General features: G+C 36.1%; 60 protein-coding genes and 7 tRNA genes. 48 read left to right on the top strand and 19 right to left on the bottom strand.

Annotation, left to right across the window (positions count from 1 at the left end):
- Together B3C16_RS15355 and B3C16_RS15350 are read right to left on the bottom strand one after the other, a co-directional pair.
- On the bottom strand, positions 1 to 915 hold a 915-nt coding region (locus B3C16_RS15355), incomplete at its 3' end, for a DEAD/DEAH box helicase (protein ID WP_291133107.1).
- A gap of 174 nt (positions 916 to 1,089) precedes the next feature.
- Positions 1,090 to 1,692, bottom strand: coding sequence for an NUDIX hydrolase (locus B3C16_RS15350; protein WP_121313858.1), 603 nt, complete (start codon positions 1,690 to 1,692; stop codon positions 1,090 to 1,092).
- Between the two features lie 7 nt (positions 1,693 to 1,699).
- On the opposite strand from B3C16_RS15350, the gene pyrE reads away from it, so the two are divergent.
- Complete coding sequence (pyrE, locus tag B3C16_RS15345; protein WP_121313859.1) at positions 1,700 to 2,341, top strand: orotate phosphoribosyltransferase; 642 nt, start codon at positions 1,700 to 1,702, stop codon at positions 2,339 to 2,341.
- A gap of 94 nt (positions 2,342 to 2,435) precedes the next feature.
- A complete protein-coding gene (locus B3C16_RS15340; protein WP_121313860.1) occupies positions 2,436 to 2,828 on the top strand; it encodes an SRPBCC family protein in 393 nt (130 codons plus the stop codon).
- Between the two features lie 209 nt (positions 2,829 to 3,037).
- On the opposite strand, the gene B3C16_RS15335 is transcribed toward B3C16_RS15340, so the two are convergent.
- A complete protein-coding gene (locus B3C16_RS15335; protein WP_291133104.1) occupies positions 3,038 to 4,963 on the bottom strand; it encodes an LTA synthase family protein in 1,926 nt (641 codons plus the stop codon).
- A 120-nt stretch (positions 4,964 to 5,083) separates the two neighbouring features.
- Between B3C16_RS15335 and B3C16_RS15330 the strand changes: the two genes are divergently transcribed.
- The 24 genes from B3C16_RS15330 (at position 5,084) to B3C16_RS15215 (ending at position 24,739) form a co-directional block, all read left to right on the top strand.
- Positions 5,084 to 6,856 carry an AMP-dependent synthetase/ligase gene (locus B3C16_RS15330; protein ID WP_291133102.1) on the top strand — a complete coding sequence of 591 codons (1,773 nt, stop codon included), beginning with the start codon at positions 5,084 to 5,086 and terminating at the stop codon, positions 6,854 to 6,856.
- A 101-nt stretch (positions 6,857 to 6,957) separates the two neighbouring features.
- Entirely contained in the window at positions 6,958 to 8,013 is a 1,056-nt protein-coding gene (locus B3C16_RS15325; protein WP_121313863.1) for a proline iminopeptidase-family hydrolase, read from the top strand.
- 125 nt (positions 8,014 to 8,138) lie between these two features.
- Positions 8,139 to 8,531 (top strand): hypothetical protein, encoded by a 393-nt coding sequence (locus tag B3C16_RS15320; protein ID WP_121313864.1) that lies wholly within the window; start codon positions 8,139 to 8,141, stop codon positions 8,529 to 8,531.
- A gap of 209 nt (positions 8,532 to 8,740) precedes the next feature.
- Positions 8,741 to 8,935, top strand: coding sequence for a hypothetical protein (locus B3C16_RS15315; protein ID WP_121313865.1), 195 nt, complete (start codon positions 8,741 to 8,743; stop codon positions 8,933 to 8,935).
- Between the two features lie 162 nt (positions 8,936 to 9,097).
- Positions 9,098 to 9,439: a cupin domain-containing protein gene (locus B3C16_RS15310; protein WP_121313866.1), complete on the top strand. Its 342-nt coding sequence runs from the start codon at positions 9,098 to 9,100 to the stop codon at positions 9,437 to 9,439.
- A 102-nt stretch (positions 9,440 to 9,541) separates the two neighbouring features.
- Positions 9,542 to 10,102, top strand: a complete 561-nt coding sequence (locus B3C16_RS15305; RefSeq protein WP_291133098.1) for a helix-turn-helix domain-containing protein — start codon at positions 9,542 to 9,544, stop codon at positions 10,100 to 10,102.
- Positions 10,103 to 10,205: 103 nt separating this feature from the next.
- Positions 10,206 to 10,751: a helix-turn-helix domain-containing protein gene (locus B3C16_RS15300; RefSeq protein WP_291133109.1), complete on the top strand. Its 546-nt coding sequence runs from the start codon at positions 10,206 to 10,208 to the stop codon at positions 10,749 to 10,751.
- 17 nt (positions 10,752 to 10,768) lie between these two features.
- Positions 10,769 to 13,261, top strand: coding sequence for a PAS domain S-box protein (locus B3C16_RS15295; protein ID WP_291133096.1), 2,493 nt, complete (start codon positions 10,769 to 10,771; stop codon positions 13,259 to 13,261).
- Positions 13,262 to 13,264: 3 nt separating this feature from the next.
- Positions 13,265 to 13,699 (top strand): response regulator, encoded by a 435-nt coding sequence (locus tag B3C16_RS15290; RefSeq protein ID WP_291133094.1) that lies wholly within the window; start codon positions 13,265 to 13,267, stop codon positions 13,697 to 13,699.
- A gap of 114 nt (positions 13,700 to 13,813) precedes the next feature.
- Positions 13,814 to 14,224 carry a hypothetical protein gene (locus B3C16_RS15285; RefSeq protein WP_233549790.1) on the top strand — a complete coding sequence of 137 codons (411 nt, stop codon included), beginning with the start codon at positions 13,814 to 13,816 and terminating at the stop codon, positions 14,222 to 14,224.
- Positions 14,224 to 14,544, top strand: a complete 321-nt coding sequence (locus B3C16_RS15280; protein WP_121313871.1) for a hypothetical protein — start codon at positions 14,224 to 14,226, stop codon at positions 14,542 to 14,544. Before B3C16_RS15285 ends, B3C16_RS15280 begins: the two co-directional genes overlap by 1 nt.
- Positions 14,545 to 14,794: 250 nt before the next feature.
- Positions 14,795 to 16,249 (top strand): OmpA family protein, encoded by a 1,455-nt coding sequence (locus tag B3C16_RS15275; protein WP_291133092.1) that lies wholly within the window; start codon positions 14,795 to 14,797, stop codon positions 16,247 to 16,249.
- A gap of 226 nt (positions 16,250 to 16,475) precedes the next feature.
- Complete coding sequence (locus B3C16_RS15270; protein ID WP_121313873.1) at positions 16,476 to 16,796, top strand: hypothetical protein; 321 nt, start codon at positions 16,476 to 16,478, stop codon at positions 16,794 to 16,796.
- Between the two features lie 18 nt (positions 16,797 to 16,814).
- Complete coding sequence (locus B3C16_RS15265; protein ID WP_291133089.1) at positions 16,815 to 17,858, top strand: pesticidal protein Cry7Aa; 1,044 nt, start codon at positions 16,815 to 16,817, stop codon at positions 17,856 to 17,858.
- Positions 17,848 to 20,169 (top strand): glycosyltransferase, encoded by a 2,322-nt coding sequence (locus B3C16_RS15260; protein ID WP_291133087.1) that lies wholly within the window; start codon positions 17,848 to 17,850, stop codon positions 20,167 to 20,169. The genes B3C16_RS15265 and B3C16_RS15260 overlap by 11 nt, the downstream gene beginning before the upstream one ends.
- Positions 20,170 to 20,180: 11 nt before the next feature.
- A complete protein-coding gene (locus B3C16_RS15255; RefSeq protein WP_291133086.1) occupies positions 20,181 to 20,330 on the top strand; it encodes a hypothetical protein in 150 nt (49 codons plus the stop codon).
- A gap of 28 nt (positions 20,331 to 20,358) precedes the next feature.
- Entirely contained in the window at positions 20,359 to 21,117 is a 759-nt protein-coding gene (locus B3C16_RS15250) for an MlaE family ABC transporter permease (protein WP_291133084.1), read from the top strand.
- 2 nt (positions 21,118 to 21,119) lie between these two features.
- A complete protein-coding gene (locus B3C16_RS15245; protein WP_291133082.1) occupies positions 21,120 to 21,857 on the top strand; it encodes an ABC transporter ATP-binding protein in 738 nt (245 codons plus the stop codon).
- A 17-nt stretch (positions 21,858 to 21,874) separates the two neighbouring features.
- On the top strand, positions 21,875 to 22,648 hold the full coding sequence (locus B3C16_RS15240) for an MlaD family protein (RefSeq protein ID WP_291133080.1): 774 nt from the start codon (positions 21,875 to 21,877) through the stop codon (positions 22,646 to 22,648).
- A 441-nt stretch (positions 22,649 to 23,089) separates the two neighbouring features.
- On the top strand, positions 23,090 to 23,458 hold the full coding sequence (locus tag B3C16_RS15235; RefSeq protein WP_147406846.1) for a hypothetical protein: 369 nt from the start codon (positions 23,090 to 23,092) through the stop codon (positions 23,456 to 23,458).
- 154 nt (positions 23,459 to 23,612) lie between these two features.
- A complete protein-coding gene (locus B3C16_RS15230) occupies positions 23,613 to 23,765 on the top strand; it encodes a lmo0937 family membrane protein (protein WP_121313880.1) in 153 nt (50 codons plus the stop codon).
- A gap of 27 nt (positions 23,766 to 23,792) precedes the next feature.
- Positions 23,793 to 24,032, top strand: a complete 240-nt coding sequence (locus tag B3C16_RS15225) for a YtxH domain-containing protein (RefSeq protein ID WP_291133076.1) — start codon at positions 23,793 to 23,795, stop codon at positions 24,030 to 24,032.
- Positions 24,033 to 24,046: 14 nt separating this feature from the next.
- On the top strand, positions 24,047 to 24,406 hold the full coding sequence (locus tag B3C16_RS15220) for a hypothetical protein (protein WP_291133074.1): 360 nt from the start codon (positions 24,047 to 24,049) through the stop codon (positions 24,404 to 24,406).
- A 15-nt stretch (positions 24,407 to 24,421) separates the two neighbouring features.
- The gene (locus B3C16_RS15215; protein WP_291133073.1) at positions 24,422 to 24,739 is read left to right on the top strand and encodes a hypothetical protein; all 318 of its coding nucleotides are present in this window, start codon (positions 24,422 to 24,424) and stop codon (positions 24,737 to 24,739) included.
- Between the two features lie 195 nt (positions 24,740 to 24,934).
- Here B3C16_RS15215 and B3C16_RS15210 read toward each other — a convergent pair whose 3' ends face one another.
- From B3C16_RS15210 to B3C16_RS15165, 10 genes are all read right to left on the bottom strand, one after another.
- Positions 24,935 to 26,032 (bottom strand): slipin family protein, encoded by a 1,098-nt coding sequence (locus B3C16_RS15210; RefSeq protein ID WP_291133071.1) that lies wholly within the window; start codon positions 26,030 to 26,032, stop codon positions 24,935 to 24,937.
- A 627-nt stretch (positions 26,033 to 26,659) separates the two neighbouring features.
- Positions 26,660 to 27,445, bottom strand: a complete 786-nt coding sequence (locus B3C16_RS15205; protein ID WP_291133069.1) for a hypothetical protein — start codon at positions 27,443 to 27,445, stop codon at positions 26,660 to 26,662.
- 147 nt (positions 27,446 to 27,592) lie between these two features.
- Positions 27,593 to 27,664, bottom strand: a tRNA-Gln gene (locus B3C16_RS15200).
- A gap of 3 nt (positions 27,665 to 27,667) precedes the next feature.
- Positions 27,668 to 27,753, bottom strand: a tRNA-Tyr gene (locus B3C16_RS15195).
- Between the two features lie 15 nt (positions 27,754 to 27,768).
- Positions 27,769 to 27,841, bottom strand: a tRNA-Pro gene (locus B3C16_RS15190).
- Between the two features lie 5 nt (positions 27,842 to 27,846).
- Positions 27,847 to 27,917, bottom strand: a tRNA-Asp gene (locus B3C16_RS15185).
- A gap of 25 nt (positions 27,918 to 27,942) precedes the next feature.
- Positions 27,943 to 28,014: transfer RNA gene (locus B3C16_RS15180), tRNA-Asn, on the bottom strand.
- An 8-nt stretch (positions 28,015 to 28,022) separates the two neighbouring features.
- Positions 28,023 to 28,096 (bottom strand) — tRNA-Arg (locus tag B3C16_RS15175).
- Positions 28,097 to 28,104: 8 nt separating this feature from the next.
- Positions 28,105 to 28,177, bottom strand: a tRNA-Arg gene (locus B3C16_RS15170).
- An 857-nt stretch (positions 28,178 to 29,034) separates the two neighbouring features.
- Positions 29,035 to 30,840 (bottom strand): serine hydrolase, encoded by a 1,806-nt coding sequence (locus B3C16_RS15165; RefSeq protein ID WP_291133067.1) that lies wholly within the window; start codon positions 30,838 to 30,840, stop codon positions 29,035 to 29,037.
- 307 nt (positions 30,841 to 31,147) lie between these two features.
- On the opposite strand from B3C16_RS15165, the gene B3C16_RS15160 reads away from it, so the two are divergent.
- The 5 genes from B3C16_RS15160 (at position 31,148) to B3C16_RS15140 (ending at position 34,797) form a co-directional block, all read left to right on the top strand.
- On the top strand, positions 31,148 to 31,855 hold the full coding sequence (locus tag B3C16_RS15160; RefSeq protein WP_291133065.1) for an FRG domain-containing protein: 708 nt from the start codon (positions 31,148 to 31,150) through the stop codon (positions 31,853 to 31,855).
- A 47-nt stretch (positions 31,856 to 31,902) separates the two neighbouring features.
- The gene (locus B3C16_RS15155; RefSeq protein WP_291133063.1) at positions 31,903 to 32,559 is read left to right on the top strand and encodes a hypothetical protein; all 657 of its coding nucleotides are present in this window, start codon (positions 31,903 to 31,905) and stop codon (positions 32,557 to 32,559) included.
- 204 nt (positions 32,560 to 32,763) lie between these two features.
- Entirely contained in the window at positions 32,764 to 33,813 is a 1,050-nt protein-coding gene (locus B3C16_RS15150) for a ligand-binding sensor domain-containing protein (RefSeq protein ID WP_291133061.1), read from the top strand.
- 170 nt (positions 33,814 to 33,983) lie between these two features.
- Positions 33,984 to 34,397, top strand: a complete 414-nt coding sequence (locus B3C16_RS15145) for a hypothetical protein (RefSeq protein ID WP_121313889.1) — start codon at positions 33,984 to 33,986, stop codon at positions 34,395 to 34,397.
- A 13-nt stretch (positions 34,398 to 34,410) separates the two neighbouring features.
- A complete protein-coding gene (locus B3C16_RS15140; RefSeq protein WP_121313890.1) occupies positions 34,411 to 34,797 on the top strand; it encodes a hypothetical protein in 387 nt (128 codons plus the stop codon).
- 6 nt (positions 34,798 to 34,803) lie between these two features.
- On the opposite strand, the gene B3C16_RS15135 is transcribed toward B3C16_RS15140, so the two are convergent.
- From B3C16_RS15135 to B3C16_RS15125, 3 genes are read right to left on the bottom strand one after another with little or no spacing between them, the layout of a single operon-like run.
- On the bottom strand, positions 34,804 to 35,187 hold the full coding sequence (locus tag B3C16_RS15135) for a hypothetical protein (protein ID WP_291133058.1): 384 nt from the start codon (positions 35,185 to 35,187) through the stop codon (positions 34,804 to 34,806).
- Positions 35,188 to 35,247: 60 nt separating this feature from the next.
- The gene (locus B3C16_RS15130) at positions 35,248 to 35,622 is read right to left on the bottom strand and encodes a DoxX family protein (protein ID WP_121313892.1); all 375 of its coding nucleotides are present in this window, start codon (positions 35,620 to 35,622) and stop codon (positions 35,248 to 35,250) included.
- Positions 35,623 to 35,638: 16 nt separating this feature from the next.
- The gene (locus B3C16_RS15125; protein ID WP_121313893.1) at positions 35,639 to 36,061 is read right to left on the bottom strand and encodes an SRPBCC family protein; all 423 of its coding nucleotides are present in this window, start codon (positions 36,059 to 36,061) and stop codon (positions 35,639 to 35,641) included.
- Between the two features lie 130 nt (positions 36,062 to 36,191).
- Here B3C16_RS15125 and B3C16_RS15120 point away from each other — a divergent pair, with 130 nt between their 5' ends.
- A complete protein-coding gene (locus B3C16_RS15120) occupies positions 36,192 to 37,172 on the top strand; it encodes a GlxA family transcriptional regulator (RefSeq protein WP_291133055.1) in 981 nt (326 codons plus the stop codon).
- 56 nt (positions 37,173 to 37,228) lie between these two features.
- Entirely contained in the window at positions 37,229 to 37,849 is a 621-nt protein-coding gene (locus B3C16_RS15115) for a peptidylprolyl isomerase (protein WP_291133053.1), read from the top strand.
- 78 nt (positions 37,850 to 37,927) lie between these two features.
- Here B3C16_RS15115 and hutH read toward each other — a convergent pair whose 3' ends face one another.
- A complete protein-coding gene (gene hutH / locus B3C16_RS15110; RefSeq protein ID WP_291133051.1) occupies positions 37,928 to 39,430 on the bottom strand; it encodes a histidine ammonia-lyase in 1,503 nt (500 codons plus the stop codon).
- 402 nt (positions 39,431 to 39,832) lie between these two features.
- Between hutH and thrA the strand changes: the two genes are divergently transcribed.
- The 5 genes from thrA to B3C16_RS15085 all read left to right on the top strand — a co-directional run bounded on the left by thrA (position 39,833) and on the right by B3C16_RS15085 (position 46,758).
- A complete protein-coding gene (thrA, locus tag B3C16_RS15105; protein WP_291133049.1) occupies positions 39,833 to 42,310 on the top strand; it encodes a bifunctional aspartate kinase/homoserine dehydrogenase I in 2,478 nt (825 codons plus the stop codon).
- A gap of 91 nt (positions 42,311 to 42,401) precedes the next feature.
- Positions 42,402 to 43,334, top strand: coding sequence for a homoserine kinase (locus B3C16_RS15100; RefSeq protein WP_291133047.1), 933 nt, complete (start codon positions 42,402 to 42,404; stop codon positions 43,332 to 43,334).
- 75 nt (positions 43,335 to 43,409) lie between these two features.
- Positions 43,410 to 44,702, top strand: coding sequence for a threonine synthase (thrC, locus tag B3C16_RS15095; protein WP_291133045.1), 1,293 nt, complete (start codon positions 43,410 to 43,412; stop codon positions 44,700 to 44,702).
- A gap of 5 nt (positions 44,703 to 44,707) precedes the next feature.
- Positions 44,708 to 45,502, top strand: a complete 795-nt coding sequence (locus tag B3C16_RS15090) for a hypothetical protein (RefSeq protein ID WP_291133043.1) — start codon at positions 44,708 to 44,710, stop codon at positions 45,500 to 45,502.
- Positions 45,503 to 45,570: 68 nt separating this feature from the next.
- Positions 45,571 to 46,758 carry a hypothetical protein gene (locus B3C16_RS15085; protein WP_291133041.1) on the top strand — a complete coding sequence of 396 codons (1,188 nt, stop codon included), beginning with the start codon at positions 45,571 to 45,573 and terminating at the stop codon, positions 46,756 to 46,758.
- A gap of 63 nt (positions 46,759 to 46,821) precedes the next feature.
- Here B3C16_RS15085 and ytxJ read toward each other — a convergent pair whose 3' ends face one another.
- Positions 46,822 to 47,208 carry a bacillithiol system redox-active protein YtxJ gene (gene ytxJ / locus B3C16_RS15080; RefSeq protein ID WP_291133040.1) on the bottom strand — a complete coding sequence of 129 codons (387 nt, stop codon included), beginning with the start codon at positions 47,206 to 47,208 and terminating at the stop codon, positions 46,822 to 46,824.
- A 178-nt stretch (positions 47,209 to 47,386) separates the two neighbouring features.
- Between ytxJ and clpB the strand changes: the two genes are divergently transcribed.
- The 9 genes from clpB to B3C16_RS15035 all read left to right on the top strand — a co-directional run bounded on the left by clpB (position 47,387) and on the right by B3C16_RS15035 (position 55,419).
- Positions 47,387 to 49,990 carry an ATP-dependent chaperone ClpB gene (clpB, locus tag B3C16_RS15075; protein ID WP_121313901.1) on the top strand — a complete coding sequence of 868 codons (2,604 nt, stop codon included), beginning with the start codon at positions 47,387 to 47,389 and terminating at the stop codon, positions 49,988 to 49,990.
- A 265-nt stretch (positions 49,991 to 50,255) separates the two neighbouring features.
- Positions 50,256 to 50,468 (top strand): hypothetical protein, encoded by a 213-nt coding sequence (locus B3C16_RS15070; RefSeq protein WP_121313902.1) that lies wholly within the window; start codon positions 50,256 to 50,258, stop codon positions 50,466 to 50,468.
- 26 nt (positions 50,469 to 50,494) lie between these two features.
- A complete protein-coding gene (locus B3C16_RS15065; RefSeq protein WP_291133037.1) occupies positions 50,495 to 51,043 on the top strand; it encodes a ferritin-like domain-containing protein in 549 nt (182 codons plus the stop codon).
- Positions 51,044 to 51,263: 220 nt separating this feature from the next.
- Entirely contained in the window at positions 51,264 to 51,554 is a 291-nt protein-coding gene (locus tag B3C16_RS15060; RefSeq protein WP_121313904.1) for a YtxH domain-containing protein, read from the top strand.
- A gap of 11 nt (positions 51,555 to 51,565) precedes the next feature.
- Positions 51,566 to 51,919 carry a hypothetical protein gene (locus B3C16_RS15055; protein ID WP_121313905.1) on the top strand — a complete coding sequence of 118 codons (354 nt, stop codon included), beginning with the start codon at positions 51,566 to 51,568 and terminating at the stop codon, positions 51,917 to 51,919.
- Positions 51,916 to 52,308, top strand: a complete 393-nt coding sequence (locus tag B3C16_RS15050; RefSeq protein ID WP_291133034.1) for a hypothetical protein — start codon at positions 51,916 to 51,918, stop codon at positions 52,306 to 52,308. Before B3C16_RS15055 ends, B3C16_RS15050 begins: the two co-directional genes overlap by 4 nt.
- 8 nt (positions 52,309 to 52,316) lie before the next feature.
- Positions 52,317 to 53,231: a YihY/virulence factor BrkB family protein gene (locus tag B3C16_RS15045; RefSeq protein WP_291133032.1), complete on the top strand. Its 915-nt coding sequence runs from the start codon at positions 52,317 to 52,319 to the stop codon at positions 53,229 to 53,231.
- A gap of 149 nt (positions 53,232 to 53,380) precedes the next feature.
- Positions 53,381 to 54,175, top strand: a complete 795-nt coding sequence (locus B3C16_RS15040) for a hypothetical protein (protein WP_291133030.1) — start codon at positions 53,381 to 53,383, stop codon at positions 54,173 to 54,175.
- 302 nt (positions 54,176 to 54,477) lie between these two features.
- On the top strand, positions 54,478 to 55,419 hold the full coding sequence (locus B3C16_RS15035; RefSeq protein ID WP_291133028.1) for a hypothetical protein: 942 nt from the start codon (positions 54,478 to 54,480) through the stop codon (positions 55,417 to 55,419).
- Positions 55,420 to 55,567: 148 nt separating this feature from the next.
- Here B3C16_RS15035 and B3C16_RS15030 read toward each other — a convergent pair whose 3' ends face one another.
- On the bottom strand, positions 55,568 to 55,903 hold the full coding sequence (locus tag B3C16_RS15030) for a hypothetical protein (protein WP_291133026.1): 336 nt from the start codon (positions 55,901 to 55,903) through the stop codon (positions 55,568 to 55,570).
- Between the two features lie 78 nt (positions 55,904 to 55,981).
- Between B3C16_RS15030 and B3C16_RS15025 the strand changes: the two genes are divergently transcribed.
- Positions 55,982 to 57,082, top strand: a complete 1,101-nt coding sequence (locus B3C16_RS15025; RefSeq protein WP_291133024.1) for a pyridoxal phosphate-dependent aminotransferase — start codon at positions 55,982 to 55,984, stop codon at positions 57,080 to 57,082.
- The last annotated feature ends 39 nt before the right edge of the window (positions 57,083 to 57,121 follow it).

Genomic DNA, 57,121 nt, shown 5'->3' with positions numbered 1-57,121 from the left:
ATAATGAATAACGTGTTTCATTTCGGGGATATCTAAACCTCGTGCTGCCAAATCAGTAGTAACCAAGTAACTCACACTTCCGTTTCTGAACTGAATTAAAGCACGTTCACGTTCATCTTGATCCATTCCGCCGTGATAATACGTAGCGTAAATTCCTTTTTCGTTTAAAGCATCACTAATGCGTTCGGCCGCATCACGGTGATTACAGAAAATCAAAGCCGATTGCGATTTTAAAGAACAAATCAAATTGAACAAACTGCCAATCTTGTCTTTCTCTTTCGAAACTACCATTTTCATCGAAAGATTAACTTTCTCTTCTTCAGATGGAATAAAATCTAAAACGGTTGGGTGAACTACTTTCGTATACTTAGGAATTTCAATACCAGAAGTGGCTGAAACCAATACGCGTTTGTTCAATTTTGATAACCGACTGATGATAAAAGACATTTGCTCATGAAAACCTAATTGTAATGATTTGTCAAACTCGTCTAAAACCAAAGTCTGAATTCGATCCACTTTAAAAGTGCCTCTGTCAATATGATCGGCAATTCGTCCCGGAGTTCCAATTAAAACCGCGGGTGGATTCGATAAATTTTTGATTTCGGTTTCGATGGAATGACCGCCGTAACACACATTGACTTTATAAGCCGTGCCCATCTTTTTCCAAACTTGCTCAATCTGCAATCCTAATTCACGTGAAGGCACTAAAATCAAGCATTGCACGCCTGCGACTTGCTCGTCTAACAATTCGAAAATTGGCAATAAAAAAGCGAGTGTTTTACCGGAACCTGTTGGCGAAAGCAATAAAACATCGCGGTCGCTTACAATGGTTTCTTGGGCAGCAAGTTGCATTTCATTTAAGCTGTCAATGCCTAAATTCAAAAGTATATTATTGGAATGATGGTGATTTGTCATTCGGCAAAGGTAACAATAAGTGGTCAGTGTTCAGTATTTAGTGATCAGTTAAAAGTACTGACTGATTACTAAATACTATTTCAAAAGCTTTTTCTCATTTTCGAATGTTGTTAAGTACTCTGGGTTCATAGTATTCAACATAAAAACTGAACACTGAACACTGACCACTGAACATTATTTCAAAAGTTTCTCTTCTTCAAACAACAATTTAATATTCTCATACGAGTTTTTCAATGCTTCTTTAATCTGCTCCGGATTGAGCCAAGCGACTTTTTCGATGCCTTCGTTGGCTTGAGGTTTTGGTGTGCCTTCGAAATTGGTTCGCATTTCGAACCAATGGGTGATTTTTAGTTTGTATTTACCATTGCGTTTGAAAACGTGATACGTTTTTTGGAGTTTGTGGCTAATTTTTAAATTAGTGACTCCGGTTTCTTCTTCGACTTCGCGGGTTGCAGTATCTTCAATTTCTTCGCCTTTTTCGATTCCACCCTTGGGCAAATCCCATTTTCCGTTTCTAAAAATGAACAAAACGTCTCCGGCTTTGTTGTAAACCAATCCGCCACCGGCTTTACAAACCGGAATTTTTTCTTTCACTTTTTTGAGTATCGCCTTTTCATCAGGATAATACAAATAAGCTTTCTGAATTTTGTTCTGGAACATTTTGATGATGACTTGCTCAATATCAACACTTTCCAATAAGAACAATTGAAAATCGGTTTCTTTGGCGACTTCGTTGGTTAAAAAAAGTGGTTTATCGTTGACAAAAACTTTATACATTTGTATTATGATTTTTAATAAAGACACAGCCGAAAAAACAGCCGAATTGCTTTTACAAATAAATGCAATTAAATTGAATCCTAAAAATCCTTTTACATGGGCTTCAGGATGGCACTCTCCAATTTACTGCGACAACCGATTAATCCTATCGTTCCCGGCGATAAGAAATTTTGTACGCGAAGAATTTTCTAAGCATATTGAGAAAGAATTTGGTAAACCCGACGTCATTGCCGGAGTAGCCACCGGAGCCATAGGTATCGGGATGCTCGTAGCCGAATACATGGGATTGCCTTTTGTATACGTTCGTCCGGAACCTAAAAAACACGGTAGACAAAACCAAGTAGAAGGCTTTCTGCAAAGCGGTCAGAACGTAGTTGTTGTGGAAGATTTAATCAGTACAGGAAACAGCAGTTTGTTGGCTGTAGAAGCTTTAAAAGAAGCCGGTGCACACGTAAAAGGTATGGTGGCCATCTTCACTTATGGTTTTGATGTAGCGGTAGAAAATTTCAAAAATGCCAACGTTGAGTTAAATACCTTAGCCGATTACGAACATTTATTACATTTGGCCGTTGCCAAAAATTATATCACCGAAAAAGAATTATCCACTTTACAAGAATGGCGTAAGAATCCGTCGACTTGGAATGTGTAAATTTGATAATAGATAATAGACGTTTAGAAAATAGACTTTTCATTTTTTTCTCTAGGCCTATTATCTCTCATCTTTCAAAATAAAACAAAAAAATATGAATTTAGAGAGCCCAAAAGTTACGGTAGAAAAATCAGCCGAATATTTATTCAACGCTTTATCGGATGTGAAAAACTTCGAGAAACTAATGCCGGAAAATATTGCTAAGTTTGAAGTATTGGGTGACGATATTTTCAATTTTGGTTTAAAAGGCATGCCCGAAATCAAATTGAGATTAAAAGAAGGCGTGCCGCATTCTAAAGTAAATCTTGCCGCAGCCAGCGATAAATTACCGTTTACTTTGACTGCTAATCTCGATAGTATTTCGGAAACTTCAACAGGCGTTCAATTGCATTTTGAAGGCGATTTCAATCCCATGATGGCGATGATGATTAAAGGTCCGATTTCAAAGTTTATTGAGACTTTGGCGGAGAATATGCATAAGTTGTAAAAAATTACGAATAACCAAATAATAAAAAAAGCTACTTTTCAGTAGCTTTTTTTTGTGTTCTGTCATTTCGACCAAAGGGAGAAATCACAATCCCTGAAAAAAAATTATTTAACTGTCGTTAATCTTTTATCCACAACACGCTCCATATAATCTTGTACATTTGATATTAAGAGGAGAATGTCCGGTGGACATTCGGCATTTCTTGTTTGTTATTTAACTGTCGTTAGTCGCTTATCCACGACACGTTCCATGTAGTCCTGAACAAACGCCTTACATCTTAACTCAATCGCATTCATTTCGGCATTGCGCTGTCCAATTAAGTTCTTCGCCATTCCCCTATCGTCTTTATCATAAAAACCAACCGCTTTGGTTCCGTCAAACGTGCAAATATAATTACCGCTCATAAATTGGTACACATTCGCGCCGTATTTTATCACAAACGGTGGAACGGTCTTTTCATTAATCAAACTTCTGCCCCAACTCCTGAAAGGTTTTTGGTAGCCAATCATGTCTAATAAAGTTGGGTAAATATCGATTTGTTGCGCTAAATCATTGTTGACACCAACGTATTTTTTATTCGCCGAATAAAACAAAATCGGAACTGTATTTCGGTTGAATTCCTTTCGGTATTCGTCATAAGCGATGGTATTGCCATGGTCGGCAACCAAAACAAAAATTGTGTTGTTGTACCAAGGTTGTTTTTTCGCTTCCGCAAAGAAACGCTTCAAAGCAAAATCGGTATACCCTATACATTCGTTTATTTTTACTTTTCCTTTCGGAAATTTGCCCTCATATTTTTCGGGAACTTTATACGGTTCATGGGAAGACACCGAGAACATTGTCGCCATAAAAGGCTGTTTCTTCTGCGTTAGTGTCTTATTGAAATACTGGAAAAAAGGTTCGTCCCAAATACCCCAAACACCATCAAAATCGGCATCATTATTATATTCCGTCTTACCATAATAATGGTCGTAACCCAGTATATTTCCGAAACCTAAAAATCCCATCGAACCATTTGGCGCACCGTGAAAAAAGGAAGTGTCGTAACCTTCGCTTTCTAACGTAGAAACCAAAGATTCTATTTTTTGCTTGGGATAAGGAGAAGACGTAAACGCATTTTTAAAAGAAGGAACACCGGCAATGATCGAAGAAACACCGTGAATGGATTTCCAGCCGTTGGCATGCGCATTAGTAAAAATTAAACTATGTTGCGCCAAAGAATCCACAAATGGTGTATAACCCACATAATCCGGAATTTTAGTGCCTTTGTTGAAAGCACCGCTGTATTCTCGACCAAAACTTTCGAGGATAAAAATCACGATATTCGGTTTGGTTGACGGATTATTTTTGTACTGTTTTATGGGTACTAATAAACTATCCACTTGTGCTTTGGAAACAAAATTGACTTTCTTAAATGTATTGGCATTCCAAGTCCGAATAATCGCAAAAGGCGTATTCAAAACCACATCGGCTTGACCGGCATTTTGTACATAACGATTGGCATCCAATAAGTTAATTGGTCGCGTACTTTTCTTAAAATCGCCTCTGATTCCGCCAATACAAAGTGTTGTAATCAAAAGGAAACTAGCTATAGAAGCACCAAAATATTTGGCCGTTGGTTTTTCGGTGACTTGTTTTATTTTAGTTGTTCTATAGAGTAAAATCCAAATGTAAGCCAAGGCAAAAAACAACAAGAAGACATGCCAATAATTCAATAAGAAGTTAAAGAGTAAAGCCGTTTTGTTGCTCTCATTTTCCAGCGTATCTAACGAAGCTCTTGTACTTCTACTGAAAGTATAACGATAGTAAATAAAGTCAATAAAATTGGCGGAATACATCAATAGATTGGTTACAAAATAAAGATAGAACAATACTTTCTGATACGCTTTTTTGGTATTAATTATCGCCGGAAAAACGGAGGCAATAATAAACAACGCATTGGTATACAAAATCGTAGTGGTATCAAACGCCAAACCGTGGTAACAAAGCTTTAGCAATTCGAAAACACCATCAATTTCAATTAAACTTTGATTGTAAACGTAAAATAGGATTCGGGCAATAAAATAAAAGCCGTAAGCCAGTAATAATCTAATGGCCATTACTTTGTATTCGGCTATTCTAGGGAATTTTTTCATGTTGGAAATAAAAACAAACGATGCAAAACTACAGAATTCGATAGTAGGAGCCGCTATATTTTAAATTATTATTGTGTTTAATTACAATAATCCTTAATTTGCATCAAATTAACGACCAAAATGACTAACATCACACGCCTTTTTGATTTTGCTTACTACCAACTCGAAAAGAACAATATGCCCAATTGCCTCGTAACTAAATATGATGGTCAATGGGTTTCTACTTCTACGAAAGAATATGTCGATAAAGCCAATGCGATTTCCAGAGCTTTGTTGCGATTGAACATTCAAAAAAATGACAAAATAGCCATCATTTCCTCTAGTAATAGAACCGAATGGAACATTATGGATGTTGGTGTTTTACAAATTGGTGCCCAAACCGTTCCGATTTATCCAACCATTTCAGCTGAAGATTATGCTTATATATTAAATCATTCAGAATCAACTTATTGTTTTGTTTCAGATGAAGTGGTATATCAAAAATTAATGTCGGTTAAAGCCGAAATTCCATTGCTTCAAGAAATCTATTCATTCAAAGAAATTGAAGGTTGTAAAAACTGGAAAACGTTATTGGAACTTGGCGAAGACCAAAGTAACCAAGACGTAGTCGAAGACCGAAAAAACAATGTAAAACCGGAAGAATTAGCAACCATCATTTATACTTCCGGAACCACCGGAAAACCAAAAGGTGTAATGTTATCACACAACAATATCGTTTCCAATGTTTTAGACAGTTCGCCTCGCATTCCATTTGAAGAAGGAACTAGTGTAGCGTTGAGTTTTCTACCGATTTGTCACATTTTTGAACGGGTAATTTTATACATCTATCAATATTATTCAGTTTCCATTTACTTCGCAGAATCGATTGAAAAATTATCTGATAATATTAAAGAAGTAAAACCAACGGTGTTTTCAGTTGTGCCAAGGTTGCTCGAAAAAGTATACGATAAAATTATTGCTAAAGGAGACGATTTAAGTGGTATTAAGAAGAAACTATTCTTTTGGGCGATTGACTTAGGCTTGCGTTACGAACCTTATGGCGCCAATGGTTTTTGGTATGAATTCCAATTAAAAATTGCGCGTAAATTGATTTTCAGCAAATGGCAAGAAGGTTTGGGTGGCAACTTGAACGTTATGGTTTCAGGAAGTGCTGCATTACAACACCGCTTAATCAGAGTCTTTGCTGCGGCAGGAATGCCGGTCATGGAAGGCTACGGTTTGACCGAAACTTCTCCGGTAATTGCCGTTAATGACCAACGAAATGGTGGTTTTAAAGTCGGAACTGTTGGACGTGTCATCAACAATGTAGAAGTCAAAATTGCCGCTGACGGTGAAATCCTTTGCAAAGGACCAAATGTAATGATGGGTTACTATAAAGACCAAAAACTAACGGATGAAGTTATTATTGACGGTTATTTCCACACCGGCGACATTGGCGAAGTCGATGTAAATGGTTTCCTGAAAATTACTGATCGTAAAAAAGAAATGTTCAAAACTTCCGGTGGAAAATACATTGCACCACAATTGATTGAAAATGCCATGAAACAATCTTTATTCATTGAACAAATCATGGTCATAGGTGATGGCGAAAAAATGCCGGCGGCTTTTATACAACCGAGTTTTGATTTTATTAAGGAATGGGCCAAAAGAAAGAATTTGAATGTTGGAACAACAAATTCAGAAATTGCTGCAAATCCTGACGTGGTTGCTCGAATTGAAAAAGAAGTAGAAAAAATCAATGAAAAATTTGGCAATTGGGAAAAGATAAAACGTTTTGAATTAACGCCGGATGTTTGGTCAATTGATGGCGGGCACCTTACGCCTACACTCAAATTAAAGCGTAAAATTGTACTGGAGAAATACAGAAATTTGTATCAAAAAATATACAACTAACTTAACCCAAGGCGAAGCCGAATTGTATGGAGCGCAGCGGAATAAATTCTTTCAACCATGAAATCGAAGATTCAGGAATACCAAAAAAACAATATTAAAACATGAATAAAATAAAAATATTATTCAGCGTACTGTTAACTGTTTTTTTATTTTCAGGTTGTAAAGAAAGTAAACCCGAGAATACTATAAAGGATAATTACCTCGATTTCTCCAAAAGAGACGACCAAGCTACCGGTGGTATCAAAATGATTCCCATCTCTACTCCTATTGGCAAATTCAATGTTTGGACTAAAAGAGTGGGTAACAATCCAAAAATAAAAGTGCTTTTATTACACGGCGGACCGGGCGGAACACATGAGTTTTTTGAAAGTTTTGACGGCTATTTTCCACAAGAAAGTATTGAATATATTTATTATGACCAATTAGGTTCATACTACAGCGACCAGCCTAACAATAACCAACTTTGGACTACCGAACGCTTTGTGGAAGAAGTAGAACAAGTCCGTAAAGCCTTGAAACTGGACAATACCAACTTCTATTTATTGGGGCAATCTTGGGGCGGAATCTTAGCGATGGAATATGCTTTGAAATATCAAAAAAACTTAAAAGGTCTAATCATTTCTAATATGATGGCAAGCGCTCCGGCCTATAATAAATATGCTGAAGAAGTATTGGGACCAAAATTAGATCCAAAAGTATTTGCCCAAATCAAAGAATTTGAAAAAAACAAAGACTACACCAATCCGAAATACACCGAACTTTTGTTTAAGTATTACTATACGGAACATATCTTAAGAATGCCAATTGACAAATGGCCGGAATCCATCAACAGAGCTTTTAAACATTTGAATCCGAATGTGTATGTTTATATGCAAGGACCAAGTGAGTTTGGCATCACCGGAGACGCCACTTTAAAAGATTGGGACATTACTTCTAAATTGAAAACATTAACCGTTCCGACTTTAGCGATTGGTGCAAAATATGATACTATGGATCCAAAACATATGGAATGGATTTCCAATGAAGTCCAAAACGGACGATTCTTATATTGTCCGAACGGTAGCCATTGCTCGCAATATGACGATCAAAAACATTACTTTCCCGGTGTAATTCAGTTTTTAAAAGACGTTGACAGCGGTCATTTTAAAAAGAAATAAACCCTTAAAAATCAAAACGTTATTAACAATTCAACTTATTAAATAGTTAATAATTAAGCATTTACTAAAACCGTACCTATTCCATATATTGATAATTTTATTGGACTAACCAATAACTATTAATTATGAATACAAAAAACTTTATTGTTGGAGGTATCGTTGGCGGTATCGTTAATTTTCTTTTAGGCTGGGTCATTTATGGCATGTTACTAAAGGACCTTTTTCCCGCTCCCGAAGGAGCAACCGAAAATTTAGCTTTCATCGGATATGGCAGCTTGGCTTTCGGATTTTTGTTGTCTTTTATTTTGGCGCAAGGCGAAAGCGTAACCAAATGTGTTCCCGGAATCAAACTAGCATCGATTGTTGGACTGTTTGTAGCACTGTATTTTAATTTCTTTCAAAATATGTATAGTGCTAGCATGGATGCAAAACAAGTTGCAATTGACACCTTAGCCTCAGTTGTTATAGCAGGTTTTATGGGAGCTTGCATAGCCGTAGTCAATGGAAAAATGAAGTAAGTATTTAATTTTCATAATACAAAACGCCCGACAGTAATTTATCGGGTGTTTTTTTTATTAAAAAAACTTAAAAGATATAAAATACTGCAATTCAAATAATTAAACTTTATTTCAATCTGTGAATTATGCAATTTAAATATATTTTCATGCAATAGTTATTGTCTATAATTAAACAAAATTTGCAGGTAGAAATTTAACAATGTTTAATTATGAATCTTAAACGAATTTTTGGAGCTATACTCACTTTACTTGGAATCGCCAGTCTTATTTTTGCTGCGCAAACATTTCTTTCTGCCAGCGGAACTGAACGAGATATCAAATCGCTAATTATTTATGGCGTATTGGGGTTGATTTTTTTTGTTTCCGGTATAAGTTTGGTAAAAACTACAAAAGACGAGTCTTAAAGAAAGTTAATACATAATTGGTCTTAGGTAAGTAAATACAAAAAAAACATTTGTCTGATTAATTGAGGCTACCCATTTTAAATAGACTACCTTTAACGTATATTATTTCATGATTACAACATTTTGTGGAATTTTTATTTAACAAATATTTATACGAAAATCATGGAAATCATAGAACTCGAAAAATCGAAATCACACATTATTGTTGAAATCATTCAATACATACCAAATGCAGTAGTGAGTAAAACCATCATCCGAAAAACTACAGGTAACATTACAGCATCTTCATTTGATGCAGGAGAAGAACTTCAGGAAAAAACATCACCGTATGATAATTATATACAAATTATTGACGGTGCTGCAGAAATTACGATAAAAGACCTTATGCACAGACTTACTTTGGGCGAAGGAATCATTATTCCGGCACATGCCCGACATAGTTTTAACGCCAACGAACAATTTAAAATGATCTCAACCATTATTAAAAGCGGTTATGAAGATTAGAGAATAAGTTTTATTTAGCACATAAAGCATCATTTTTATTAAGCATAACCTCAGTTAATGTTCCAGTACAGGAAAAGTACTTTAAAAAACTGACCGCTGAAAATGAAGCTATACATCAAATATATGGTCAGTTTGCGTTGCAAAATGTTAGTCAAAGAGGAATTGAAAAATCTAAGACTTCACTTTACAACTGTTGAGCTTGGTGTCGTCGAAATCATGGAAGACATCACCAATGAAAAACGCGAAAAATTAAAAGCGGCACTATTAGAATCCGGGCTCGAATTGATGGATGACAAAAAAGCGATGCTTATCGAAAAGATAAAAATTGTCATCACCGAAATGATTCACTACAACGAAGAACTACCCAAAGTAAATTACTCCGAATACATCAGCAAAATAATGGGTTACGATTACACCTATTTGGCTAATATATTCTCCGAAGTAAAAGGAATTACCATAGAACACTATATCATTGCACACAAAATCGAAAAAGTAAAAGAACTGCTGCTCTACGATGAACTCAATCTTACCGAGATATCCTATCGCATGAACTATAGTAGTGTTTCCCATTTATCTACTCAGTTTAAAAAAGTTACCGGATTAACACCAACCTTCTTTAAAAACCTAAAAGACAAAAAACGGACTCCGCTTGACGATGTGTGAATTATGTCATTTATTTCAAACATTATACAATTCATTTCTATTTTAAAAGTACATCTTTGAACAACTGTTTAAACAACGTACTTTGAAACTCTACATTAAATATATGGTCAGCAATCGTTGCAAAATGATGGTGAAAGACGAACTGAAAAAATTAGGGCTTCATTTCATTATCGTTGATTTGGGCGTGGTTGAAATCATGGAAAATATCTCTGATGAGACAAGAAACTTATTAAAAGTCAATTTATTTGAATCAGGATTAGAATTAATGGATGACAAAAGAGCCATCCTTATTGAAAAAGTAAAAAATGTCATTATTGAAATGATTCACCATTCCGAAGAACCAATCAAAGTTACCTTTTCGGAATATTTGAGTGATAAACTGAATCAGAATTACACCTATTTAGCGAACCTGTTTTCCGAAGTACAAGGAATGACCATTGAGCAATTCATGATTTTGCACAAAGTGGAACGCATCAAGGAATTAATTATCTACGATGAACTCAACATCACCGAAATTGCTTGGAAAATGAATTACAGCAGTGTAGCACATTTATCAACCCAATTCAAAAAAGTAACCGGATTATCACCATCACATTTCAAACTATTAAAAGACAAAAGACGCAACCCGATTGAAGAATTGGGTATTTAATCTTAATATAAAAGCACATGAGCCAAATCCAAAAAGCAGAAGATAAAAACAGCAAAGACAACGATTTGTTTTCTGATTTGTTTGAAAATAGCCCAATCAGCATGGTTTTTATTGACAATAAAACTTCTAAATTTCAATATATCAATAAATCATTTCTGAAATGCTTTGGCTATACTAAAAACGAAATTGTGGGCAAAACCTCTACCGAACTAGGCATTATTGATGCTGAATTTCGAGCAAAAATGACCTTACAGTTGAAAAATGAGGAAGATATCAATAGCATTGAAATTATTTTGAAAAATAAAAAAGGAGAACCATTTTGGTTTTTAGCATCCAGTCAAGCTATGAAATACGAGGGCAATGATTGCGCTCTTATTTCTTTTATAAATATTACAAAACAAAAGAAAACCACTGCCAAATTAGTCGTTGCTAATAAAGAACTGGTTTTTCAGAACCAAGAAAAAGAAAAACGCGCTGCCGAATTAGTTAAGACGAATAAAGAACTCAACATTCAAAATGAAGAAAAAGAAAAACGCGATTTTGAAAACAAAGAGCTCGAAGCCTATAATTACTCCTTAAAATTGGCATCACATTATTCCTTAAGTTTAATAGAAGCGAGTCGAGATCCATTATTTACCATTAGCCCAAAAGGCAAAATTACTGACACCAATCAAGCTTCCGTTCGGGTAACCGGCGTTTCAAAAGAAAAACTGATTGGTTCTAACTTTTTCAATTATTTTACCGAGCCAAAGCAAGCCAAAAAAATATACGAAGAAGTTTTTAAAAAAGGATTCGTAATCGATTATCCTTTAGTAATTACTGATGGAGAATTGGTCCCTGTCTTGTTTAATGGTTCAGTATACAAAGACCAAAACGACAATGTGATTGGTGCCGTAGTCGTAGCTCGTGATATTACCGAACAAAAAAAGGCAGAAAAAGAATTAATCGAAGCCAAAATATTTGCAGAATCAGCTACTATAATAGCCAATGAAGCAGTCAAGTCAAAGCAACAATTCTTATCCAATATGAGCCACGAAATTCGAACACCAATGAATGCAATTATAGGATTTACCAAAGTCGTACTCAAAACAGAATTAACTGCCAAGCAAAAGGAATATCTCACCGCTATAAAAATGAGCGGCGATGCACTCATTGTACTTATCAACGACATCTTAGATTTAGCCAAAGTAGATGCCGGAAAAATGACTTTTGAAAAAACGCCATTCAAACTGAAATTGTCTATCAAAGCGATGCTGCATTTATTTGAAACCAAAATCCAAGAAAAAAACTTAAAATTAGTAACACATTACGACGCTTCAATTCCCGAAGTTTTAGTGGGTGATCCGGTTCGTTTGCACCAAATTATATTAAATTTAGTCAGTAACGCAGTAAAGTTTACCAGCGTTGGAAAAATCACCGTCAGCGCCAAATTGGTTTCCGAAACCGATGACGATGTCGCCATACAATTTTCGGTTACCGATACTGGTATTGGCATCAATGACATTAAAACTGAAACCATCTTTGAAAATTTCCAACAAGCCACCAGCGGAACTTCGAGAATATTTGGCGGTACCGGCTTAGGATTGGCAATTGTAAAACAATTGGTTCAAGCCCAAAACGGAACAATTGATGTAGAAAGTATTATTGGGAAAGGCTCTACTTTTAGCTTTGTCCTTTATTTTGACAAGACCAATATTGAAGATGTTTTAGAACCGGAAATTTCAGAAATTGATACCGAAATAAAAGACACCAAAATCTTAGTCGTTGAAGACATGGAGCTCAACCAACTCCTGATGAAAACAGTATTAGATGACTTTGGTTTTGAATGCGAAATTGCCGCTAACGGCAAAATTGCCATTGATAAACTGGAAAAAAATACTTATGATATTATTTTGATGGATCTGCAAATGCCCGAAATGAACGGTTTTGAAGCTACAGAATACATCCGAAAAAAATTAAAATTAACCCTTCCGATTATAGCTTTGACTGCCGATGTGACAACGGTAGATGTCGCCAAATGCAAAGCCGTCGGAATGAATGATTATATCTCAAAACCTGTTGACGAACGCTTGTTGTACAGCAAATTAATCAGTTTTATCAAAAAACCGATAGCCATAATCGAAAACAATACAGTCGGGAATAAACAAACCCAAATTATCAAATACGTCGATTTGAGTTATTTGACCAAACTTACCAAGGCGAACCCGAAATTAATGACCGAAATGATTAATGCATATATCAAACAAACACCACCATTGGTTTCTTTAATGAAACAAAGCTTAAAGGACAAAGATTGGGGATTATTAAAAGCAACCGCTCATAAAATGATTCCGTCTTTTGCCATCATGGGAATCAATCAGGAGTTTACGGAATTGGCCCAAAAAATTCAAGAGTATGCTGAAAAATTAGAACTTTCAATAGAATTGAATGATTTGGTGGAACAGCTTGAAAATGTTTGTAATCAATCGCTTATCGAATTAAAAAATGAATTGCTCAATATAAAAATATAAGTTATGAAAATTGAAAATAAAATCAAACTCTTTCTGGTTGATGATGATGCCGTATTCTTAAAATCAATGGAAATCCAATTCTTGGAGCATGCTGATTTTGAAATAGAAACCTATCCAACAGGCGAATTGTGCATTGAAAATTTAAATAGAAAACCCGATGTCGTTGTCTTAGACTATCATCTTGACGGTGTGGTAAAAAATGCAATCAACGGGATGCAAACCTTAGATAAAATCAAAGAAATCAATGGCGGAATTCCGGTGATTATGCTTTCCAGTCAAGATAGAATTGATGTGGCAGTAAGTTGTATGCATCACAAAGCATTTGATTATGTTGTAAAAAGCGAAACAGCTTTTGTTCGTTTGCAAAAAGTAATCTCCACGATTTTCAAATACCAAAAAATGGAGAAAGAACTCAGTTGGTATATGGACCGAATGTAAACCATACCCCATTGATAATGTGTGAATTATTAAAAAAAAGCTAACAATAATATAACAAACATACTACTCATTCCTTGCAACTTTGTATTAATAATATGGCTCATTAGCGGTATTATGTCTAATCAATACAGAGGTAATATGGCAGCTACAAGAAACAAAATCGGTATTTGGATGGATCATTCCATTGCTCATTTGATGGAACATTCTAACAATCCATTCGAAATTGAGACCATTGAATCCGATTTTACCCATCAGGAAAAAATCAAGAGCCTATTAAAAGGAACAGACCACTTGTACAACAAAGAGCAACAATTACAATCCAAGTATTACAAAAAACTGATGGCTGTAGTCAAAAAATATAAAGAAGTCGTCCTTTTTGGTCCAACAGATGCTAAGGAAGAACTCTTCAACGCTATTTCATCTGACAATCGTTTTGAAAACATTAATATCCAAGTCAAACAAACGGATAAAATGACTGCACAACAAAAACACAATTTCGTCAAAGAATTTTTTGCGAATAAATAATGGAAACTAAAAGCGAAAGGAAGATGAAGAACAGAGCGACAAATTTTTTAACAAAGGGTTTAAATTATCAAATAAAAGGCATGGTCGACAGCAATAGTTATAACGAAAAAGTGCTCTTGTGTGAAAAATCAATGGAGGAATTAAGAAAAATCTATTGGCACGAAAAAGAACTTTTAATAGTGATTCCGATGTTGATTAGTAATGCAACCACTTTCGAATTAGTCGAAATGTTAACGGTTCATCGCATCTATTTAAGAAAGCATATAAGAGAATTAGAAAAGAATTTTCCTTTTATCAGCAAACTGGAAATTACCAAATAAAAATACAAGAAAAAAAGAACTGCGTTATCATTAAACATTACAAAAATACCATCCTGTGAAACGCAGATTAAGATTGTTTTGGTTGGTTTAATAAATGTGAGACCATTTATTGGGGTCCTGTTGCGCATACTGCGGCAGGGCTTTTTTTGTCCTAAAAATGTGTGAATAACACAAACTATAATAATTTTTGTATAACTCTTTCCCTTACTATCTTCTAGACCTTTGACCTAAATAATTAAACAATTATAATATGAAAAAATTACTACTATTATGTATATGCCTGGCATCTACACTTACCTCAAATTCGCAAACCGAAGACAAAAAATGGAATTTCGGTCTCCATGGCGGAATGATTCAATATCATGGCGATTTGGGCAGAGATTGGTACAAAACAGACAAAACCGCTTACGGGTTTGCGGGTTTGACTGTATCAAGATACTTATGGAAGTATTTGGATTTAAACTTTCTTTATACTCGCGGAACATTAGGCTATGATAGCGGTGTTACCGGTTTTAAAAGTGATTACAGTTCAGCAGCCATGAATTTAAGATTGAATTTAATTGGACCGGAATATGTCATTAGACCTTATGTATTTGGTGGAATTGGTGTCATCCTTTTTGACAGCCAATTGAATTTTCACAAAGAAAAAATCGATACAACTTTTCCTGTAGCTGGTGGTGGAATCAACTTTAAATTATCTCCGGTGCTTACACTTAACCTTCAGGAAACATTTATGTTTACCAATAACGACCGCAGAGACGGAGCTGTTTCGGGTAAAAAAGACGATTTCTTAATGCATATGGCTGGTTTGACTTTCAATTTTGGAGAGAAAAAAGATGCCGATGGTGATGGTGTCTCAGACAGTAATGATAAATGTCCTGACACGCCAGCCGGTGTAGCGGTTGATAAAAAAGGTTGTCCGCTTGATAAAGACGGAGATAGTGTTGCCGATTATTTAGACGCTTGTCCTGATGTAGCCGGAAATGCATTGATGAATGGTTGTCCCGATAGAGACAATGATGGTGTGACTGATTTAAGCGATCGTTGTCCGGATACCAAAGGAACCGTTGCCCAAAAAGGTTGCCCTGATGCTGATGGCGATGGTGTAGCCGATTTAGATGATAAATGTTCGAATTCCCCAGCTGGAAGTAAAGTGGATGCAAATGGTTGTCCAATGGATGATGATAAAGATGGTGTAATGAATGACGTTGACCGTTGTCCAAACGCTTCCGGACCGGCAAGTTTAAAAGGTTGTCCTGATACCGATGGTGATGGCGTAGCTGATATTGATGACCGTTGTCCAAATACAAAAGGGAATATTGAAAACAAAGGTTGTCCAGAAATTGCCAAACAAGATGCTGTTAGAATTACTTATATCGGAAGCAAAATTTTCTTCGAAAATGGTAGTGATAAATTAAAAGTAGCTTCCTTGTCTTTATTAGACGAATTGACAAAAATCTTAAACAAATATGAAGGAGCTACTCTTTTCATAGATGGTCATACCGATAGTAATGGTTCAGAAGAATTCAACCAAGTATTGTCACAAAAACGTACCAATTCAGTTAGAACTTATTTGATCGGAAAAGGTATTGCTGATAGTAGAGTAACTGCCACCGGATATGGTGAAACCAAACCTGTTGCCGACAATAAAACAACTTTAGGTCGCTCAAAAAACAGAAGAGTTGAATTGAGAACCTCGTACTAAATAAAACCTTATTTACCCCAATTAATTAAAGGCTGTCCCAATCGGATAGCCTTTTTTAAATACACCGAATTGAAGTCCAAATTATTGAAAGTGTGAATAATGTAATTTATTGACAGATTTGTGTAACAGCCTTTTACTCAAAAAAAAGGAAATTTATAATTATGAAAAAATCCTTTACTAACCAAACTTGAAAAAGGAATTAACTAATTCTTAAAAACACATTATCATGAAAACAATTTCAAAATTCCAAGTGCTAATATTACTGCTTTCTATGGCTACTGTTGTGCCTTCATTCGCTAACAACAACCCGAATGAAAAAGCACCAATCACCAACACTGTTGATGAAAAAGCGAAAGTAGACGCAATGGTAAATCGAATAAAAGAAATCAGAGATATGGACAAATCTGATCTCTCCAGAGCCGAAAGAAAAGCGCTTCGCAAAGAAGTTAAAGATATTAAAGCCACATTAAAAGCTAGTAATAACGGCGTTTATTTATCACTTGGAGCTATTATCATTATCATATTATTACTGATTTTAATCCTATAACATCCACTATTTTCTACCATGGTAAACATCATCAAAGAAGGCATTGTACTTGAAAAAACCGAATTAGGTTTTGAGATAGAAGGCGTACTCAACCCGGCGATTATCCGTTCGGGAGACTATATTCATATGTTTTACAGAGCCGTAGCCAAAGGGAATTATTCTTCCATCGGCTATTGCAAACTAAAAAACCATATGATAGTCGAAGAGCGCTCAGATGTTCCTATACTGTTTCCGCAATGTGAGTATGAAAGCCATGGTGTTGAAGATCCTCGTATCGTTAAAATTGACGAGTTGTTTTATCTAACCTATACAGCCTATGATGGCGTAAATGCATTAGCGGCGCTTGCCACTTCAACCGATTTAATTAGTTGGGAAAAGAAAGGGCTAATTGCGCCGCAAATTGCATTTAAAGAATTTTATCGATTGGCACAAACCAAGGGCAAAATCAATGAAAAATACCATCGCTATAACGAACACGAAAGTATTAAAGAAAAAAAAGGAAAACCGGTATTTGTTTGGGACAAAAATGTGATTCCATTCCCAAGAAGAATCAATGGGAAATTACATTTTTTGCACCGTATCAAACCGGACATTCAAATTGTAGTCGTCGATGAATTAGAAGATCTTACTGCCGAGTTTTGGCAAAACTACTTTCTCCAATTTAATGATAATGTGGTTATGACCTCCAAACACAAACATGAAATCAGCTATCTCGGCGGAGGTTGTCCTCCTATTGAAACCGAACAAGGTTGGTTGATCATTTACCACAGTGTTTATGACACGGTTAAAGGCTATGTATATTGCGCTTGTGCTGCTCTCTTAGACTTGGGCAATCCGCAAAAAGAAATTGCCCGACTGCCCTATCCCTTATTCAAACCTGAACACGAATGGGAACTAAAAGGAGAAGTAAACAATGTATGTTTTCCAAGTGGTGCAGTTACAGAAAATGATACTTTATACGTCTATTACGGCGCTGCTGATAAAAGAATAGCTTGTGCCTCCATGAGCTTATCCGAACTATTAAAAGAATTAATCTTAAACAGTATTCCCAATGAAAAATAAAAGCCTCAATACCAATCTACCGGGAATCCTATGTGTTACCTCCTATCCGCCGCGCGAATGTGGGATTGCGACTTATTCTCAAGATTTGGTTGGTGCCTTAAAAAACAAATTCGGAAAATCATTCGAAATAAATATTTGTGCATTAGAATACAAAAATGAAGAGCTGCTATATCCTAAGGAAGTCAAATACATTTTAGAAACAGACAATGCAACATCTTATACCGAAACTGCCCAACAAATTAATGAAAACGAAATGATTCATATGGTTTTGGTACAGCATGAGTTTGGGTTATTCAGAAACCATGAAGACCATTTTCTACAATTCTTAAAACAACTCAACAAACCTGTAATAATTGCTTTTCACACCGTTTTGCCAAAACCAAACGAAAATTTAAAACAATTGGTAAAAAATATAGAAGCGATAGTAAAATCAATCATAGTGATGACTAAAACCTCCGCCAAAATTCTTGTAGAGGATTATGGCATAGAAAATACTTCAATAGAAGTTATTCCACACGGAACACATTTAGTGGAGCATTTAGACAAAGAAACTTTAAAAGAAAAACACCATTTAAGTGGCAGAAAAGTATTGTCTACTTTTGGTTTACTCAGCTCCGGAAAATGCATAGAAACCAGTATTAGTGCCTTACGCCTTATCGTAAAACGTTATCCTGAAGTGCTTTTTTTGGTTATTGGAAAAACACATCCCAATGTGGTTAAAGAAGAAGGAGAAAACTACCGCAATAGACTACAAGAGAAAATTGAAGAAATGCATTTGCAACACAACGTCAAATTCATCAACCAATATTTATCGCTTAAAGATTTACTGGAATATTTACAGCTGACCGACATCTATCTTTTCACTTCCAAAGACCGAAATCAAGCCGTTAGCGGTACTTTCGCGTATGCTTTGAGTTGTGGCTGCCCAATCATTTCTACACCATTTCCGCATGCCAATGAAGTTTTGCAAGATGAAACCGGTATCATAGTCGATTTTGAAAATCCAAAACAATTGGCTCGAAATGTCATTAACCTAATAGAAAATAATGAATTGTGTTCCAGAATTTCGGCCAACGGAATCCATAGAATAGCGCCAACCGTTTGGGAAAACTCAGCCATTGCTCATGCTTTGCTCTTTGAAAACCAATCACAAAACAAATTGCCTTTGGAGTTTAAAATACCAAAAATCAATCTTAATCATGTCAAAAAATTAACTACCGATTTTGCGATGATTCAGTTCTCTAACATTAATCAACCTGACATTGAATCGGGTTACACTTTAGATGACAATGCAAGAGCTTTAGTGGCCATGTGCCAACATTATGAGATTACAAAAGAAGAATCTGATTTAGAATACATAAACCTCTATTTCAATTTTATCAAAGAATGTCTGCAAGACGAAAATTACTTTTTAAACTATGTAGACAAACATAAAAAATTCACCAAACAAAATAGTGAAACCAATTTGGCTGATTCTAACGGAAGAGCCATTTGGGCTTTGGGCTATTTGATTTCCTTCAGCGATATAATGCCCGAAGAATTGATTGAAGATGCCAGAAACGTGATGAAATTGTCTTTGTCTAATGTTTTAAATATTCATTCACCCAGAGCGATGGCGTTTATTATAAAAGGAATATATTATAGTAATAGCAAAAACAACAAAGCCTCTAACTTATTCTTGATTAAACATTTGGCAGATAAGTTGGTACAAATGTACAAGCATGAATCTAAAGAAAAATGGCAATGGTATGAAAGCTATTTAACTTATGGAAACAGCATTTTGTCTGAAGCCATGTTGTGTGCTTATTTAACATTGGGCACAACCATTTACAAAGAAATAGCGATTATTTCGTTTGACTTTTTATTGAATAAAATTTTTACCGAAAACAGTATTAAAGTCATTTCCAATAAAGGTTGGATGAATAACAATGAGGAAACTCGGGAAGAAAAAATCGGTGGTGAACAACCTATTGATGTGGCTTACACCATTATGGCATTGAGCAAATTCTACGATGCTTTCCACGATGAAGAGTATTTGCTGAAAATGAAAATTGCGTTCAATTGGTTTTTAGGCAAAAATCATTTAAACCAAATCATGTATAATCCTTGCACCGGCGGTTGTTATGACGGCTTGGAAGAAGATTATATCAACCTCAACCAAGGAGCTGAATCTACCGTGAGTTATTTGATGGCCAGATTAACTATTGAAAAATATTTTGGCGTTCAAAGTAAAAGGGAAACAACAACTGCTAAAGTATCCCAAAACAGATTACCAAAAACCAATAGACCATCTCAATATGTTTCACTTTAAAATTTAAACCGATGACATTTCTTAAAAAGCAAAAACCGGCACCCAAAAAACCGGCTGTGAACAAAAATTCAACCATAGCTGATACCAGTAATAAATCGCCTTACTCCAAGCAAAACATCAAAAAAAAATTCAATGAGTTTGGCGATAACGATTCATTATAATATCTAATTAAACCAGATTTTAAAATTTATGATTAAAGGTCTCAAAAATACATTGGAAGATACCGGTAACATTACCTTATTTACCCTAAGGTTTTTTAAGGAAGTATTCAAACCGCCGTTTCAAATCAATGAATTTATCCGACAATGTTATGTTGTGGGCTATAAATCATTGCCCCTAGTCACCATCACTGGGTTTATCATGGGCTTAGTTCTCACCATACAATCGCGTCCGACAATGGCAAAGTTTGGCGCCGAGTCCTGGTTGCCCAGTATGGTTTCGCTATCGCTGATTAGAGAAATTGCACCGGTAATTACCGCCTTAATCTGTGCCGGAAAAATTGCTTCGGGAATTGGTGCCGAATTAGGTTCGATGAAAGTAACCGAACAAATAGATGCCATGGAAGTTTCGGCCATTAATCCATATAAATATTTAGTGGTTACCCGAATTTTAGCCACCACCTTAATGATTCCCATATTGGTATTTTTTGCCGATTTTGTTGGAATATTTGGTGGTTATATTGGCTACAACGTTCATGGTAACATGAGTATGTACCGTTATTTCGGTGGTGTTTTTGAACATTTAGAATTCTTAGATGTAGTGCCCGCAACGATTAAAACTTTCTTCTTCGGTTTCTTTATCGGATTAATTGGTTGTTATAAAGGGTTTAATGCTTCGAGCGGAACAGCCAGTGTTGGTGTCGCAGCCAATTCGGCCGTAGTAACAGCATCTCTTTCTATTTTCATTATTGATATGTTGGCCGTACAAATAACCGATTTATTCTTTTAAATATGGAAAGCAACGCAGCAGTTATAGAAATCAATGATTTACACAAAACCTTTGGTGAAAACGAAGTGCTCAAAGGCGTTAATATTACCGTAAACAAAAGTGAAGACGTAGTAATATTAGGTCGTTCGGGTACAGGAAAATCAGTAACCATTAAATGTGTGGTCGGATTAGAAAAAGCGGACCAAGGCGCAATAAAAGTCTTTGGTACCGATATTACCACACTAAACGGCAACGAATTGAATCAAATCAGAACTCGTATAGGTTTTATGTTTCAGAATGGTGCTTTATACGACTCGATGTCAGTCAAACAAAACCTAACGTTTACGTTAAAGCATCACGAAAAATCCATCTCCAAAGAAGAAATTGAAACCCGAATATCTGAAGCATTGGACAATGTGGGTCTACTGGAAGCGATTGACAAAATGCCTTCGGAACTTTCCGGCGGTATGCGAAAACGCATTGGGATGGCGCGAACTTTAATCATCAAACCGGAAATCATTTTGTATGACGAACCTACTTCGGGATTGGATACTATCACCGCAAGGGAAATCAGTGAATTGATGGTTTCTGTTCAAAAGAAATACAAAACAACCTCCATCATCATTACTCATGATATGGCTTGCGCCAAATTAACCGGTAATCGGATTATGATTCTCAATGAAGGTGTCGTTCATGCAGAGGGCACTTATGCAGCATTAGAAAAAAGCAAAGACGAATGGGTAAGATCATTTTTTATATAATTTAAAAAACAGTAGTTATGACTAAGAAATCAGGATATACATTAAAATTAGGCATGTTTGTCATATTAGGTGTTTTACTTTTTATAATTGCCATTTATTTTATTGGCAAAAACAAAAATTTATTTGGTGAAACCTTTGAATTAAAATCACACTTCAATAATGTCAGTGGATTAAAAGTAGGTAACAATGTTCGGTTTTCGGGCATTAATGTTGGTTCCGTAAAAGCGATTGAATTTGTCTCCGACACTTCAGTGGTAGTATTGGTGGCGATAAAAGAAGAAGTGCATCAATACATCAAATCGGATGCTATGGCAAGCATTGGTTCCGATGGATTAATGGGCGACAAAGTACTGACCATTTCACCCGGGTCATCATCTAAAATGATTGTAAAAAACAATGGTACTATTGCTTCTACCAAAGCCGTAGAAATGGAAGATCTCATGCAAGGCATCAAAATTAGTGTCGATAATGCCCAGGTTATTACCTATGAATTGGCTGAATTCACTTCTAAAATGAACAATGAAAACAGCATGTTGTCTAAATTGGTTAACGATGACAAAATGGGTAAATCACTCGATGCCACTTTAGTCAATATGCAAAATGCTACCAAAGGATTAAATGAGAATATGGAAGCCGCCAAACACAATTTTCTGTTGAAAGGTTATTTCAACAAAAAGAAAAAAGCCGAAGAGAAAAAAATTAAAGAATTGGAAGAGAAAAAGAAAAAGGAATCAGAGGCAAAGAAGAAAAAAGAGCTCGAAGCCAAAAAGCTTTTGGAAAATAAAAAGTAGCCGAAAATGAAAATTATGAAACATTATCAGAATATTATATAATACAAATAGGAGTCAGAATTTCGAAATTTGTACTGTAATTAATCTACACGATTAGGTAATTTCGAAGCATAACACCTACTGATGCTTTTGAAAGGTAGAATATAATTTTTGTTCTTGAATTTTGAAAAGAGATTGTTCTTTTTAGTGGTTACTGAAAATATCATCCGCAATAATATTGTCCTCAAGAATCAATTTTTGCAAAGTGATACTCTTTTAAGTTAATTCCACCGCTATTGCTGTGACAATCTCTTTTCATATTCAAATCAATTACTTCAAAAAAAAGAACTGTTTGCTTCCAAAAATAATAACAAAAATAAGCACCAAATGATTAGTGCTTTTAAAATCACAAATAAGTTATGCTCAAAAAAGTACATTTTTATTTTATTAAAATTTACCATTATGAAAAAACTGGGCATCTACATCGACCAATCGTCAGCCAATTTAATTGAGCTAACTGTGGCTATTTTGGAAAAAAAACCAACAAATTCTTATGAGGATAAACAATCAGAAGAAGCTAATGAAAATCATATTGATTTCGGAGAATCACATCTGCAAAATTATTACTTCAAAAAAATAAGCGAGTACATCTTGTACTACAATGAAGTATTGTTGTTCGGAACATCAAAAGCAATTACACAACTTTTTGATATGATTGCTAATGACAATCGATTTTACAATATCAACATAGCGATCAAACCCACGGACACTTTGACTCACCAACAGCAAAATGATTTTGTTTCCGACTTTTTCCTGTTAGAACAACTATAATGTTTTAACCTACAAAGCTTTAACTTTAAAAATAAATAAGTTCAGTCTAACAAGTGTGAATCATGCAACTCTTACAATAAATTCTGTAAGAGGTTTGACTTGAAACTGTTTTAACTTTATACTATTATTAAATTAACTAAAAAACAAGAAGATTATGAGCAATTTACTTTATACAATAGCCGTTGTGCTACTTATTTTATGGGCAATAGGATTCTTTGCCTATAGTGCCGGAAACATTATACATATTCTGTTAGTCATCGCTGTCATCGCTATCGTTCTAAGATTGATTCAAGGTAAAAGATTATAAATTTATAACTAATTAAAAACAAACGTTATGAGCACAACCAAAATAATATTAGGAGTTTTAGGTGGCGTAGCCGTTGGTGCGTTGGCCGGAATTTTATTAGCGCCTGACAAAGGAACTAAAACCAGAAAAAGAATTCTACAAAAAGGAAATGATTATTCCAATGACCTTAAAAACAAATTCGAGGACTTGTATAACAACGCTGCCAATAAATATGATGGCGCTGTAGATAAAGCCAAAGAATTAGCAACAGATCATCAGGTAAAATAAGCATTATATAATTTATGGAAAACAAGGCAACAACTTTAGAAAATCTATTTGAAAACGTAGAACAGTATGGCAAAACTTCATTGGAACTTTATAAACATAAAGCCATTTATGAAATAGCCTCACTCACCTCTACATTATCGGTTAGATTTATCCTAACTATGGTTGTTGCTTTGGTTTCCTTATTTTTTTCTATTGGCATCGCCCTTTGGTTAGGCGATGTTCTTGACAAAAATTATTACGGTTTTTTTATAGTTGGTTTAGGTTATCTCCTTCTTTGGGTCATTATTTTAGTCTTTAGAAAAACTTGGATTAGAACTCCCATAAGCAATATGGTAATCAAGAGCATGTTACAAACCAACAATAGGTTGCCTTAACCCTTAAAAACCAACATGAAAACAATTACACAAGAACAGCTTTTGATGGAACATATTGAGCACCTGCAAAAGAAACAAGATTTAGAATTGCTCGAACTCAGATCACAGGTTCATAGTTTTACCCAATCCTTAAATCCGTTAACGCTTCTAAAGTCATTTTTGTTTCCAAATGAGGAGAATTCATCCGGTTTATCAACTGACTTTAAATCTGATTTAGTAAATACAGTGGTCAATATGACCTCACAATTTTTAGCCCGAAATAGTGTTTTAAGTCATTTCCAAAACCCTATAAAAACAATACTCGGCAATATCCTGCAACGATTTGTCAAATAAATTACACCATGAAAAGGTTACCCCATACTATCAAACTCAATTCAAAAAGAGAGAAACAAAATCCGATAAGACTTGCTTACAGTATTTTGTTCTTACTGTCCTATTTGCTGGTTAGAGGTGTAATTAATTGTAGTAACCTATTTGTCATTTCTCCTCACCATAAATAACAAAACTCCACATTGCTGAGGAGTTTTTTTATTTAACGAAAATCTCTTTCAATTGACCGATGATGTTACCGCTACCGGAAATGGTAATTTCTCCAATTCTATCTGCGATTTTTTCAACATATTCCATCTCTTTCAATTTCCACAACATTTCATTTTCTTCCATCAATTTCGCCGTGTTCAACATGCTTCTTACTGTCGCAGTTTCTTCACGTCTCATGATACTGTTGGCTTGCGCTTTCTTTTCAGCCACCAAAACCTGATTCATGATTTCTTTCATATCACCAGGCAAGATGATATCTCTTATACCGGCATCAGAAACACTCAAACCCAAATCTTTAATCTTGGTTTCAGATTCTTCTAAGATACTGGTTGCCATAGCATCTTTTTTTACCAACAATTCATCCAAAGTAAAAGCACCTACAAAGGCTCTCAATGCCAACTGCATGGTAACATACAATTGTTTTTCAAAATCTTTGTTGTCTACCAAAGCTTTCATTACATCAACTACTTGGTATTTCACAAAGAAATTGATACGCAATGCAGCTTTGTCTTTAGTCAACAATTCCTGACCGGAGATCTCCATTTGTTGCTGTCTGATATCAACGTTCTTTACATCTACTGAAATGGCATTATTCCAAAAGTAATAAGTACCAGCAGTCAATTCTTTAACAAACAAACCGTTTACATACAACAAACCTTTTTCAAAGTTCAAGACAGTAAAACGTCTTACAGTAGCTCTCAACTTGATATTTTCCAACAATACCATTGGAATTTGCTCGGTGATATATACTTTAGACAAATCAACTTTGGTAAAAGTATTCAAGTTAACACCTTTCCAAAAAGCATACCTACCAGCGGTCAACACTTCTTTAAAATTGGCATTTACGAATTGCAAAACCATTTCGTTATCCGCCACTTCAACAACTTCAATCCTCTCGGCAAAATCTTTGTTTTCCAACAAGATGTTCAATTCTACCGGTGCATAGAAAGCTTGGTTAGTATTGTAAATCAATACATTCTTATTACCAAACAACCAATAAACTCCTTCTTTTAATACAGAGACCAATTTGTCTCTTTCAAATACCAAACCCACTTGATAGGTATTGATTCTAATTCTCTTCAACATACTATTCATTTTTAATTCATTATTATTTATTACAGCGAGTCCATAAAAGCCCTTCTGTAACCTACTTTTCTAAATAAGAAAACTATTGGCCTTCATCCTCCAACAATGACGGAAAATAAAGCGTTACCCAATCCTTTGGAAAGGTGATATACTATTTTTTAGTCCTCTAAATCAGTAGGTCGATTTTAAGGGTAATCAAATACAAAAGCCAACCAAAATTTCAAATAACCGACTCTGCCTTCAGGCCATGTCATGAGTGTTAAATTTGAACACTGATTCATTTTCACTGACAAAGACCAAATCGTCTTCTTTCTGGTCATCAAATTTTAAAGAGTTGATGTTCTCTGACATCTACATTAAAAGTGTAGTACTCTACCAACTGAGTTAACGCAATTTTGAGCTGCGTGAAGGACTCGAACCTTCGCTTGAACTATTACTCTAACCAACTGAGATATCCCAATTTATTGGGAGTGGGAGTCGAACCCACGACACATAGTGTGAGATAGTTTTTTGGAAAACTACCAAAACCTCCAAATCAAGTTGCATAGTAAAACATCATACTTCTCAGTAACTTTTACCACATTAGTGCTATACAGAAACACCCAACAGGACTTGTTTAGTATCATTTTAATCGGCAATCCATTGCATCACCGTTTCTAAATAAGCTTTTCTGACTTCTTCAAATCGTGTGATATTAGGAATGTGATTTACTTCTAACAAATATTTAGTACCATAATCAGATACGACATAATCATTTCCAATCATATCCATACTTAATGCTCTTTTTATATGCATAGTATCATCTAACAATTCCGGGTCTATTTTCATAAAACAGGCTGTCTCCGGATGGATTGATTTTAACCATGTTTCGCCTTCTAATTTTATCTGCCAAACTTTATCACCAACTACCATAATACGAACTGCTTCTCCTTCAAAAAAAGGTTCTATAGTAGCGGCATAATCGCTTTCCCAATGTCCTAAAAACCGATGCTTATTCTCTCCACAATGCCAATTGCCCCATTTGGCAACGGTATCTTCAGACACTTCAACCTCAGCACCTGCAGCAACAAATCCTCTTGGCTGACTAAACCTTGTAAAGTTCATCGCTTTGATCAAACAAGGTATTTTTAGTCGACAATCCAGCATAGCGGTGGCATTAGGAAAACAAGGACCACCCCAAATGGCCAATCCGGTAATAAAATCAAAATCATTATCATAAATGCCGTAATACACAACTTTGTCAACAGGCAGCATTCCTACACCTGTCTGTTTTTCCATATACAGTACCCCATTCTTAACCACAATTTTAGGAATGGACTGATGCCAAATAATAAGACCTGCATAGCTTGATTTAATGACTTGGTATTCTTCCCATTCAATACCGACCAAAGCTATTCTGTTGTAAGTTGTCATAACATTTCATTTTTAAATTAAACTTCTTTTTTTATCGAGTTGAACGTTTGAGATTAAGAGGAGGAAGCCCCGTGGGCTTCAGGTATGCGAACTTTAGTTCGCTTTACTCCTAATCTTCAATTCTAAAAACATTCACTATTCCTCTTGTCGATTTGCCAGGGTTCGAACCTGAACAACAAGAGTCAAAATCTTGTATGCTAGCCATTACATCACAAATCTCTATGGTGGAAACAGTAAGATTTGCACTTACTCAGTTTTAAACACTTGTTTTACAGACAAGCCCAACTCTCTCACTTTGGCGTGTTTCCATTTAGTTTCAAATGTCTGGGAAGCAGGACTCGAACCTACAACCTCCCGCGTCCAAGGCGGGTAAACAACCAATCGTTATCTTCCCAGTTTTGCGGCTCATGCGGGAATCGAACCCGCATCTCTCGAGAGACAGTCGAAGAGGTTACCACTACCCCAATGAGCCTTGTTCCTTTCTAAAGAACTTTGTGCGATTCTGGCAGGATTTGAACCTACAACCATTGGGTTAACAACCCACCGCTCTACCGTTGAGCTACAAAATCATTTATTGTGATCCCAGAAGGATTCGAACCTTCGACCCACTGCTTAGAAAACAGTTGATCTATCCAACTGAGCTATGGAACCATTGTTTGTGGCCTTGGAAGGAATCGAACCTTCAACCTACTGCTTCGTAGACAGTTGCTCTTCCATTTGAGCTACAAAACCAAAAACTATTAGACATAAAAAAAGCACCTCGTTAAAGGTGCTTCATATCATGACATAAGATACTATTATCCTATGACCTTCTTATGCACCTGTATTTTCTTATACCCAAAATCCGCATTCGGGTATGCTTGTTGTTTGTTATTTGTAAATGCTATATTCATAATACTATTATTTCTTAGTGTCTCGCTATATCGTAAAACTATTGTTTTCATAATTCAATTTGTTATTTCTGCTTTCTGCAGTCTGCAATCTGATGTCTTATTTTCTGAGGCAAAGATAATGTCAAAAAAAATTAACTACCAAATATTTTTTACATTTATTTTATTGATTATCAAATATTTAACTGTTATTAAAATCCATAGATATCCTTGTCCGCCATAGTAGGCAGTGAGTTAAAATTACCAATTGACTGTCTCTCATTGGATTACTTTTCAAGGCTATATTTCAATATTTGGTTTACGCATTAAACATTTTCTAAAACTTTTTTTTAATTTTTTACATTTATGGCACTTTGAACACAGTCGAAGAGCCTGATTATTTCTAAATCACCAATTTTTGACACAAAAAAAGCGCCCTTTTCGAAGGACGCTTTTACTATATTGACAAATTTGAATTAACTATTTATTGCTTTTCAAATCAAAATACATACTACGTCCTAATCGTTCCAAAGGATAAAATCCTTCCAAACAATCATTGCTTAGTGCGTTTTGTGAGCGGTTAATATGTATCGTGATGTTTTTCATTTCGAGGGCAAATATAAATGTTTTATTTAAAGAATGTCAATTGTGACTTTAAAAGTTAAATACTACATACCATTTGAATCAGTAATTGAAACTGATAGATAGGGATAAAATCGCTTACAATTTCCGCTTTGCCGTAAACTTCCCATTAGGCTGAATTAAAATCACGCTTTTTATCGTTTTATCGGCTTCTTCTTCAAACTTCACTTTAAAACCTTCAAGGGTTTTAAAAGAAAATTGATGCGTGTCGGTAGCCAACAATTCATATTCCGGCTGTCCGGCTACAAACAAAAACAGTTTAGTATCGTCTTTGGTATAAACTTTAACGTTCATTCCGGCCAACTCATACTCGCCTACATATTGGGCCAAAACCTCTTTACTAACTTTTATCGTATTAGGTCTGCGTTTAAATTCGATAGGCTCTAATAATTCATCCAACTTTACTTTTAATGAAGCTATATCACCCATGTCATTGGTAGCAAAATTAAAACGGGTATTGCCATCGCTTTCTGTTGTGTCGATCACTTTATTATTCACTTCAAAAGGTTCAAAAATATCATAATGAGCATGTCTCAAATAGAGTTTTTTTAATTTGAAATTAGCAAACAAGGAATCGTTTACATTGGTAATGCTAAACTCACCATAACCCGGATTAGAATATTTACCGGTATACTCTTGTAAAATGTGAGAAGGTTTGGTATTCACTATTTTTTCGGCAGCGGCTTTTTTCTTTACTTCACTTTCTGCTTTTTTGGCCTTAGCCATATCTTCATTATACATTTTTACGAAATCGGTTTTGTTTACCTTTAAGATATAGTCTGAAATCGTATTTCTAACCAAACCCGGAGCTGCTGAACCATTTTGATTCACTAAAACCACTATCCCAATATTATCACTCGGAAAAAGGGTAACATCCGCCGAAAAACCATCAATGTTTCCACCATGATTTACGCGGTAATGTCCTTTATACGATTTTAAAAACCAACCATAACCATAATTAGCAAAATGAATATCCGGGTTTTCTTTATCAGGTAAGGCTCCGCCAATAACCATCTGAGAACTCATAGCTTCTTCAATATAATTTTCAGGAATGAGTTGTTGACCTTTAAACTTTCCTTTGTTAAGCCAAGTGATCATCCAATTAGACATGTCATTCACACTACTGTTGATGCTTCCTGCCGGACTCATACCCGAAATATCATAATACTCCATTTTACTAATGACAGTCTCTTTCTTCAACTCATATCCAAAGGCAGCATTGGTAGCCGTTTTCATTTCTCCAATAGATGCATTTGACCTGGTCATGCCCATCGGTATAAAAAAACGTTCTTTAATATTGTCTTCCCAACTTTTCCCGGTGATGCGCTCCGCAATAACACCTTGGGTTAAAAACATAAAATTATTGTACAACCACTTTTCTCTCACGCCGGCAAAAGGTTCCTGATGGGCCATGCGTTGTACCAAAGTGTCTTTGGAAGTAGTTGGGAAAAAATACCATGAAAAATCATGACGCGACATTCCGGTACGATGACACATTAAGTCTTTAATGATGATATTGTTATTCATATTATCGTTAAAGAATTTTAACTCCGGAATATATTTTCTCGGGCTGTCCTCAAAAGACAATTTGTCTTCTTTGCGCAACTGACCCAAGATTGCCGAAGTAAAAGCTTTTGAAGAAGAGCCAATAGCAAATAAAGTATTGGCATCTACCGGAACCTTATTTTCATAATCTCTATAGCCAAAACCTTTGGCATAAATAATCTTATCGCCTTCTACTACTGCCACCGCAAATCCGGCGGCTTTTGTGGATTCTAAAATCTTGTTTAACTCAACCTCAATTCCTTTTAAGCGCTTGTCTTGTTGCGCCAATACCATAGCCGAATAGCCAATAGCTACTAAGAAGAAGAACAATTTTTTCATGCCTTTGTGTTTTGTTTTGGTTAGTTTGTTCGGAATATAATTCCTGAGTAAAACTGGTTACTACCATCAAATATAAGTTTTTTTCATAGAATAAAACTAAGAACATAATCCTCAGAAAACTATACTCAATCGGCTGCTTGTACGAAAATGGTGTTAATAACTTGATTATAAATCCCTACTAACGCAGATTCCTTGCCACTATTAAATTGATTAAATTTGAGATGAATCGTAAATAAAGATGATAATTGAATATTTTATCATTTTGATTAATATGTTAGCTGCAAGGCTAAACAACTAACTTTAAAATATGATTGACGAACATGATTTAACTAGCTTCGCAGAATTTATAGACATTATTGAACCACTTGAAAAAGATGACTTAGTACTATTTCGTGGACAAACAAATGATGATAAACTTTTACCAAAGATTGCCAGAAAAGATCCAGGCAAAAACCGCTTAGAATTAGAAAAATTAGCTTTAAGAGACTTAAAGCGTCGTAGTAACGAGTTCATACATTCAAATATGAATTCAGATTGGGATTGGTTAGCTTTAGCGCAACATCATGGCTTATCGACCAGATTACTTGATTGGACAACCAATCCATTAATTGCTTTATGGTTTGCTTGTAACAGTCAAAATATTAAAGGCGAATATTCAGTATTATGGGTTTATCTTGTTCCTGATAACGCTATACTTGATTCGGAAAAAGATACTTCACCATTTACAGTGGCAAAGACAAAAGTTTATCAACCAAATTTGGTTGGTAAAAGACTATCCACACAATTAGGTTGGTTCACTGCTCATCGCTATTCAGTCAAAACAAATCTTAACAAATTTGTCGCTTTTGAAGAAAACACAACACAAAATCAAAATCTGATTAAAATTAAAATCTCAAAAGACATGCGTGGAAAACTTTTAGAAGTGTTAGATACTTGCGGAGTAAATTCTTCAACAATTTTTCCAGAATTAGATGGCCTTTGCCAACATATTAATTGGAAATATTTTGGAGAATGAGAAGCCCAGCTGCTAACAGCAGTTTGCAACATTATAAAACCCTGCATATGAGAAAAATATTCTTTTTATTAACGTTTATTACATTTTACTCTTGTGGAGTTAAAAGAAAAGCTGTAATTCCAGAAAGTAGCACAATAGGCATTCCAGAATTAAATGTTGTTACCAAGTCGGAAATTGGGATTCCGCTTGTTTCTAGAGAATCAGGATATAAATACAAAGCGATAAAAATCACAAAAGGCAGAAAAGCAATACCGAGCTATATGATAAACGAAATTAAAGCTGGTGATATTTACATTCACGATTCTTACACAAACAAATACGACTTTTACAGCAATCCATCTGACGATACATTTGGACTTGCTATTCCTAGAACTGGAGGAAAACCAATAGTCTACACTTTCAACGTTGCAGGAATTAATTTTACTCAAATTAAAGATGTGATTGAATATACAGAAACAATGGTTCCTGTTCCCAAAAAAGAATACTTCAAGCAAGAAATTATATATAATGGTCGTGTTGGCAATGCTTTGCGATTTATCTATCGTGAATATGTAGATGGTTATGCAAGACCTGCTTTTACTCAAGATTTGCAATATGACTTATCAGAAAGCATAATTATAGGATTTAGAGAATTGAGAATTGAAGTGCTAAATGCAACAAACACAAATATTGAATATAAAGTTTTAAGCCAATTTAACAAATAAAAAAACTGTTGCATAACAGCTGTTTGTAACAATTGCAAAGTTCAGGCTTTCACCGAATTTTGCTGCGCCTGTTCGCCTTAGGCTCTGGTCTCTGAAAACTCAAAAAAGAGTTTTATATTTAGAATCAATAGTAATAAATCATCGTCCCGAAGCTTTGGGATTACAAGCTGTAAAACGTAGTGCGTCATATAAAAACAGAAAAAAATGAAACTGATTATTCTACTAACGTTATCGATTTTATCAACTTCTTGCAACTCACAAGAAAAGAAAGTGAACACTAATAAAAAAAGTGATTCAGATAAAGTAGAAATTGAATCTCAAATTGGGGAATATGTTACAAGTATTTTCGAAGATTCCAAAGGAAACTTGTGGTTTGGAACAAATGGAAATGGAATTGCAAGGTATGACGGTGAAAATTTAAAATATTTTACAACAAAGGACGGGTTGCCATCTGATAGAGTGACAGGAATAATTGAGGATTCAAATGGTATCTTTTGGTTACATACAGGAGAAGGCGTATCCAAATATGATGGGAAGAATTTTACGAATTTTTTAGTAGGAGACGATTTTAGCAGCAATGTGATTACCAATTTACTTATTGATAGTAAGAACGTTTTTTGGGTTGGCACTTGGAATGGTGTCTATAAATTTGACGGACAAGCATTTCATCCATTTTCAATTCCGTATCCTAAAGTAGATACCAAAATAAATGAAGATACCAAATATTGGGTAACGGGTATCAGAGAAGATACCGAAGGCAATATTTGGTTTCGAAGAGATGGTTATGGTGTCTGTAAATTTGATGGAAAATCATTTACTCATCTTCTGAAAAAAGATGGACTGCACTCTAATAATATCACCCAAATTGAATTTGACAAAGATGGAAGTGTTTGGATTGGAACGAGAGTCGCCGAAAGAGATGATCCTGACCCTAAAAAGCGATTTGGAAAGGGTGGAATCAATAAAATGATATGGAATGAAATTATTTCATTTCCGGAAATAGCAGGATTTAATGATGGCGATGTGTACGAAATCTACAGAGACAAATCTGATAATATATGGATAGCCACCGTAAAAAATGGTGTATATAGATACGATGGAGTAGCATTTAAACACTACAATGTTCCAATTTCAATTATGGGAATGAGGGAAGACCGAAAAGGAAATTTATGGCTAGGCGGAGCAGGTGGATTATATAGAATTAATCAGAATGGGGAAATTATAAACGTAACTACAAAAGGACCTTGGAAATAATAAATACGAACGCATAACCGCTATTTGTAACAATTGTGTGGCTTAATTTCCCTTATATACCTTTTCCCTTTTCCCTTTTCCCTTTTCTCTCTTACTATACATAAATTGTTAAATAATAGCATTACTCATCCCAATTGACCTACCTTGTGAAATACTCAAAAAAAAGAAAAATGAAAGAAAAAATCTTAACCTATGCTGTCATCAGCTTTGCCATCATAAATATTTGGACCTTATATTTGTTTTTTGACTACTTCACCGAGAAGGATGAGATAATGCACAGTCTGGGCTTATTCCTTAACTTTGTTTATACCGCAGTAGCAGCAGTAGTATTGGGTGGTATCTTGTTACTCATCAGGTTGGTTTATCACTATCAAAAGAAAGCCAATCCTTTACAAGCCAATTTCTTATATGTTCTGAGTGGTTTATTCAATCTAAACATCTTTATCATTTGGGCAGTAAGTTTGTCCTTAAATATGTTGGAACTAGGAAGCGGAAGATTACAAATTTGCGCCATAGCTTCTTTATTATTGGGAATTCTTATACTTTTAGATATTTATAAGTCGAGTTTTAAATCGGCAGCTTAAATGTAGTATCGCCATGCTCAAATATGTTTTACTTTGGTTTCCAATGGTTGTTCTGGCTATCATCAACGGAACAGCAAGGGATTTATGGTATAAGAAACACATTAACGACTTGTCAGCTCACCAAATCTCAACGGTATCATTAATGATACTTTTGGGTATATATATCTTTTTTGTTCTTAAAAAACACCCACCACAATCAGTAACCGAGTCTTTACTCATAGGATTATTGTGGATGACACTGACATTAGCCTTTGAATTCGGTTTTGGTCTTTACAGAGATAATTCTTTAGCGCAATTGTTAGAAGCTTATAACATAACGAAAGGTCAACTCTGGTTATTAATTCCCGTTTGGATTGCTTTGGCGCCCTATGTATTTCTCAGAATACAACAAAGCCACTAATACTAGCTACACCCCAAAAACCCACACCACTCCATAAAGGTCTGTAATCTCTATAAGCTTTTGCTCTTTATAATTTTCAGGAACATTGGCATCTAGCGTTTGCAAATACAATAATCGCTCTTCATGACTATCGCAATACACATAAAGCGCGATATGATTACCTGTTCGTCTGCCTTCGTTATGTACCAAATCTGAACCATAGATAGTAATCTTATTAGAAATAAAAAATCCTCCTACTACCGGTAATTCCTCAAGACCTGTAATTGATTTTGCAAAAGTGTCAAAATACAATTCACCACCAAAACAGGTTTGATACAACTTGAGTGCCCTTTTGCAATTACCGTTGAAAGTAATGAAAAAGGCACTCTTTATTTTATCTCTTGTTTGCATAATAATGCATTTAAAAACTACAGCAATTCCTGAATTCGGTCAGTCATCTGATAACAAATACTAATCATTTTTAGAGATTTTATCAGCATAGTAATAAGAAACAGCCAATATTCCCAAAATCACAATGGGCATAATCACAAACCCAATATTGCCATCAACCACAGCGTGACTCAATGCGGCAAACAAAAGGTTAAAAGTAAATCCGGCATAAGCCCATTCTTTTACCTTTGGAGAAACTTGTGGCAATGTTATAGCAATGACTCCCAACACCTTACATACAATAAGAGCATAAGCAAAGTAATTAGGATAACCCAAGGGTTCAGTTCCTGCCGTAGCATACTGTGGTGCAAATAATAGTGTAGCTAAAGGCATTAGACCTTCAAACAGTAATATGAAGATGGTTGCGGTCCAGTATATTATTTTATCTTTTTTCATCTTTTTGATTTTACCGTTAGTTTTTACCTTCTACATGTTTTACAAAATTATTTAAAATGGCTTGCCAACCGCCTTTTTGCAACTCTATAGTGTTTTGAGTTTCTGCATCAAAAGTGGTTTCTACTTTAGTAGTATCTCCATCCTCGGTAAATAAAGTCTTGGCAACTCTACCATCATCCATGGTATAGGTAATTTCTTTATGCAGGTCTACCTTGTTGTAGGTGCCTTCAAAATCAAAACCAAAACTACCATCTTTGGCTTCCATTCTTGTTTTGAATCTTCCGCCTATCTTAAGGTCATTTTCACTACTTGGACAATGCCAACTGGGATCCGCTGTATTCCAAATCATAATATCACTCGGATTAGTCCAAGCATTCCAAACTTTTTGTACAGGAGCATTGATGGTGGCTTCTACTGTAATTTTTGTGGTTGTTGTCATTTTTTTTATTTGTTAATTTGATATTACAAAGGTGCTAAAGCTTCGTTTTATTTACAATGTGCAATTACGCCAACCTAAGGGGTTGATTATGACAACTGTATTTTATATATTTGTTTTTTAATACATTACCATGATACAAGTATCTGTTTTTGTTCCTGAGTATGGCGTTATAGAAGCAATTACACCACCATTTAGATCATTTAATACCGCCAATGAGTTTCTTACAGCCTTTGGTAAAAAATCTATATTCAACGTAGAGTATGTCGGCCTAAATAAATTTGTGCCCGCCAATAATGGTGAATACACCGTCAAAACCGACAGATTACTAAAAGACGTTTCAACAACCGACCTATTAATCATTCCGCCTACTTATGGCGATACTTTAAAAGGTATTGAAGCTAATGCTGAAGCTATCCCTTATTTTACTGAATTGTATAAGAAAGGAAGTAGTGTAGCTAGTCTTTGCATCGGTGCATTCTTGTTGGCTGAAACCGGTTTGCTCAATGGTAAAAAGTGTTCTACCCATTGGGCTTACATCAATGAATTTAAAGAACGATATCCCGAGGTAGAAGTAGAAGATGGTGCCATTATCACTGAACATGAAAACATATACAGTAGCGGCGGTGCCAGTAGTTTGTGGAACTTAGTTTTATATTTAATAGAAAAGTATTCAGATAGGGAAACCGCCATTATGATTTCAAAATATTTTGCTTTAGATATTGGCAGAGACAGTCAAGCCGCTTTTACCATTTTTAGAGGGCAACGCAACCACACCGATGTTGAAATACAAAAAGTGCAAGATTACATCGAAAAGAATTATGAAGAAAAAATAACCATTGAAAGCTTAGCTGATTTAGCCAACGCAAGCCGCAGAACCTTTGAAAGAAGATTCAAACTAGCCACTAACAATACGCCTATTGAATACCTTCAAAGAGTAAGAATTGAGGCCGCCAAAACCTTCTTTGAAGCCTCAAGAAAAAATGTAACTGAAGTAATGTTTGATGTAGGCTACACCGATACCAAGGCTTTCAGAGATATCTTCAAAAAAATAACCGGTCTCACCCCTATCGACTACAGAAACAAGTTTGCAAAAACCTCATACGAAGTATAATTGTAAAAACTGAATAGAACGCTAACTTAGCATCTATACACCATCAAACTTTAAACATGCAAAAGCTACTCCTTCTATTGCTAATACTACTAACAATCAGCTGTAAAGAAACCGAATTCAATACAGCATGGACCAAAGAGCAAGCACCTGAAACCTTCACGGCTAAGTTCGAAACCACCAAAGGCGACTTTGAAATTGAAATCACCCGAAGATGGTCACCTCAGGCAGCCGATAGACTTTACCAACTAATCAAACATGGCTACTACGACAATGCCATTTTTTACCGAGTAGTACCGGGTTTTGTAGCGCAGTTTGGCAATACCGATAGTAAGACTATGAATAACTGGAGAAGTATCAAAATACCCGACGAACCGGTGTTACACAGCAACACCAGAGGTACGATCAGTTTTGCCCGTTTCGGTAAAGACTCGCGTGATTTAGAAGTTTTTATTAATCTGGAAGACAACAAAGTTCTTGATACCTTGAACTTTGAAGACGTAAAGGGCTTCACTCCTATCGGCAAGGTTAAAAATGGAATGGAAACTGTAGATAAATTATACTCAGGCTATGCCGAAGAACCCATGTCTGACCCCAACTTATATCAGAATCGTGACTTATTTTACCAAACCTTTCCAAAGCTTGATTTGATTAGAAAAGCGTATTTAATAAAGGAATAGAAACGAGATGTAAGAAAATAAAAAATTATTGAAAAACGAAAAAAGTCTCACTCCTACTCATTACTCCCTACTCCTTCCTTACTCCTCCAAATCAATCATAAAACTATTCAAAAACGCCACTGAGTTTTCAATGTCGTAATGTAGAATTCTGTCTTCTTTCACCAATGGCACTTCTGCTCTGTAGGATTTCAAGAACATTTCAATAAACTCACTAGATTGTAAAGGCTGTCTGAAAGCAATGGCTTGCGAAGCATTCATCAACTCAATCGCTAAAATGCGTTCCAAGTTTTCCATAATGCGAAGTGTTTTAGTCGCTGCATTCGCGCCCATACTCACATGGTCTTCTTGTCCGTTAGAGGAAACTATACTATCCACACTCGCCGGAGTCGCCAATTGTTTGTTCTGACTGGCAATACTGGCCGCCGTATATTGCGGAATCATAAAGCCTGAATTCAAACCCGGATTGTCAACCAAGAAAGCCGGTAAACCGCGCAATCCTGATATCAATTGGTAGGTTCTTCTTTCGGAGATACTTCCTAATTCAGCCAAAGCCAATCCCAAAAAGTCTAAGGCTAATGCCAAAGGCTGTCCATGGAAATTACCTCCGGAAATAATTACATCTTCATTTTTAAAGATATTGGGGTTATCGGTAACCGAATTGATTTCGGTTTTAAATACTTTCTTTACATAATCAATCGCATCCTTAGAAGCACCATGAACCTGCGGAATACAACGGAAAGAATACGGATCTTGTACGTGTGCTTTTGGCTGCGCAATGATTTGACTGTCTTCTAACAGCTCTCTCATTCGTTTAGCCGTCACAATTTGCCCTTTGTGCGGACGAACATAATGTATCAATTCATCAAATGGCTCAATACGACCATCAAAACCTTCTAAAGAAATAGCCGAAATGACATCAGCCAAATACGAGTATTTCATCGCTTTCAATAAGATATAACTACCGTAAGCACTCATGAATTGGGTTCCGTTTAACAGTGCCAAACCTTCTTTGGATTGCAATACAATCGGTTGCCAATTGAATTGCTTCAATACTTCTGACGAATGCACTTTCTTTCCTTCAAAAAATACCTCGCCTTCGCCTAATAAAGGTAAGGACAAATGAGCCAATGGCGCCAAATCACCACTCGCACCCAGCGAACCTTGCGTATAAATTACCGGTAAAATATCATGATTATAAAAATCTACTAAACGCTCTACCGTTTGCAATTGCACACCCGAATGTCCATAACTCAACGATTGAATTTTAAGTAACAACATTATCTTTACAATGGCTGAAGGCACTTCTTCTCCTGTACCACAAGCATGTGATTTTACTAAGTTTTCTTGAAGTTGAGACAGATTCTCATTCGATATTTTTACATTACACAACGAACCAAAACCAGTATTGATACCGTAAATCGGGGCATCATTAGAAGCCATTTTTTGGTCTAAATAATCACGACATTGTTGAATGCTAATCTTAGCTTCTTCTGAAAGGGCTAAAGTTTTGTGCTCTGAAATAATTTCTTGTAAAGTCTCTAATGTCAATACTTCCGTACTGATGTAATGCGAATGCTCCATTTTTGGTGAGGATTAAAAGTCCAAAATTCCGTAAACGATTGTTAAAAAGCAACAATTTAGTCGAGTATTTTTTGAGGATTCATTAAAAAAATCAGCTTTAGAATAGTGAAATAAACAAAAAGCTATTGGTTAAAAAGAATTATTGCGATATTCTTAAAAATTTAAGGAAACCTTTTTTAATTCTTAAAAAGTTATACATTTGAAAAACATGATGTCACTGTTAGTCCAATATCAATTCTCTCCTACAACCAATACTATGGCTGCTTCTTTGGCTACAACAACATCAACAACTACAACCCCGTTTGGGGTATAATTTTCACATATAATCCACTTGACATGTACTTTCGCAAGAAAGCAAATCACTCATAATTCATCATTCCTAACTCATAACTCAAACAAGTCATGATCGTATTAAAATTTGGCGGTACTTCAGTAGCTAATGCTGAAAACATTTCGAAAACCATAGCCATAATAACCAATAAAAGCAAAGAAAATCAACTCGCTGTAGTCGTTTCAGCCTTTAGCGGCGTAACCGATTTATTAATTTTAGCCGGAAAAACCGCTGCCAATAAAGACAAAGGCTACAAAGATATCGTTAGCCAAATCGAGAAAAAACACAAAGACGCTATCGAGGAATTGATTTCCTTAAGCGACCAAAGCGAAATCATCGACACCATTAACAGCAATATCAATCATTTAAAGACATTGTTAGATGGTTGTTATCTTTTGGGTGAATTAACAAACAGAACTGCTGATATCGTAGCTGGTTTTGGCGAATTGTTGTCTTCCCAAATAATCGCTGTGGCTTTGAAACAAAAAGTTAGCAATTCAGCTTTTAAAGACAGTCGCGAAATCATTAAAACCGATTCTAATTTCGGAAAGGCGGCCGTTGATTTTAAAACAACCAATCAATTAATTGCAGAATACTTTAAAAACAATAACCATCAAGTGACCTTATTTCCCGGTTTTATTGCTTCTTCTTCAGACGAAAATACAACCACTTTAGGTCGTGGTGGTTCTGATTATACCGCTGCCATCATAGCTGCTGCAGTAAAAGCTGAAGTTTTAGAAATCTGGACTGATGTAAACGGAATGTTCACAGCCAATCCTAAAAGCGTTAAGCAAGCCCAACCGATTGAAACAATTTCCTATCAGGAAGCGATGGAATTGTCTCATTTTGGTGCCAAAGTATTGTATCCGCCAACGATTCAACCGGTACTAAAAGACAACATTCCTATTTTTATCAAAAACACTTTCGAACCGGAAGTTTACGGAACGCTAATTTCTAATAAACCGGAAGCTTCAAGTACCCTAGGCGGAGCCGAACGGAGCGAAGCTAATCCAATAAAAGGCATCTCTCATATCGACAATATCGCTTTGCTGACCTTAGAAGGCTCAGGAATGATAGGCGTTGCCGGTTCTTCCAAACGTTTGTTTGAAGTCTTGTCCAATGAAAACATCAACGTTATTTTTATCACGCAAGCTTCTTCGGAACACTCCATTTGTATTGGTATTCTAAATGCCGATGCCGATAAAGCCAAAAATGCTATCGATAAAGCTTTCGAAATGGAGATTGCCCAAGGAAAAGTAGATCCGAGTATCGTAGAAAAAGATTTGTGTATCGTAGCGCTCGTAGGCGAAAGCATGAAAAACCACCAAGGCATCAGCGGCAAAATGTTCAGCACTTTAGGTAAAAACAACGTTAACATTCGAGCCATTGCCCAAGGTGCTTCCGAAAGAAATATCTCGGTAGTCATTAATGAAAAAGATGTTAAAAAAGCACTGAATACGTTACACGAACGCTTCTTTGAAGACAATACCAAGCAATTAAACTTATTTGTTATGGGTGTTGGAAATGTGGGCGAAAAGTTCATAGACCAAATCAGCCAACAAAAGAAATTCCTAAAAGAAAATCTCAAAATCAATGTGCGTGTCATCGCTTTATCGAATTCCAGAAAAATGGTTTTCGATGAAGACGGTATCAATTTAAAAGATTGGAAAGAAACGCTTAACCAAGGCGAAACCGCTGATCCGACAGCCTTTATTACTCGTACCAAAGAGTTAAATTTACGCAACAGTATCTTCGTAGATATTACCGCTAACTATGACATTGCAAGCATTTACGACCAGTTCTTAGGGCAAAATATAGCCGTTGTCACTTGTAACAAAATTGCTTGTTCATCGGAATACCGTAACTACAGAAACCTTAAAAATTTATCCCGAAAATACAATGCGCCGTTCTTGTTTGAAACCAATGTAGGAGCCGGTTTACCCATCATTGACACGCTAAAACACTTAATTGCTTCGGGCGATAAAGTAAACAGAATCAATGCTGTTTTATCCGGAAGTTTGAATTTTATTTTTAACAATTTCAGCGACACTTACAACTTTCATGATGTTGTAAAAGAAGCAGGCCTTCAAGGATTTACAGAACCTGACCCAAAAATAGATTTAAGTGGTGTCGATGTGGCTCGCAAAATATTAATACTCATTCGCGAAAGCGGTTATGAAATGGAAATGGAAGACATTACCAACAATTCGTTCCTGCCGGCAGCATGCATGGAAACCACCAACAACGACGATTTTTTCAGATCTTTAACCAAACACGCAAGCCATTTTGACAATCTTTTGGCAGAAGCTAAAGCCAAGGACAGTCGCTTAAAATTTGTGGCTTCTTTTGAAAACGGCAAAGCCAGTGTTGGCCTGCAATTTATTCCGGCTGACAGTCCGTTTTACAATTTAGAAGGAAAAGACAACATCGTGCAGTTTTATACCGACCGCTACGTCGATCAACCTTTATTAATCAAAGGTGCCGGAGCCGGAGCAGCTGTAACTGCGTCGGGAATTTTTGCAGATGTGATTCGAATTGGAAATGTATAATTGAGTCTTAAAGCCGAATGCCGAAAGTCTTAAAGTACTTTTTGACTCTTAACATTCACTAGACTTTATGACATTATGACTTTAAAACTTTATGACTGAGATTAAAATATTCTGCCCAGCCACTATCGCCAACCTCAATTGCGGATTCGATGTGCTAGGTTTGTGTTTAGACGGCATTGGCGATGAAATGATTATCCGAAAGGTTAACGAAAAAGGCATTCGCATCACCAAAATAACCGGTGCCGATTTGCCTTTAGAAACCGAAAAAAATGTGGCTGGTGTTGCTGCGCTTGCCATTGTAAATGCCGCTAATCCCGATTGTGGTTTCGAAATTGAAATCCATAAAAAGATTAAAGCCGGAAGTGGCATCGGGAGTTCTTCTGCCAGTGCCGCCGGAGCCGTTTTTGGTATTAATGAATTACTCGGAAAACCGTTTACACGTCACGAATTGATTGATTTTGCCATGAAAGGTGAAGCATTGGCCAGTGGTTGCGAACATGCTGATAACGTGGCGCCTTGTCTATTGGGCGGATTTACTTTAGTTCGCGGTTATAATCCGTTAGATGTGATTAAAATTGAAAGCCCAAGTGAAATTCACGCGGTGGTATTGCATCCGCATATTGAAGTCAAAACTTCCGATTCGAGAGCCGTGCTTTCTCCAACTGTGGCTTTGAAAGATGCCATAACCCAATGGGGAAACGTAGGTGGATTTATTGCCGGATTATATACCAAAGACTACGAGCTCATTGGTCGCTCTTTACAAGATGTGATTATCGAACCTTTGCGCAAAAGATTAATTCCTAATTTTGAAGAAGTTAAAAATGCTGCTTTACAAAATGGAGCACTCGGCTCAGGAATATCAGGTGCCGGACCTTCAATTTTTGCGTTATGCAAAGGACAAATATTTGCCGAAAAAGTAGCTTACGCGATGAGCAATAGTTATCTGAATACCGGAATTGCCTTTGACATACATATATCGAAAGTGAATGATGAAGGAGTTAAAACAATTACGACCCGAGGCTAAAAAGCCGAATTGAACGAAGTTAATTAGAACCTGAGCCGCGAATTGCATGAAGCGCAGCGGAATAAATTACGAATAATGAAATATTTTAGTTTAAACAAGAATGCTCCGAGAGTTAGTTTTGAAAAAGCCGTTGTGCTTGGCTTGGCTCCCGATAGAGGTTTGTACTTCCCGGAAAGCATTACACCGCTTCCTTATTCTTTCTTTCAAAACATAGAAAACCTTACACAGGAGGAAATCGCTTTTGAAGCCATCAAACAATTCGTAGGAGACGAAATCCCGGAAGCCGAACTCAAACGCATCATAGCCGAAACTTTGTGCTTTGACTTTCCTTGTGTTCCGGTGGAAAACGATATTTTTTCTTTGGAATTATTTCACGGACCAACCATGGCGTTTAAAGATGTAGGCGCCCGATTTATGTCGAGGTGCTTAGGCTATTTTAATCGCAATGACGATAAAAAAGTAACTGTTTTAGTGGCGACTTCAGGCGATACCGGCGGTGCTGTCGCTAGTGGTTTTCTAGATGTAAAAGGTGTTGAAGTAATCATACTCTATCCTTCAGGTAAAGTCAGCGAAATACAAGAACGTCAATTAACTACACTGGGTAAAAACATAAAAGCTTTAGAAGTTGATGGTGTATTTGATGACTGTCAAGATATGGTCAAACAGGCTTTTTTAGATCATACGTTAAACCATAAAAACCTAACTTCAGCTAACTCAATTAACATTGCACGTTGGCTACCGCAAATGTTCTATATTTTCTTTGCATACAAACAATTGAAGAAATATGACAAGCCCATTATTCTATCTTGTCCGAGTGGCAACTTTGGGAATATTTGTGCCGGCATTATGGCGAAACGTTTAGGCTTGCCTATCGCCCATTTTGTAGCTTCCACCAATGCCAATGATACCGTGCCAAGGTTTTTAGAAAAAGGAAACTACGACCCTAAACCTTCTGTCGCAACGATTTCAAATGCAATGGATGTGGGAAATCCAAGTAATTTTATCCGTATTCAGGAATTGTATCATCATGATTTAAGCCAATTTGAAAAAGACTTCTCTTCTTATGCTTTCACGGATGCTGAAACAGAAATCGCCATCAAAGACATTTACAACAACACACAATACATTGCCGAACCACATGGCGCCGTTGGCTATTTGGGACTAAAAAAAGAAATGCAAAAACAACCGGACAGCATCGGTGTATTCCTTGAAACGGCACATCCGATTAAATTTTTAGATGTAGTAGAACCTTTATTGGATTTAAAACTGCCAATTCCAACACAAATTGAAAGTGTTTTAGGGAAAGAAAAAGTTTCGACAAAGATTAAGACTTATGAAGATTTGAAATCATTTTTGGAAAATCAGTAATGTCCATGCTTAAAAAGAAAAAAGTAATCCTGAACCACAATCAGGAATTTGATAGCTCCATCCGAAAAGATTTTTATAAGCGCCTTTTATACATAGTCCTTTGTGCAATACCGATCTGGATATGGGCAGATGAAAAGCCGCCGTTGAGTTATGTTGTCCTGCTATTATTTTTATTCGGAATGTATCAAATCATAACGATTGTATACCTATCCCAACTCATTATTGATTCTTTTTTTCCTCCGGTTACAACCATAGAAACGAAGACTAGATTATTTGACCGATTCCTCTATTATTTTTCAAGTGGATTCTTTTTTACCGGTTTGGTTTTCCTGCTTTTTGAACTTCAACACCTAGAAAACACACTCAGTGGAACCAACTTGTTTTGGAAAGCCGGATTTACGGGAATTGCAGTGGCGAGTGTAATAACAATAATCCTCAAAAAATTAACTCCAACTGTTTACTTTGAGAGCAAAAGACGCTATACCGTTCACTTTGGCCTATTTATAGGTGGCTTATTATGGTCAGCTTCCGCAGGTAGTTTTGTCAACCATTTTTACGCTGAGCCTTCAATAAGCACTAAAGAATTTGTCCTCAAACGAAAAAGCACCGGCGGTAAACGCAACGCAAGTCATTGGTTATTTCTCCAAACAAAGCCTTTATCTGAAGAACGTTTTGAAGTAACCGAATCTTTTTTTGAAACCGTAGAAGAAGGACAAACCGTGCTGTTGGATATTCAAAAAGGAAAACTGGAATATGATGTAATTGTCGCTTTTCGGAAAAAGGAAACCATTATAAATTGACGAACTAAAATGAATCTTGTTTGCAAAAAACAAAGTGATTTCTCCTATATTTGTTCAAAATCTAACCAATGAAAAAAATTACTTCTCTATTAGCACTATTGATTATAGTTTCTGCTTGTGGCGTTCGCCAAACTCGTGATATGTTGACTTCCGGTGATTACGACGGTGCCATTCAAAATGCAGTCGAAGGTTTACGTGGCGGTAACAAAAATGCTAAAGGCAAACAAGATTATGTTTACCTACTCGAAGAAGCTTTTGCAAAAGCCAAAGAAAGCGATTTACGCAACATCCAGATATGGTTCAAAGATGCCAATCCGCAGAATTTAGAGAAAATTTATGAGACTTATGTACAACTCAACAATCGCCAAGAAAAGATTCGTCCTTTATTGCCGTTGAAATTATTAAAAGAAGGTCGCGACGCTAAATTTCCTTTTGACGATTACTCTGATCAGATTGTAAGCAGCAAAAATGCTTTAGCCAAATACTTATATGACAATTCGAAAGCTTTATTGGTAACCAAAGACAAAATGACCATTCGCCGTGCTTATGATGATTTATTGTATTTGAGAAGTTTAAATCCCGGATTCAAAGACACCGAAAAACTTATTGAAGAAGCCCAATTCAAAGGCACTGACTTTGTCAATGTTTACACGAAGAACGAAACCAATATGGTTATTCCGGTGCGTTTGGAAAATGATTTATTAGACTTTAGCACCTTAGGTTTAAATGACAAATGGACCGTTTACCACAGCAACCGTGTAAAAGGAATTGATTATGATTATGGCTTAGTGGTGAACTTCCGTCAAATCAATATTTCTCCGGAGCAAATTAAAGAAAAGGAAATCCAAAAAGAAAAACTGATTAAAGTTGGGCTTAAAAACCTTCTCGACGCTAATGGAAATATCGTTAAAGACAGTTTAGGCAACAACATTAAAGTAGATGATATGAGAACTGTGCGCGCTCAAGTTTATGAATTCTCTCAATTCAAAGCCTGTCAAGTTACCGCCAAAGTTGATTATATTGATTTCAGAAACAATCAATTATTACAAACTTTCCCTTTAGCCAGTGAGTTTACTTTTAATTATATGTATGCCAAATTACGTGGTGACAAACGTGCTTGCGAACAAGACTATTACCAATACCTCGACCGCAGAGCGGTGCCTTTTCCTTCTAACGAGCAAATGGTTTACGACACCGGAAACGATTTAAAGAATAAGCTGAAAGACATCATCACGAGAAATAAATTCAGGAAATAAAACTGCTGAAAGCAGACAACAGAAAGCAATAAAAAACGCATTTGAAATTCAAATGCGTTTTTTTTAAATATATCTTTTCAAGTCATCGGCATAAATATCGCCATGGGAAGCATTATAAATGGGTTCGCCATTCTTGATTAGTATCAATTGTGGTGATTGATGTTCGATACCAAAACGGTTAGCTATTTCATTGGAAATATCTCTGTTTTGAAGCAAGTCAAGAAAATAAGGCGTCACCAAATCGTTTAAATCATACTCATTCTCAAACTGCTTTAACGTCATACGGCTAATACCACAACGTGTGCTATGTTTGAAAATAATCACCGGTTTCTCGGTGGATTCATTAATAATTTCATTCAATTGACCCATATCGGTCAATGGTCTCCAATTTACTTTTGAATTGGTGTTTTCTGATTCAGTAGATCCGAATATATTTTTGAATAGGTTCATTCTGACTTGATTTAGGACATTTTGACTGTAAAATAACATAAATTTATAACTAAATCGGTCATTTTGTCTTGATATTCGTTTTGGAACACATATTGTCGATTACTCTCCAAAGTTAACTAAAATATATTTTTATAAAATTCGTTTTAACTTTTAAACAACACACAAAAAAATTTAACTTATGAATATTAATAATTTAACCATCAAATCTCAAGAAGCTATCCAACAAGCGCAGCAAATCGCTCAAAGCTTCGGTCACCAACAAATCGAAAACGAGCACCTTGTCAAAGGAATACTCGAAGTCGATGAGAATGTGACGCCTTTTATCTTAAAGAAACTCAATGTCAATGTCGATTTATTTAAGAAGATACTCGACAGCACTTTGCAAAGCTTCCCGAAAGTTTCCGGTGGCGATATTATGTTGTCTCGCGAAGCCAATACGGCATTGAACGAAGCCAACATCATTGCCAAAAAAATGAACGACGAATACGTTTCGATTGAACATTTGCTCTTGGCTATTTTTAAATCGAAAAGCAAAGTCGCCCAAATCTTAAAAGACCAAGGCGTAACTGAAAAAGGATTGGAAGCCGCCATAGCCGAAATCAGAAAAGGCGAAAGAGTCACTTCTGCTTCGGCCGAAGAAACTTATAACGCACTAAACAAATACGCCAAAAACCTCAACGAACTAGCCAGAAATGGTAAACTCGATCCGGTGATTGGTCGCGATGAAGAAATTCGACGCGTATTACAAATCTTAACCCGTCGTACTAAAAACAATCCAATGTTAGTGGGAGAACCGGGTGTTGGTAAAACCGCTATAGCCGAAGGCTTAGCCCATCGTATCGTGGATGGCGACGTGCCCGAAAATCTTAAAGACAAAATCGTTTACTCGCTTGATATGGGTGCGCTGATTGCCGGTGCTAAATACAAAGGCGAATTCGAAGAAAGATTGAAATCCGTAGTAAAAGAAGTGACTTCGGCTGAAGGCGATATCGTTCTCTTTATAGATGAAATCCACACGCTTGTTGGAGCCGGCGGTGGCGAAGGTGCGATGGATGCAGCCAATATTTTAAAACCGGCTTTAGCGCGTGGTGAATTGAGAGCTATTGGGGCCACGACTTTAGATGAGTACCAAAAATACTTCGAGAAAGACAAAGCTTTAGAGCGTCGTTTCCAAAAGGTAATGGTCGATGAACCGGATACTGAAAGCGCTATTTCTATCTTGCGTGGAATCAAAGAAAAATACGAAACCCATCACAAAGTGCGTATCAAAGACGATGCGATTATTGCGGCTGTCGAGTTATCACAACGCTATATCACTAACCGTTTCTTACCGGACAAAGCGATTGACTTGATGGACGAAGCGGCTTCTAAGTTGCGTATGGAAATCAACTCCAAACCTGAAGAACTCGATGTCTTAGACAGAAAGATCATGCAGTTGGAAATCGAGATTGAAGCCATCAAACGGGAGAATGATGAAACCAAGCTGAAAGGTTTGGGCATGGATTTAGCCAACTTAAAAGAAGAGCGCAACGAAATCTTTACCAAATGGAAATCAGAGAAAGATGTTGTAGACAATATCCAAGCGGTCAAACAGGAAATCGAAGACTTCAAACTTGAAGCCGAACGTGCCGAGCGCGATGGTGATTATGGTAAAGTAGCCGAAATCCGTTACGGAAAAATAAAAGATGCTCAAGAACGTTTAGATGCTTTGCAAACCCAATTGGCCGAAAACCAAGCCGGAACTTCTTTAATCAAAGAAGAAGTCACTCGCGAAGACATAGCCGAAGTAGTAGCCAAATGGACAGGCGTTCCGGTAACCAAAATGCTGCAAGGCGAAAGAGAAAAACTATTGCGCCTCGAAGACGAATTGCATCACAGAGTTGTTGGTCAGGAAGAAGCCATCGAAGCCATTAGCGATGCTGTACGCCGTAGTCGTGCCGGATTGCAAGACATGAAGAAACCCATTGGTACTTTCTTATTCTTAGGAACCACCGGTGTTGGTAAAACCGAATTGGCCAAAGCTTTAGCGGAATATTTATTCGATGATGAAAATGCCATGACGCGTATTGATATGAGTGAATACCAAGAACGCCATAGTGTAAGCCGCTTAGTTGGTGCGCCTCCGGGATATGTAGGTTATGACGAAGGTGGACAACTCACGGAAGCTGTTCGTAGAAAACCTTATTCTGTTATCTTATTAGATGAGATCGAAAAAGCACATCCTGATACCTTCAATATCTTGTTACAAGTACTAGACGAAGGTCGATTAACCGATAACAAAGGACGCTTGGCCGACTTCAAAAACACGATTATCATCATGACTTCCAATATGGGAAGCGCCATTATACAAGAGAAGTTTGAAAACCTTAAAGGTGGTATTGAAGCCGCAACCGAAGCCGCAAAAACGGAAGTTTTAGGGCTATTAAAACAAACGGTTCGTCCGGAGTTCATTAACCGTATCGATGAAATCGTAATGTTTACACCATTGACGGCAGCCAACATCAAACAAATCGTGGGCTTACAGTTGCAAAGTGTAACCAAAATGCTAGCACAGCAAAACATCACTATGGATGCCACACCGGAAGCCATTGCTTATTTAGCTGAAAAAGGTTACGATCCACAATTCGGAGCAAGACCGGTAAAACGTGTTATTCAGCGCGAAGTGCTTAACCAATTGTCTAAGGAAATCTTAGCCGGTAAAGTCACTACAGATAGTATTATTTTGTTAGATAGTTTTGATGGACAGTTGGTATTTAGAAATCAAAGTGAGTTGGTTGAATAAGACATAAGTTTTGCCCTCGTTTAAGCAAAAACACTTATCCCTTTTCCTTCTTCTCTTTTAACTTAAAATAAATAAATTGGTTTTAGTTTGATTGAAAAGCCCCATTAGTTGTAATGACTAATGGGGCTTTTTTATTCGCCTTTCCCGTCTGTATACGGTCAAAGTGGGAATATTACAATTTAAAAAAAGAATTTCGCAACCCTTTCATTTTTAATATGTTCAACTTTACAAAACAACAATAAGTTGTAATTAAACTTATATCAAAATGGAAAAAAATCAAAATGACAACCGCAGTCCACAAAGAGAAAGCGCGTCAAAAGGGAGAACAAATATGGATTTAGACGATACGCCATCGGCTACTGAAACTCGTCAGAATGCCCAAAACCAACACACTGAAACTAAGGAAGAATCAGAGGATAAAAACAGAAAAACTACAACTGAAACAACTAGTAGAGAAGCCGATACTCGAAACAAATAATCAGTAATAATTAAACAATAATAAATATGAAAGACACTTTGAAAACTACAAAACAAAAACAAGCTCATCCGCCAATGAAATCATCACAATTAATGAAGTTGTTTGTCGATGAGTTAAAGGATATCTATTGGGCAGAAAAAGCACTAACCAAAGCCATTCCAACGATGATTCAAAATGCCTCCTCCTTAGAATTAATTGAGGCGTTAACCAATCACCTTGAAGAAACTCACAATCATGTAGAGCGCGTGAGACAAATCTTTGAAATCCTCGGCAAAAAACCGGAAACTAAACCCTGTAAAGCCATGCAAGGCTTGATTGAGGAAGCAGGCGAGATTATGAAGTCATGCGAAGAAGGTCCAATGCGAGATGCAGGAATCATTTCGGCTGCACAAAAAGTAGAGCATTACGAAATGGCCACTTATGGCACCTTGCGTCAGTTTGGGGAAACCCTAAATTTGACCAGAGTGGTGGTGCTGTTAGCCGCAACTCTTCAGGAAGAAAAAGCAGCTGACGAAAAATTGTCAACTGTAGCCATTGATGCAGTTAATGTGGAAGCCGCTTCTGAAGCGATATAAATTATCTAAACTCATTTTCAACAACAATGAATCTGATAACTATGGTAAGCAATTGATTGGATTAGTACCATTTGCAGTCAACTTTAGTCTCACTCAAACATGTGAATCTTAAAAGTTTATCAAAGAGTATTATAACATATTTTGATTCCAATAGGTTGACCTTTGTTGTACAATACAGTTGGATTTTAAAAATGATTAATAACAAGTAAATAAAAAAATTATGAGTACAGGAAAAGTAGTATTAGGAACATTAGCCGGTTTAGCTGTTGGTGCAGTTTTAGGAATTCTTTTTGCACCCGAAAAAGGTTCAGTAACGCGTCAGCAAATTGCAGACAAAGGAAATGATTATGCTGATGATTTAAAATCAAAGTATAAAGAGTTTGCTGATTCAGTATCGGAAAAGTTTCAAAGTGCCAAACATGACGCACAAGAAATAGCCGAAAATGGAAAAGCTAAATTTGAAGACATAAAAAAAGAGGCCGCCAATACGATGTCTAATTATAAATCATAAATAAGCCTATTATGATTGACAATGCAACACCCATAGAAACGCTTTTTGAGCGCGCTCAAGTTTACAGCAAATCTACCGTCAAATTGTTTAAGCTTAATGCCATAGACAAGTCGGCAGACGTTGTATCTTCAATGTTGGCTCGTCTTACTGTTATCATGACAGTTGTATTGTCAATCGTAATTATTAATATCGGGATATCCATTTGGGTAGGCAAATTACTGGGCGAAGTATTCTATGGATTTTTAATCATTGGCGGCTTCTATGCTTTAATGGCATTGATGCTTCACATTTACCGTTACCAATGGATCAAACATCCTATCAGCAATTCGATTGTTAAAAAAATGATGAAAGAAAAAGTGCTATGAAAACCAACAACGAAACCGAAGAATTAAACCAGATGATTCTTGTTGCCCAAGCACAAAACGAAACCGACTTGCGACTACTGCAAGAGCAGTTTGAATTGACATATGAAAGTTTGAAACCTGCCAACATCATTAAAAACGTCTTTCACAATATGACCAATACACCCGATATCAAAGACAACATGGTCAGTAGTGCCATTGGTCTAACTTCCGGTATTATGGGTAAAAAACTTGTGATGGGAAGCTCACATAGCCCGGTTAGAAAAGTAATAGGAACCGTTGTTCAATTTGCGGTAACCAACTTGGTTTCCAAATACACCGGAGGCTTTTCAGCCATTGCAGGCAATATGTTTAAAAGTTTCTTCAACAAAAAAAGCAGTAAAACCAATTGAAAAAAGGAATGACTACTCGTTTCAAAAATTTCTTTACCATATTAAAAATCACTGCCCAAAAATGGTGGGACAGAGATCCCTTTAAAGAAAGCGCCGTTATAGCCTATTATGCCATCTTTGCCTTGCCCGGATTACTGGTCGTAATCATTACACTGGCAGGCTATTTTTTTGGTCAAGAAGCGGTTAACGGACAAATAACCGGACAGTTCACTGCCGTTATGGGTGCCGATACTGCACTGCAAATTCAAGACATTATTGCCAAAGCTACCCAATCCCGAAACTCCGTTTGGGCGACTATCATTGGGATAACTACTATTTTAGTAGGCGCCACCGGTGTCTTTGTAGAGTTCCAAAAATCTTTAAACAACATTTGGAACGTTCAAGCCGATGTGTCTAAATCGGGAATCGCAAGTTTTCTTAAAACAAGACTGTTCTCTTTCGGCGTAATTATCGCCATGGCTTTTATCCTTATCCTATCATTAGTTATCTCTGCGGCACTGGCGGCACTGAGTAATTTAATTACCTATTACTTCTCTACCCTATTCTTGGTCGTACTTCAATTCTTTAATTTTATCGTCTCCTTGGGCATATTGGCATTACTGTTTGCAGTAATGTTCAAATTCTTTCCCGATGCCAAAATAAAATGGAGACATGTTTGGGTAGGCGCTTTAGTAACCGCCTTGTTGTTTGAAACAGGCAAATTTGGTCTAGGCTTATACTTCGGTCAAGCCCATCCCGGTTCGGGTTATGGTGCTGCGGGTTCTATCATCTTAATCCTGCTTTGGGCATCGTACTCGTCTATGATTGTCTTCTTTGGTGCCGAATTCACCCACATCTACGCCGAAAAAACAGACGGCAAAGTCGCACCCGATGAGCATGCCGTTAAGGTGGTGGAAGTGAAAACGAAAGTGGTGAAGGAATAGCGCAATTAGGCATTAGTAATTAGCCAATAGCCATTAGTTTAACAAGTGTGTAGCGATTGCGAATAGTTACTACTGCCTATCCTTGTAACATTTCCCCTCTTTCCCCTACTAATTCCCAAAATCATCCATCAAAACAAATCAAAAATCACATGAAAAACTACCTTTCATCAGCAGCGCTATGCTTTATTGTCATGAGCTGTACTCCTTTCAAACCTGCTATTAGCCATGCCGACATCAACACTTTAACCGAGTATAAGGTCAAAGGCAGACAAGGCATTTTAATCAATCAGAAACTTACTTTTGGCGAGTACACCACGTCTAAAGTAAAACGCTCATGGACTAAAGGCGGCAATACCCGTGTGCCGGTATCGGTTTCTCCGGTGGTTGATTTTCTTTATCCGGAGATTCTTACGGCAGACAACAGCAACCGCTACCAAACCTTTGCGTTCCAAATGAATGACGGCCTGCAAAACTACACCGATGTTTATGCGGCTACTGACTTTGCTTCAGAACGCCTTTTAGTAGGCAATAACCCAAACAGCATCGTTAACATCATTAAAGACGTTACCGGTAAAGGAATTGATCAGTCTTATATGTTTTATGCCCAAATATTTGTAAACCAAGACAACAAACCTTGGGAATTGGTGCTCGACAATAACGCTTCGCAACGGGACGCCAAGCAATATGTAGGTTACTTTGGCTATGACCAAAACCGATACTACACGCTAAAACCTATTACCGAGTTACAAACCAGTAAAGGCCCAAAACCCATTTGGATGGGCTCTGTAGGCTACGAAATATGCAACCCTAACAACCAAGCTGTTGCGGCGGTTTCGCTCATGGACAACGGACTGGTTTACCTTGCCCCTACTAACCTTGAAGAACGGTTTTTACTGGCTAATCTTTGTGCTACTTTGCTGTTGCAACAGGATATAGCGGAGTAAGGAAAAAGGTGCTGAGGTTTCAAGCAGTAAACTTAATAAGTACACTGAGCAAAGTTATAGTTTGTATTCCTATCAACTGTCTTGTCCCTTTTCTTAATTGTCATCCTGAGCTTGTCGAAGGATACTCCATTTATAAGAAATTTATGTTAATAACTTCGCTATAAATCACTACTAATGGGGATTGATTCTCACTTTTAAATGTGTTAAATTTGATAATACTAATTTAGATAAGAGATTATAGAGTTGATTTATAATGCTTATCGGGACGTTGGCAGCAATCATTTTTTAACCCATACAATTAAATGAACTTTCAAATTACAAAAGAAGTCGATAGATTTATTAAAGAAAATTACGATGCTTGCAGCAAATGTAATCGAACTTATGTGACAGATGAGGAAGTGATATTTGGCTATTCAAAAGAAAATAAAATGTTATCAGTCGGCTCGTGTTGTGAAAAATATTTAACAAAAAAACATTTGAAACGATTTTATGGGGAAAGACCGTATAAAAGTCCAAAAAAAGATGAGATACTTTGGAAATTCATGGATTTACCAAAGTTTGTTTCTATGTTAAAAACGAAGTCTTTATTTTTTACTAGAGCAGATAAATTTGATGATCCATTTGAAGGAGCAAGAGGTACACTAAAAAACAAAGAACAATGGGATGAAATTTATTTAAAATATCTTATCGATATTTCTAAAAAAATTTCTAACGACAAAAATAGACCTGATAAAGAAATTGAGGAAGAAGCACAAAAAAATCTTCAAAACTGGGAACTACAAGCTATTGAAAGGAAATCGAAAACTGGAGTAAATTGTTGGCACGAAAACCAGTTTGAATCAGAAGCAATGTGGAAACTTTATACGTCACTTGATTATGGTATTGCAATAAAAACAAATTACAAAAGATTATATGAAGCACTTGGATCTGATCCTGATATCGACATTGGACGGATTAATTATATCAATTTTGACGAAACATTTGCACATTTTTTTGAGCCTTTTTGGTACAAAAGAAAATCCTTTATGCACGAAAATGAGATCAGAGCAATAATTCGTCAAGATAAGGAAATAGAAGGATTTGGAAAATTGATGCCAGTTGATTTAGAAATGTTAATTGAAACTATTCATGTGTCGCCAACCGCACAATCATGGTTTTCAGAATTAGTCATTGATATTATGGAAAAATACAAATTAAAGAAAACTGTTTCTGAATCTTCTCTGAATGACAAACCATTTTTCTAAAAAAAATGACTACAGCTAAAAGCAGTTTGTGATAATTGCGTGGCTTGGGATTATCCCTAGTTTTCTCTGAAAATTCAAAAAGGAAGTTTATATTTGGAATCATAAGTAATAAATAGTCGTAGCTGATATATTTGCGGCACGTTATGCGTCAGTTTTCGGATTGTGCAAAAGAAGAAGCTAAAGTTTCCAAAATGACATGGGAAAGTTCTAAAATTACATGGGAAAGTTCTGAAACGACATGGGAAAAGTCTGAAAAGATACCTGCCAAGTCCGAAAAGGTATCATGAACTTCCGAAAAGCTGTCAACAAAGTCTGAAAAGACATCATGAACTTCCGAAAAGCTGTCAACAAAGTCTGAAAAGACATCACGAACTTCCGAAAAGCTGTCAACAAAGTCTGAAAAGGCATCACGAAGTTCAGAAAAGGTATCATGAAGTTTGGAAATGCGCAAAACCGCAGCACATTGTGTGCTATTTTCTAGCAACTGAAATCCAACTGAAAATTGTAACCAATTTAAAAATAACAGACATATTGAGTGATATTAAAATTTTAAAAATTCACTATGAGAAATAGAAGAAATTGGTTAAAGCAAACAAGTTTAGGGATTGTAGGTTTAGGGATTATTCCGTTTGAGAGTTTTGCAGTTCCAACAAAAGAAGACCTCATTGAAGAAAAAAATGTAAGCCTAATTCGGTTAAGGTCAAACGAAAATCCTTATGGCCCATCAGTATTGGCAAGAAATGCAATGAGTGATAGTATAAATGTCAGTAATCGCTATGATTGGGAATTGACAGACGAACTAATTGGAAAAATTGCCCAAAAACATAATTTAACTGATCAAAACATATTATTGGGTGCGGGTTCTTCGGAAATTTTAAATTTAGTTGCTTTGTATTGCTCAAAAAAAACAGGAAATTTAATTATTGCGGAAACTACTTTTGATTATTGGACAATAACCGCTGAAAACGCAGGGCTTAAAAAAATTGCAATCCCATTAACCGCTGATAAAAAGCATGATTTATCAGCAATGTTAAATGCCATTGACTCTGATACGAGATTGATTTATATATGTAATCCTAATAATCCAACGGGAACAATTTGTGCAAGTGAAGCACTTTTAAATTTTATAAAGGAAGCCACAAAAAGAACAAAAGTTTTAGTGGATGAGGCCTACCTGGATTATACAGACCAACCATCACTTGCCAATCTTGTAACAGAGAATAAAAATATAATTATTGCCAAAACCTTCTCAAAAATATATGGTTTAGCAGGTTCACGCATTGGATATGCAATAGCACATCCGGAAACCATAATGGAAATGAGCCAATTACAATTTTCTACAAATGGAAGTGTAAGCATAGTATCAGCTTCAGGAGCTTTAGCCTCGTTAAAGGACAATAAATTTGTAGCAGAAACAATTTTGCTTAATGCAGAAGCAAGAAAATACACAATTGAACAATTGGAGAATTTAAAAATACGTTGTATTCCGTCGCATACAAACTTTGTCTATTTTTCATTAGAAAATTATAACAAAGACTTTTTTGAGCAGTTAAAAAAGAACAATATTCTTGGGACAAAGATTTACGAAGAAAAAGGAAAATGGTCAAGAATTACCATTGGTACAATGACAGAAATGAAACAATTTATTAAAGCATTAGAGTAAATATAAAAACAGCGCCTAACAAAGAACTGTGCTTAAAAA

Source organism: Flavobacterium sp. UBA7682, from assembly GCF_002482945.1.
In the GTDB taxonomy this organism is placed as follows: Bacteria; Bacteroidota; Bacteroidia; order Flavobacteriales; family Flavobacteriaceae; genus Flavobacterium.
Note: the sequence above shows the minus strand (reverse complement) of the source record. Positions and strands in the feature narration are given on the sequence as shown.

Coding starts and splice junctions, on each gene's coding strand:
- B3C16_RS15210 (WP_291133071.1), bottom strand. CDS start 26,032: ATGTTGAAGAGAATTAGAATCAATACCTATCAAGTGGGTTTGGTATTT.
- B3C16_RS15060 (WP_121313904.1), top strand. CDS start 51,264: ATGAGTACAGGAAAAGTAGTATTAGGAACATTAGCCGGTTTAGCTGTT.
- B3C16_RS15140 (WP_121313890.1), top strand. CDS start 34,411: ATGCTCAAATATGTTTTACTTTGGTTTCCAATGGTTGTTCTGGCTATC.
- B3C16_RS15225 (WP_291133076.1), top strand. CDS start 23,793: ATGAGCACAACCAAAATAATATTAGGAGTTTTAGGTGGCGTAGCCGTT.
- hutH (WP_291133051.1), bottom strand. CDS start 39,430: ATGGAGCATTCGCATTACATCAGTACGGAAGTATTGACATTAGAGACT.
- B3C16_RS15315 (WP_121313865.1), top strand. CDS start 8,741: ATGAATCTTAAACGAATTTTTGGAGCTATACTCACTTTACTTGGAATC.
- B3C16_RS15130 (WP_121313892.1), bottom strand. CDS start 35,622: ATGAAAAAAGATAAAATAATATACTGGACCGCAACCATCTTCATATTA.
- B3C16_RS15220 (WP_291133074.1), top strand. CDS start 24,047: ATGGAAAACAAGGCAACAACTTTAGAAAATCTATTTGAAAACGTAGAA.
- B3C16_RS15025 (WP_291133024.1), top strand. CDS start 55,982: ATGAGAAATAGAAGAAATTGGTTAAAGCAAACAAGTTTAGGGATTGTA.
- B3C16_RS15335 (WP_291133104.1), bottom strand. CDS start 4,963: ATGAAAAAATTCCCTAGAATAGCCGAATACAAAGTAATGGCCATTAGA.
- clpB (WP_121313901.1), top strand. CDS start 47,387: ATGAATATTAATAATTTAACCATCAAATCTCAAGAAGCTATCCAACAA.
- B3C16_RS15205 (WP_291133069.1), bottom strand. CDS start 27,445: ATGACAACTTACAACAGAATAGCTTTGGTCGGTATTGAATGGGAAGAA.
- B3C16_RS15305 (WP_291133098.1), top strand. CDS start 9,542: ATGAAGCTATACATCAAATATATGGTCAGTTTGCGTTGCAAAATGTTA.
- B3C16_RS15255 (WP_291133086.1), top strand. CDS start 20,181: ATGACATTTCTTAAAAAGCAAAAACCGGCACCCAAAAAACCGGCTGTG.
- B3C16_RS15215 (WP_291133073.1), top strand. CDS start 24,422: ATGAAAACAATTACACAAGAACAGCTTTTGATGGAACATATTGAGCAC.
- B3C16_RS15260 (WP_291133087.1), top strand. CDS start 17,848: ATGAAAAATAAAAGCCTCAATACCAATCTACCGGGAATCCTATGTGTT.
- B3C16_RS15330 (WP_291133102.1), top strand. CDS start 5,084: ATGACTAACATCACACGCCTTTTTGATTTTGCTTACTACCAACTCGAA.
- B3C16_RS15125 (WP_121313893.1), bottom strand. CDS start 36,061: ATGACAACAACCACAAAAATTACAGTAGAAGCCACCATCAATGCTCCT.
- B3C16_RS15275 (WP_291133092.1), top strand. CDS start 14,795: ATGAAAAAATTACTACTATTATGTATATGCCTGGCATCTACACTTACC.
- B3C16_RS15270 (WP_121313873.1), top strand. CDS start 16,476: ATGAAAACAATTTCAAAATTCCAAGTGCTAATATTACTGCTTTCTATG.
- B3C16_RS15145 (WP_121313889.1), top strand. CDS start 33,984: ATGAAAGAAAAAATCTTAACCTATGCTGTCATCAGCTTTGCCATCATA.
- B3C16_RS15300 (WP_291133109.1), top strand. CDS start 10,206: ATGGTCAGCAATCGTTGCAAAATGATGGTGAAAGACGAACTGAAAAAA.
- B3C16_RS15085 (WP_291133041.1), top strand. CDS start 45,571: ATGAAAAAAATTACTTCTCTATTAGCACTATTGATTATAGTTTCTGCT.
- B3C16_RS15325 (WP_121313863.1), top strand. CDS start 6,958: ATGAATAAAATAAAAATATTATTCAGCGTACTGTTAACTGTTTTTTTA.
- thrC (WP_291133045.1), top strand. CDS start 43,410: ATGAAATATTTTAGTTTAAACAAGAATGCTCCGAGAGTTAGTTTTGAA.
- B3C16_RS15040 (WP_291133030.1), top strand. CDS start 53,381: ATGAAAAACTACCTTTCATCAGCAGCGCTATGCTTTATTGTCATGAGC.
- B3C16_RS15115 (WP_291133053.1), top strand. CDS start 37,229: ATGCAAAAGCTACTCCTTCTATTGCTAATACTACTAACAATCAGCTGT.
- B3C16_RS15045 (WP_291133032.1), top strand. CDS start 52,317: ATGACTACTCGTTTCAAAAATTTCTTTACCATATTAAAAATCACTGCC.
- B3C16_RS15150 (WP_291133061.1), top strand. CDS start 32,764: ATGAAACTGATTATTCTACTAACGTTATCGATTTTATCAACTTCTTGC.
- B3C16_RS15230 (WP_121313880.1), top strand. CDS start 23,613: ATGAGCAATTTACTTTATACAATAGCCGTTGTGCTACTTATTTTATGG.
- B3C16_RS15285 (WP_233549790.1), top strand. CDS start 13,814: ATGTCTAATCAATACAGAGGTAATATGGCAGCTACAAGAAACAAAATC.
- B3C16_RS15050 (WP_291133034.1), top strand. CDS start 51,916: ATGAAAACCAACAACGAAACCGAAGAATTAAACCAGATGATTCTTGTT.
- B3C16_RS15320 (WP_121313864.1), top strand. CDS start 8,139: ATGAATACAAAAAACTTTATTGTTGGAGGTATCGTTGGCGGTATCGTT.
- pyrE (WP_121313859.1), top strand. CDS start 1,700: ATGATTTTTAATAAAGACACAGCCGAAAAAACAGCCGAATTGCTTTTA.
- B3C16_RS15065 (WP_291133037.1), top strand. CDS start 50,495: ATGAAAGACACTTTGAAAACTACAAAACAAAAACAAGCTCATCCGCCA.
- B3C16_RS15310 (WP_121313866.1), top strand. CDS start 9,098: ATGGAAATCATAGAACTCGAAAAATCGAAATCACACATTATTGTTGAA.
- B3C16_RS15155 (WP_291133063.1), top strand. CDS start 31,903: ATGAGAAAAATATTCTTTTTATTAACGTTTATTACATTTTACTCTTGT.
- B3C16_RS15090 (WP_291133043.1), top strand. CDS start 44,708: ATGCTTAAAAAGAAAAAAGTAATCCTGAACCACAATCAGGAATTTGAT.
- B3C16_RS15250 (WP_291133084.1), top strand. CDS start 20,359: ATGATTAAAGGTCTCAAAAATACATTGGAAGATACCGGTAACATTACC.
- B3C16_RS15280 (WP_121313871.1), top strand. CDS start 14,224: ATGGAAACTAAAAGCGAAAGGAAGATGAAGAACAGAGCGACAAATTTT.
- B3C16_RS15240 (WP_291133080.1), top strand. CDS start 21,875: ATGACTAAGAAATCAGGATATACATTAAAATTAGGCATGTTTGTCATA.
- B3C16_RS15235 (WP_147406846.1), top strand. CDS start 23,090: ATGAAAAAACTGGGCATCTACATCGACCAATCGTCAGCCAATTTAATT.
- B3C16_RS15100 (WP_291133047.1), top strand. CDS start 42,402: ATGACTGAGATTAAAATATTCTGCCCAGCCACTATCGCCAACCTCAAT.
- B3C16_RS15340 (WP_121313860.1), top strand. CDS start 2,436: ATGAATTTAGAGAGCCCAAAAGTTACGGTAGAAAAATCAGCCGAATAT.
- B3C16_RS15290 (WP_291133094.1), top strand. CDS start 13,265: ATGAAAATTGAAAATAAAATCAAACTCTTTCTGGTTGATGATGATGCC.
- B3C16_RS15350 (WP_121313858.1), bottom strand. CDS start 1,692: ATGTATAAAGTTTTTGTCAACGATAAACCACTTTTTTTAACCAACGAA.
- B3C16_RS15295 (WP_291133096.1), top strand. CDS start 10,769: ATGAGCCAAATCCAAAAAGCAGAAGATAAAAACAGCAAAGACAACGAT.
- B3C16_RS15070 (WP_121313902.1), top strand. CDS start 50,256: ATGGAAAAAAATCAAAATGACAACCGCAGTCCACAAAGAGAAAGCGCG.
- B3C16_RS15160 (WP_291133065.1), top strand. CDS start 31,148: ATGATTGACGAACATGATTTAACTAGCTTCGCAGAATTTATAGACATT.
- B3C16_RS15265 (WP_291133089.1), top strand. CDS start 16,815: ATGGTAAACATCATCAAAGAAGGCATTGTACTTGAAAAAACCGAATTA.
- thrA (WP_291133049.1), top strand. CDS start 39,833: ATGATCGTATTAAAATTTGGCGGTACTTCAGTAGCTAATGCTGAAAAC.
- B3C16_RS15035 (WP_291133028.1), top strand. CDS start 54,478: ATGAACTTTCAAATTACAAAAGAAGTCGATAGATTTATTAAAGAAAAT.
- B3C16_RS15245 (WP_291133082.1), top strand. CDS start 21,120: ATGGAAAGCAACGCAGCAGTTATAGAAATCAATGATTTACACAAAACC.
- B3C16_RS15120 (WP_291133055.1), top strand. CDS start 36,192: ATGATACAAGTATCTGTTTTTGTTCCTGAGTATGGCGTTATAGAAGCA.
- ytxJ (WP_291133040.1), bottom strand. CDS start 47,208: ATGAACCTATTCAAAAATATATTCGGATCTACTGAATCAGAAAACACC.
- B3C16_RS15135 (WP_291133058.1), bottom strand. CDS start 35,187: ATGCAAACAAGAGATAAAATAAAGAGTGCCTTTTTCATTACTTTCAAC.
- B3C16_RS15055 (WP_121313905.1), top strand. CDS start 51,566: ATGATTGACAATGCAACACCCATAGAAACGCTTTTTGAGCGCGCTCAA.
- B3C16_RS15165 (WP_291133067.1), bottom strand. CDS start 30,840: ATGAAAAAATTGTTCTTCTTCTTAGTAGCTATTGGCTATTCGGCTATG.